The following is a 57,671-nucleotide window of genomic DNA, read 5'->3' as shown; positions in this document are numbered from 1 at the left end:
AGAAGGTTTACAGTTCCTCCCATATGGTGTTGCAGTTGATGAATTTCAGCATTTAGTTTATGAGAACCCAGATTGGACTCCAGATGAACGTAAACAAGCATGGAGAAAACTTGAAGAAATTTACCTGCCCCATCGCGACTATGATGGCAATGCTTATTTGGAAGCAGGGAGTTTCTGGCAGCGTCAAGGTCATATTTACGAAGCTCCATTTTATTATATCGACTACACTTTGGCTCAAATGTGCGCATTTCAATTCTGGAAACGATCACTAGATGAAAACGATAATGCCTGGAGCGACTATCTAAACTTATGTAAATTAGGTGGAACAAAATCGTTCCTGGGTCTTGTCGAAGCCGCTAATCTCCGCTCACCATTTGAAGAAGGAACCGTTGAATCGATCGTTGACTCAATTAAAAATTGGTTGTATTCAGTAGATGATAAATCATTGTAAACAAAAGCGAAATGCCTGCCCAGCACCGTAGTGAGTGTTCCAAAACTAATAAAGAGTAACTGTCAACATAAGCAGTTACTCTTTTTGCTTTCATTATGACTATATTCTTAGAGAACCTGGCATTTACCAATCATTTTGGTGATAGCAAAATTGCACTTATGCAGTATGAAAGGCTTCGGCGAGATCCCGCACTGCGTAGCACGAGGAAGCTTGCCAGCCGCTCTAAGGTGCGCGCTAGTGTATTTCCGAAGCGGTGCAATAGCACACTCAAGTATTTTTTCACTTGCAGTTAATATCAATTGCGAAAATTAAAAACTTACGAAAAGAGTATTCATTTTTAAGCAGCTAAATTCGATTCATTCGGTATTTTCTGTCCCCATACCCTGTTTAAAATGAAGGCCAATATAACTAGCGTGATAACACCTATAATAATAGAGAGAACTGCAGAACCTGATATACCCGCAACCAGGAATGAGACTATACCAGAAATTCCTGCTGTTATCGCATATGGGATCTGGGTATTTACGTGATCAATATGGTCACTTGCAGACCCTGCTGAAGACAAGATAGTAGTATCGGAAATCGGCGAACAATGATCACCAAAGATTCCGCCACTAAGTACTGCAGCAATTGCCAGGTACATTGATATGTCCATTGAATCAGCAATCGGCATTGCTATTGGAACCATGATAGCAAATGTTCCATACGAAGTGCCTGTTGTAAAAGCAACAATTGCACCAATAATGAACAGTAATACCGGGATTATCGCTGGCGAAGCAGTCTGTTCCGCAAAGTCAACAATATATGCTGCTGTTCCCAGTTCAGATGTTACACTTCCAATCGACCATGCCAATGTTAAAATAATATATACGAGCATCATACTCCTAAAACCACTTACATAAATAGACATAGCTTCTTTAAATGAAAACAGCTTTTGCTGCATGCCCATAACAAGAGCAACTATTCCAGCTGAAAAGGCAGCAATTAATATTGATTTCCCACCGTCAGCTTCACCAACTGCCGCAACAAAATCTTTTTCTGGAAACCCACCTGTCCATAAAAATAATGGTGGAATGAGACCAATAAGCACTACAATCGGAACAATCATATTTCGCATTTTAGGTGTATGACCTTCAGCAATTTCAACATCTTTCATTTGATCATCTGATGGGGGCTCGGCACCCTTACGAATGACTTCTCCAGTTGTACGTGCACGATATTCAGCTTTAGCCATTGGACCATAATCCCATTTCATAAAGACAATAATTGCAACAAGAGCCAATGCCAGGATTGAATAAAAGTTAAACGGTATCGTGAAAATATATGTCATATACTCTGATCCTGTCATACCAAGCTCCACAAACTGTGCACCAATAAGCCCCATAACAAAAACAACCCATGTCGATACAGGTGCTAATAGACACATTGGTGCAGAGGTAGAATCAACAATATATGCAAGTTTTTCTCTTGATACACGCATTTTATCCGTTACCGAGCGCATAACACTTCCAACCGTAAGTGCGTTAAAATAGTCTTCAAAGAAAATAATAATACCGAATAAGAAAGTTGAACTTTGTGCACCCCTTGGCGTTTTCACCTTTTTAGAGATTGCATGTGCTATAGCGTTAGCACCTCCTGTTTTTTGCAGGAATGCAATTAACACCCCAAATAGTCCACAATAAATTAAAACTGTTGCACTCCATTCGCTCCCCACGTTTGGTATGATAAAATCACCAAAACTTGCATACAATCCCATTAGTGGATTCCAATCATGCATCATCGTTGCACCCAGCCAGACACCAGCAAATAACGCAGGTATAACGTTCCGGGTTACTAACGCCAGCAAGATCGCAATAACTGGGGGCAATAACGATAGTATTCCAAACTCCATACTCTCATGCTCCTTTCAATTATTTATTTAAAGTACTACCTCCTAAAACATATTAATACTTATACATTAATATTTCTTTATTATACTAAAAAAGTCCTGCAAATTGATTTAAAAAAATTCAGATTACTTTTAAATACTTTTATACCAGGGCTAGTTTCTTTTATTTCACAAAACAAAACGAACCCACTAATGACAGGTTCGTTTCCATTTAACTTGTTCTTTAAATAGAACGATAAATGTAAAAAAAATTATTCTTCACCATGATCTTCCCGTAAAAACTCTCTAATTTCTTCAATTCTTAAACCCGCTGCCTTGGCCTCCTGCACTAACGCAACCCATTCCTCATCAAGCGCAATCATAAACTGATCATTCATTTAATTCCCCCCATGTAATCATGTTTATGTAAATTCAAATCTGGTTATATATTCCTATACCATACTCAAAAAGTGTATATTATAACCATACAAAAAAAAATTGAAATATGTAAGTATACCTAAGTATACTTATTAAATTTTAACGGTAGGTAAAAACTTGGCTTATCGACAAAACACTTGTCTTAGTTGCACTTAGTAAGAAAGGATTTATACTTTCTGGCTAAACAAAGCCACCCTAACTGACTTACAGTTAGGATGACTTCCCGCATCACTAATACAAACGCTACTTATTTGTATCAGACATGCTTGATTCAGCGATTTTGATCATTCGTTTAACCATTTCGCCGCCCACTGATCCGTTTTCGCGTGCAGTTGTGTCAGCACCAGTCTGAACACCAAACTCACTTGCAATTTCCTCTTTCATGCGATTCATTGCATTATCCGCACCAGGCACTAACAAATCATTACGATTATTGTTACCTGCCATAACTGAATCACTCCTCGTGGGTTTTTGAACAGTAATAAGACCTAACCTGTTCAGTGTTATTTTCTGATGACTACGTAATTTTACCCCTGTTAAATATTGCATTAGCCATAATTTATACACTTCTTTTATGAAATACGGTATAGTAAAGCACTCTAACCCTAGTGATGGAAGTTAAACATATTTACACACAATAATTCCAGCCTGTGTTAAAATACGATATATATTAAGAAAATATGGCTTATTGCATTGCCAAGCCTATATTAACTGCAAATAAATACACAAGGAGATCTATATGACATACAAGATATTATTTCTCGATATTGATGGTACTATCTTAAAACCAGATCACACGTATACTGAATCCACAAAAAATGCTATAGCGAAAGTTAAAGAACAGGGTGTTGAAGTGTTTCTCGCTACAGGTCGTCCGTTACATGAAATTGACGATTTAGCAAAAGAACTCGATATCCACTCCTACATCGGGTATAATGGTGCATTTGCAGTCTATCGTGATAAGACAGTTGTAAATGAACCAATGGATAAGAACACCGTAGAACAATTTTTGGATATAGCTAAAAAAAATGATCATGAACTGGTATTATACACAAGGGATACGAGTTACTACACGACACTAACACGGCCACTTGTCACCCATTTTATTGATACATTTCAAATGAAAAAAAGCGAGCTCTACAATGGGGAGCATAAAGATCAAATATTAGGTGCAACATTAATGAATTTATCCCCATCACAGCCTGCCCTATATGAATTGGGAGCTAATATTCATTTATCTCCAGTTCATGTACCTGGTGTCGAGCATTGCTATGATATTATTCGCAAAAACGTTAACAAAGGAATTGCTGTTGATAAGGTGCTTGATCTGCTGGATATTCCACGTGAACAAGCGATAGCTTTTGGCGATGGTATGAATGATAAAGAAATGCTTCAAGCTGTTGGAGAAGGTTTTGCAATGGGAAACGCTCCTAAAGAACTATTCCATTATGCCAAGGATAAAACAACCACTGTCTCAGATGATGGAATAGTTAATGGACTAAAAAAGTTAGGTTTAACCGTTTAAATGAAATGGCAGGATTGGTCTTCAACCCCAATCCTGCCATTATTTATGAGCAAACACGTCCAACCTGTCCATCCTCCAGCCGTACTTTGATTCCGTGTGGATGATAGCTCGAATTAGTCAAGAGATCCTTTACAACACCAGCTGTACGTACACCACTCCGCTGATCTTTTTTTAAAATAACTTCTACCTCTAACCCTGGATAAATATTCTTCCGATGCCTGCCATCAATTGTCATATAATTAGTCCTTTCCTTTTAAACTTCCTCCTAGAGTAGTTTATCAAAATAAGTCAAAAATATATACATACTAATCTTAAAGGTCTTTCCTTGCTTACCGGTCCTATGAGCTTGACTTCCAGAATGAAATACAAATAGAGGCTGACATTAGGCATTTGCGGAACCTTCTCCACCTTTTTCAATCATCGTTTGGTAAATATCATCCATTGACCAGGTTTTACCTTTTTCATCTTTATAAACAACATGTTCACGCTTGAAATGGACTGGTGAATCTAGCCCTGATGCGGCAGCAACCCTGAAAAGGCCCTTTCGCATTGTAATTACATAGTTGGCTGTACGATGTTTTTTTTCATTAATTACTAGGGCTTTTTGCATATCAGGGTCAGTAGTTGCCACCCCAACAGGACACATATTCGATGCACATTGTAGCGTTTGAATACAGCCAACAGTTATCATAAAGCCACGTGCAATATTCACAAGATCCGCCCCCATAGCAAGCGCTATTGCAACTTTGTCCGGTGAGATTAACTTTCCTGCAGCAATAATTTTTACAGTATTACGAACGCCATATTTTTTCAACGCGTTATCAACTAGAGGCAATGCAGATCTTATTGGTAAACCTACACTATCTGTTAGTTCTTGATAAGATGCACCCGTTCCCCCCTCACCACCATCTACTGTTATAAAATCTGGCCCTTTTCCCGTATCTCTAATTTGTTTTGCTAATTCATCTGCTTCAATGTGGCTTCCAATTACAATTTTCATTCCAACAGGGAGCCCTGTATGTTCTCTGATCCGATCAATGAAATTAAATAACGAGGGCATATCACTATATTCAGGAAATCGATTTGGACTGTCAATAGACTTGAATGGCTCAACCATACGAATTCTGGCAATTTCTTCATTAACTTTTTCAGCATCAACATGTCCACCACGTGTCTTAGCGCCTTGTGCCAGTTTTACTTCAAAAGCCTTTAATTCTGGAATCTTACTTTTCTCAAGTAACTCATCCCAATTGAAGTTGCCTTCACGGTCTCTTACACCAAACATACCGGGGCCAATTTGCATGATAAGGTCAACGCCACCTTTTAAATGGTAATCCGAAACCCCTCCTTCCCCGGTATTCATCCACGTACCTTTTGCCATACCCAAACCTTCAGAGAGTGCAGTAATTGCCCTTTCGCCTAATGAACCATAGCTCATTGCTGACATACCTATTTGACCTCTTACTTTAAATGGATATTTACATTGCCCACCTATAACAATCGTATCTTTTTCATCAAGCAGATACACGGAAGATTCATGTTCCTCTAACTTCTCCACTCTTTGTGCAAACATGGGTTCCTTAATCAGTAAGTAACGATTCGTTTTTGCTTTTGTTTTTTGATCCATTTTTAATTCCTTAGTGAGCTTTGGAAACATCGAATTCCGTATATAATACCCTTCTGCTTCAAAATCACGCTGTGATCCGAAGCCAAAAACGTCACGTTTATACTTTGCTTTTCTCACAATGTGCTGGAAATCATTACGTGAAAAGGGCTTTCCTTCATTATCATTATTGAAAAAATACTGCCGTAACTCAGGTCCTATACTCTCAAAAAAATACCGAGCTCTCCCCAATAAAGGATAGTTACGGAGAACCGGGTGCTGCTTTTGGGTCTGATCAACGTTATATAAATAAATACCTGTCACTACTACTATAATTAAAATAAGAATGACAACCACAAAGCCAATAATTGTCATGACATTTGCTATATTCATCCTACAATTCCACCTCTAATTAAGTGATTATAAAGTTAGGATGTATAGTAGTGACAAAAATTATCCAGATTAAACATTGAAAAACTTCGAAAATTTGGCTTTCGCAATACTATAATGGCGATAGCCTTAGTTGTATTTATGCAATAAGAAAGTAATTACTTTTTTAACTGAGTCAATTTCATAAATACTTATATTCATCATTTATCCGATCTATTTTACGAACTATAGTTTGTATTTACTGCTTTATTTTTTAATTAAGAAATTGATTTAATTGCTAATAAAACTTGCCAATAGCCGAATTGACTTGGCAAGTTACTATTTAGTTCTAATGATATTAATCCCGTACAGTTACATTATATTTAATCAACCAATAATTAATCTGACACAAGTGTGCAATAAGCTGCGGACCTTTCATTAATTGTCCGTACCATGGCTCTTTGAATTCTTTCCCTTCACTCATGACAATTGCTTCTACTTTTTTTCGATCTATAAATTCAAATAGCGGCGAACCGGAATCTGCTAGAATTTCATTCATCCAGCTAACCACTTTTCTAGTGTATTCTGGTTGAAATGTTTTTGGATATGGGCTCTTCTTCCGATACAATATATCGTCCGGCAGGATTCCTTCCATAGCCTTTCGTAAAATACCTTTCTCCCTGCCATGTAAATTCTTCATTTCCCATGGTATATTCCAAACATATTCTACTAAATTATGATCGGCAAATGGAACCCTAACTTCCAGACTGGCACCCATACTCATCCGATCCTTACGATCCAGCAATTGCGCCATAAACCAATGTATATTTAAATAAAATAGTTCCCTGCGCCTTGCGTTCTCCGCATTTTCCCCATCAAGTCTTGGTGTCTCATCAATCGTCTCTTTATAACGATTATATACATAGTCTTTAAGATTTAGTTTTGTTTGCCAATCTGAGTGAAGCAAATCTATTCTTTCATCCAGGGATCTCATCCAAGGAAAACCATCGTCTGATGAGGCTGTGGGGTCATGAAACCAAGGATATCCACCAAAAATTTCATCTGCACATTCTCCGGATAAGCTCACTGTTGTATGCTCTTTAATACGCCTGCTAAACCATAACAGAGACGAATCAATATCAGCCATTCCTGGTTGGTCACGTAAATCAACCGATTCCTTTAGCAAACTCGCTAATTCATAACCAGTCATCACTTCATCATGATGATTGGTTGAAAAGTGTTTAACCATCTTTTCAATCCATGGTCGATCACTAGAAGGCTGAAATTTGCTAGACTCAAAGTACTGATCGTTACCTTCATAATCTACCGAAAAAGTAGCCAGCTGACCTCTGTGGTTTGCTTTAAAATAGTCAGATGCAATAGCAGTTATTGCACTTGAATCTAAGCCGCCTGATAGAAACGTTGAGACTGGCACATCAGCAACTAGCTGACGCTGAACAGCATCAACAAATAACTCCCGCACTATTTCAGATGTTTCCTCTATTGAATCATGATGTGGATTGCTTTCTACATTCCAGTATCGCCAAACTTTTAACCCGTTTTTAGAAAAAATCAAAGAATGACCCGCCCGTAATTCATCAATTCCTTTAAATATTCCATGTCCTGGTGTTCTCGATGGACCTAAGCCAAATACCTCAGCCAAACCATCACGATCAACTGCCGTCTTCATATCTGAATGCGCCAATATTGCTTTTAGTTCAGACCCAAAAAGTAAACGTCCTGAACCTTCATAGAAAAACAACGGCTTAACACCAAGTCTATCTCGTGACATAAATAACTGTTCTCTCTCCTCATCCCACACCCCAAAAGCATAAATTCCGTTTAAGAAATCAACACAATTTTCTTTCCATTCAATATAAGCTGTAAGCAGCACTTCTGTATCTGATGTTGTATAGAAATTATAACCTCTGTTTCGTAACTCTTTTCGTAATTCTTCCGTATTATATAACTCACCATTATACACAAGCGTATAAGTACATCCATCTTTCTTCTTATGCATTGGCTGTTTTCCACCTTCAATGTCAATAACAGCAAGTCTTTTGTGACCAAACGCAGCATGTTTATCCACCCAAACTTGTGTATCGTCCGGGCCACGCAAAGTCAATGTATCTGTCATTTTTGCCAATGCAGGTCGCTCGTTCCAGGCGCTATTATTCCAATTCACCAATCCAGTAATCCCGCACAATTCACTTCATCCTCTCACAGAATATCAACAGAATAGTATATGCAGGTGACATAATAAGTATTCCAGATACAACTTATGAGTATATGACAAACAACCTTAAATAATGATAGTGAAAAAAAGAAAGAGCCAGGGACATAACTAAAACTTTCCACCTTATAGATGGATAATAACAGGCTAGAATTTTTAGAAAGGTTATTTTCAATGGTTGGATCTATTGCGTAGTTGATATAAACTGTGAAGTAACATGGAAAAATACTCAACCGGAATCATAACTTCGATATGAGTGACCGTTTCTCACTATTTAAACAGTGTTCGCGTTCTCATAACCCTGATGAAGACACGTTTCACGCTATTTGAATAGCGTCCGGGTTCTCATAACCCTGATGAGAGAGCCCATGGCTAGTAAGACTGCGAAAGTGCTAGCTTGAGCAGATGTTGCATTGGTACCGGAGTGGTGCAAAAGAAAATTTTTACTGTGTCGCAGTTTATATCTAATTAGCAAGAAAAATAAATCCGAACTTATTCTAATTCTATTTCAAGAATTTTGAATCATAGTTCGGATTTTACTTTGACCAGATCACTTTTGTCCCGGCTTCACATAGCCAGTCAATCTCTCGTTTTATTTTTCAGAAGCAAATACAATCCCAGTTTGTATACGTGCTTCTTCAGTTACAGAAAGTACATTGAAACTCAATTCTTTCAGTTCCTTATATGCCTTATCATTTCCAGTTTCTATAATTCTGGCAAAATGGTCAATCTCAAACACCATGTTATTGTCTTGATTTACAGAATTTAAAGTTACTCGTTCTTTTGATGGTGTTTTAAAAAGACGCGGGTTATTTATCTCCCCAGCATCATCGAAAATTAGTGTCCCTTGCTCACCTTGAATCTCACATGAATTAAAGGAATTGGATATCTTTGAACATAGAATCGTACAAGTGAAATCAGAATACGTTAAAACTAATGTGCCATTGCCGTCGACACCACTCTTTAATTTAACCGGAAAGTATGAAATATTTTCAGGCTGTCCAAACAAAGCTATTGCCACAGATAAAGGATAAACACCGAGATCAACAAGTGCTCCACCAGAAAATTCCGCTGTAAAGATATTTGGATTTCCTCCCTGCAAATACTTATCATAACGGGAAGAGTACTGAATAAGATGCAACGACATACTGCGAACATTTCCGATTTTATCAACATTATCCTTCAAACTTTTAAAGTTAGGTGAATGTATATTGCGCATTGCCTCAAATAAATAAACATTATTTTCTTCAGCTATTTGATGGGCCTTTTTCCACTCTTCCGTATTTGAAAAAATTGGCTTCTCACATACAACATGTTTTTTTTGCTTTAAAACTGTAATAGCATGTTCAATATGCATCGAATTTGGGGATGCAATATAAACACAGTCCAACTCCCTGCTTTTTGCCATTTGTTCGATGTCTGTAAAAACGTTTTTTACATTATGTTTGTCAGCAAACATATTCGCCTTTTCAGAAGTCCTGGAATAAACAGCATTATGCCTAAAATTTTCGGAACTTTTAGACGCATCTATAAATGCATCCGTAATCCATCCTGTACCGATTGTACCGAATCTCATCATCTCATCCTTCCTTTTGAATATAAATACTGCCCAACACCAGTGATGTTAGGCAGTATATACTACAAAATTTTATTGTTCAAGCTTTTCGATACGCTTTTCCAGGCTCTCTGTTGATTTCAAATGATTTATCATTCGCTTGATCAATTGTATCTCTGCCTGTGCAGTCATTACATGATCCTGTGCGTGTATCATGAAGAAGTTTGGTACAGTATCATCTTCGCTTTGAATTAGCTGTGTTTGATACTTATGACCTTTAAGAAATTCTTCATCCGCTTCCTCAAGTAACTTCTCGGCATCATCAAACTTATATTCTTCCGCTTCATTCAGGGCTTCATAAGCTGCACCACGGGCGTTTCCACCGTGTAAAATAAGTTGCATCATTATTTCTTCATAATTCATAGCGCAATCTCCTCTCTAGCTGTTAACTGGCTGTTCTTCGTTATTTGATTGCTCTTCTTCGACAAGTTGTTTTTCATATCGTTTAAAGAATGGGTAATAAATTACTGTCGCAATTACTGCGTTCATAATCTGAACAAGACCTGCCAGCCATGAACCACCGGTAGCAATAAATCCACCAAAGAAAATCGGCACCGTAAATGGTGGTTGAACGATAACAGGTGGCAAAATACCTGTTGCAAATAAAATATAGTTGACAGTAACAATAATTACTGGACCTAATATAAAAGGAATTATTAGAACCGGGTTCAGAACGATCGGAAGTCCGAAAATTACTGGTTCATTAATGTTAAAGAATGACGGGATAATAGCCGTCTTCCCTACTTGTTTAATTTGCGCTGACGCTGAGAAGACCATGAAGATAACCAGTCCCAGTGTTGCACCTGACCCACCGATATGTGTAAACATATGGAAGAAGGGCTCTGTAACAATACCTGTTGCTTCACTTCCTGATTCAATTGCATCAGCATTGCTAGCTAGCTGCGTCATCCAAAATGGATAGGCAACAGAAGATACGACGTTCATTCCATGAATACCAATTGACCACAGAACAAGCATTAACAAAATCATACCGAGGGCTGCCCAGTAAGAGTTTGATGCTGCAACAAATGGACTAAACGCGTCCAATACTAATTGCGGGATTGTAACGCCAAAGTTCGCCCAGACAATCCATGCCAGAATCCACACTAAAGGAAGGATTAACATGAATGGAACTAGCGCTCGAAAGGTTCGCATTACATATGGTGGAACACCTGCTGGCATTTCAAAAGCAACACCCTTATTAATAAGAAACCGCATTGCTTCAGTTGTTAGTATACCTAATATAATTGCTACGAATAACCCTTGTCCACCTAGATAGTTTAAAATATCACCAAAAGGTACTTGTGTAATGTCTTTTACTGGAAACGCAGTCATAAAGAAAGCTAGCATCGAAAGAATACCTGCCATAACTGCATCCATATCTTCCCGAATCGCTAAACTATAACCAACACCAAACGCCACCGTTAATGCCATTAGTCCAAAGGTCAGGTTAAATGGAAATAGTAGCTGTGCCTGAATAGGCTCTACTGCGTTTTCCCACGCATTAATTATTCCCCAGTCCAAAGAAGATGGCGGGTTGGCAATAATTAAGAAGAACGCCCCTGTAATAATAACTGGTAATGCAAAAATAACGAATGCATCTCGAATTGCCTGCAAGTATTTATTTTGGGCAATTTTTCCCAATGGTTCCATAAGGTGATCTTCTAGCCATTTTGCTATGTTCATTTCTATCTCCCCCTTATTTCATTAAATTTAATGCTTGATCAAGTACTTTATCGCCATCCATTAATGCGAATGCACGTTGATCAACAAGTTCTACCGGAATATTATGTTCATCTGCCACTTTTGTAACTTCTTTCTTCAGATGACGAACCTGTGGCTCCAATAATGCAACATCATATTCGCTTGCTTTCTGTTTAAATTCACCGGTTCCTCCAGCAAAAGCTTGAAAATCCAAATCTCTTTTTTCTGCTGCTTCCTGAACCTTTTTAGCTAATTGACTTGAAGTTGCTCCCCAGCTGCATAAGATAATTAATTTCATTTTAGTACACTCCTTGAATTAATTTTTTGATAGAATCTTTCTAGCTAATGCATCAACATTTTTATAGTGACCCATTAGCCAATATGAAAACCATGACGCTGCGAAAATAGTTAATGAAAATGCGACACCAATTCCCAGGATAAGGTTTGCGGAAGGCTGATTCGTTATAACTGAATACAGACCGTATCCCACCCAAATCAGTGAAAATGCGAGTGCATAAATAAATAGAAACTTTTTCATTTTATCCCTCCCCTTGTTATAGTCCCAAAATTGTTGTTGCCTATACCTTTTTACAGAATTGAAACTTGATACATCTTTCATGTATCATTAAGCAAAAACTGTGCCAACTTATACTAATCAAACGAATTTACTCTTCAAAACCTTGACATAACAATAATATTATTTTTCACAATAAGTAAAAAAAGCGCAATAAAAAAATGTGTGCAATAATTATTGCACACATTAGTGAGAGAGCTTTACTAGCTCCTTACGTATTTCGCTTACTAGTTCAATCTGGAAAACTTCTTCTATTTTGTTATAAAGAGGCGACCAAAGCTTATCCTCTTTGTCCGTAATTGCTGTTGTGTTGTCTAATGGAATGGAAGATATATATTGTTCATTAGTACCTTTTACATTTACCGAGATAATTCGATCAATTAAAACACTTAAATGCATCCACATACCAAGTTCCCTATTCGTATCCCATCCATAATAATGGCGAATCGGTGGAATAAACTCATTTAAGATTCCAGCAATTGTCTTCGGGTTTATATAGGTAACAATCTCTCCAAGTCCTTGAACAATCAAATCATAAATTTCTTCACTTGAAACATTTTTTTCCACGTTGGGGATTGTTGATTGGCGGGTGATTTCCAGCAGTTTCAACATTCTGGAAATACCCTCTTGCTGCAATAGTTCCCACGCTGGAATATATGGAATACCATCGATAGAAACCGGAACAGTCCCGATTATAGCAATCACTTCATAATAACTTTTCAAGTCCTTAAGGATGGAAGTGTCTTTCGTATTCGGATCAATTCTGACAGACCGAATCAATACATCCTGATCAAGTGTTGATAATTGATTCTCAATCCATGACTCTAGTAACTGTGCAGCACCCTCTCCAGTGAAACAAACCGTGGCAATAAGGCGCTTTTTCTTAATATTAGCTGACTCTTGTTCTTTTTCCATAAAAGTAAACATTGCCTTTTTAGATTCGTAATAGATATCATCCAAAGTCTGATCAGAAACAAGCGATTTTCTGCCAGCTTCCAGCACCATTGGAAGATTAACGCTTGATAGAGTTTTAATCGGCACATCCAATTCGTGCTGAATCGTATCGCCCATCGTAATCAGCGATCCGATATCAACTAGTAATAACGCACCTTTTATATGGTTTAGCCCAATAACTTTTTCCTTAACTCGTTCATATGTGTCTGCTGCAGCAATATCCAATGGCATATCAATCGCATGTATTACATTATTACCTAGCAGATAATTCGTAACTTCCGCCATCGAGGAAGCAGTTGATTTGCCATGGGTGACAAGAATAACCGCAATGGTTTGTTCAGATGCCTGTTTGTAATTCTGCTCAGGTGTCAGAAAATGTGCAATGAGCTCTATTTCTGATTTTGGCAAGTCTAATTCAATTGTTTTTTGCAAATGTGCCGCAAGCTGGCTCGCTGCCTGACGATAGGCCATATTTGGATGAATCATCTCTGGAATTGGAGCTTTATCAACATTATTCTTAAGGTGATTACGATAATTTTGTAAATGCAAGCCAATTACGTATAACTGATTCTCATGAATATTAATTGGCATAATATCCTTCAATTGTTTCGCCGCATTCTGTAATGCCCGATACAAATCTTCCTCTATCAACTGCTTCCACCCTTGTTGCAGTGAGCCCGAATGCTGATACTTTTGTGTTAAATCCTGTATATAATTTAAAACAACTGATTGAAGTCTATCGCTCCCATTCTGTTGCGAACCCTTATCGAGCCGTTGATAGATATTTGGAAAAGACTTTTGGTCAGACTCTTTTGCTTCAATTAGTTGAACCGCTTTTTGTTCATCCGTTTCCTGATGCACGAGTGCCGTGCTGTTACCAGGAAAATCCTCCATTTTTATTAGCACATTTTCTTCTTCTTTATTTAAATAACGTAAATAGGCACGCGCACAAACAATTTGAATATCACTTTTCAGCTGTCCGATATTACCAGGACAATCATAAGTCAAGAATTCATTCCGACATGCATCCTCAATCGATAAATTAGTATTCATTTTTGCAGCTTCTTCAGCGAGGAAATGCTCAATCAGTGCCTCACGTTCTGATATTGTTCTTTCTCTTAAAGGTGGAACATTCAATTTAACCGAAAAACGCCTTAATAACGTCGGCAGTAAATAGCTTTCAGAATCCTCCGTTGTGGCACCAATCAGCGCGATGTTGGCGGTCCTTTCTTGTGTTGCTTCACCCAGGCGGCGATAAACCCCTTTATCTATTAGGTAAAACAACATCTCCTGCCCAGAAGGCGGAAGACGGTGAATTTCATCCAGGAAAAGAATACCACCATCTGCCTGTTCAACTAAACCTTTTTTATCCTCTGTTGCACCTGTAAAGGCACCTTCTTTAATACCGAAGATTTGGCCAACAAGTAATTCAGCATTTTGCGCATAATCTGCACAATTAAAGGCAATGAAAGGTACTTCCTTGCGCTCAGTTGACTTTTCTATCGCCATGTTGGATAATTTTTCTGCTAGATAGGATTTCCCTGTTCCCGTTTCACCTGTCAATAGAATGGGGAGTGGTCTGGAAGGATACAAAAACGCTGCAGTTCCTGTTTCCAGAATCGGCTGGAGACTGTCACCCGCGCCAATCACGTCCGTTTCAGATGCTTTATTGCTGCTGGAAGTTTTTATTTTGTATTTCACAGGCTTCCCAGGAAGCTTAATGACCTTTTCCGCTTTTACCAAGTCATTTAAATAGCGACTAGCTGTGGACCGGTCTATATTGAGTTGCTCACCAATATCACCCGCGCTTAAGCTATTTTTATCTGTATTGTTAAGTTTTTTATAAATATCCATTATGCGACTCATAGCATGCTATACCTCATCTATCTTAAATAATAGTAATGCACATTTAATTTTAGCAGGAATAGCACAAAAATGCATATTTATTGACTAGCAAATAAGAGATGAGGCGACCTTATGTTTTACTGATGGCTTAGAAAAAGCTTAGAGAAAAAATCTTCTCTAAGCTCGTTTCCTTTTATAAGCGGACTCACGGGACGCTATTCTTGCAAAACAGTGACCTTTTAGCAGTTATCCGGACATAGAAGCACTTATTTTACATATATCGTACTTAATAGAAAAAATTTTGCCAAATAAGGTATCTGGTGTCCGAATACGCCACCATATTAGTTGTTTTTTACAAAACAAAGTACCTGCTGTCCGCCAAACTTCATAATTATATTTTTACCCGAATTTGCTTTACATATTTTAAGGCGTCAACGTTAATTCGATTCCTTTTTCTGCATTCATCTTAGTCACATGATATCCGCCGCCGACCCAGTCGTTCATTTGGTTATGGTACCAGTCACTCTTAAAGTGTCCAGCCTGGCCCGGGCCTACGATATGATAACCTGTTTTCATATCATTAGTATCGATCACAAACCGCCATGATGCACCATGATCAACAATTCCGGTTTCGGCATCATAACTCGCAGCCATTGGAGTAACACTGCTCCCACCAACAGAAATTGGATCCTCGTTATTGAAAAAGAATTCCAGTACCGGACTTACATCTGACAATGGATGATAAAACTGAACCTTATGGTAGTCGCCCCATTTCCAATCTGCTGGTTCGTTTCCATACTCTTTTAACAATTTGTCCATTGTATTTTCAAGTGACACGCTTAGCACTTCCTTAATTCCGCCATTCTCCTCAACCCATATCGAATCATTACCTTTACGGAGAAGTTCATCAGTTGTTTGCCCACGGCTGCCGAATAAATCCATGACATCTTCAGGAATTTCACCATCATATAAAATAGCTTCAATTTCATCCAGCCATTGGTGAAATATTAGTGGCTGAGCTGCATCAACATGATCCTTGTAATCCCATTCCAAAAGCAGTTCCAATGCCCTTTGAGCGTCATCCGTTAATTCCACACTATTTAACGTTTCTGCAAACATTGGTACAAACTCCCGTGCCTGTAAATTCATTTGGTCCATCTGCAACGCCTGCATATCTTTAGCCGTTAAATCATTACCTGCTTCAAGTACTTCAGCAATCCGCTCATAACGATACGGTTGTGCCCACATGTTGCTAATATGATAAGGATATTCGTCACCGATTATTTTATTGTTTGCAGTCGCAATAAATCCCTTATCAGGATTAACTACTGTCGGCAATTCATCAAATGGAATATACCCTTTCCAGTTATTCTCTTTTTCCCAACCTTCTAGAGGTAACTGTGCATCCTCACCATTTTCATAAATAGGAATATTTCCATTTGCTTTATAAGCAATTGTCCCATCCTTTGATGCAAACACAAAGTTTTGCGCTGGAGACAGGAACTTTTCCAAACCTTTCTCAAATTCTGGCCAATTTGATGCACGGTTTATTTCCAAAATAGCTTCAAGCTCTGTCGTTGCTTCCAAAGCCGTCCACCTTAAGGACATAACTGTATCCTTTGCGCTTTCATTGGCATGTTCTGAAATGATCGGCCCATGACGTGTCTCAACAACCTCGTAATCTATTGTTTCACCATCTTTAACCTTGATTGGCTCATCGATTACTTCAGCTTCTTCCCAATTATCCTCATACAAAAATTCATTAGGGTTATCAGGATTTCTCTTTTCCAGATAAAGCTGCTGGACATCTGGCCCAGTATTCGTAACGCCCCAGGCAATTTCCTCATTATGGCCTAATATAATCCCAGGAACACCAGCGAAAATAACGCCGCTCACACTCACGTCAGGTGACTCCAATTGCATCTGATACCAAATCGATGGCGTCGCAAGACCTAAGTGCGGATCATTCGCTAATAACGGCTGGCCCGACTCTGACTTTTCGCCACTTACAACCCAGTTATTGCTTCCATTAAAAGCATGTGGAATAATCGCATTTTCAAAACTTGCTGCCACATCAACTTCATCCGCGCCTATGATTGTCGGCTTATTTTCAGGGTAAGTCGGAAATAACTCATACGCCTTTTCTTCAGCAAAGTTGTTCAGTGCATAATAGTTAAACGCTTGACGCTCCCAATGCCCACCAAGGTCAAACGCCATATATTTACCTATTGTCAATGAATCAACCGGTGTCCATTCGGCTGGTTCAGACCCCATAAGTGTAAACTCGACAGGTAAACTATTTTCTTCTTTTGCCTGTCTAATATACGCGTTCACACCGTCGGCAAACCACTGTAAAACTTTCTTGCTTTCATCAGAATAGGTATCATATGACCCCTCCGCTGCCCGTCTTAATCCTAGTGAACGAAAATACTTATCATGACCGACAGCTGCTTCGCCAACAATCTCACTTAACGTCCCAGATGCCTGCCTGCGCGACATTTCCATCTGGAACATTCTGCTTTGGGCCTGTATGTATCCTTGAGCCATGAACAGATCATGATTGTTTGCCGCCTTGATATGCGGCACACCATCCCCATCCGTTATCACTGTCACCTCATTTTCCAATGATGGCAACTCAATTGTCCCTTCAGTCTGTGCAAGTGACTTATTTATGTATCCGTTTACAAAAACAAACAGACTAATCCCTATCGTCAACAATACCCCAAGACTGATAAGAATTATTTTTTTCTTATTTCTCTTTTTCTTTTGTGGCTCCAGATTAACTTCCTGTGTTTGCAATGACATAGTCCCCCCTTGTTTCTTAGCAAGATAGTATTGAATAAGCGCAACTGATTGCATGCACTCCATGCTTAACCCAAGTTTTCTAAGCAGTTAAGAAAGTATAAATCCTTTCTTACTGCATAAGTGCAACTAAAGCTTATCTATATTAGGGCTTGGCGATAAGCCAAGTTTTCTAATATCTATTATTATATTCTTTCGATATATACCGACAAAAGTCCTGCAAATCTACTAAATATTTAACGATAAGAGATTGGAGAACAGACTTGCTTAGAAAAGAACAAGTTCAAGCCTAGTCATTCACAACCTTCCATGTCCTGATTAGCCCCTCAACAATAGCACGAACCACTTCCGGATCCGTATCATATTTCGTATGCGAAAGCGGGTTCCAGCTTGTCAGCAATCCTCCAGTATTTACCCCAACGTCTTTTTTCACTGCCCGATTATATTCACCGTTCAGCCCCTTAAGTGGATATGCCAGAATATCATCTTTATCATAAAAATTAAGCCATTCTCCTTTTAAACCTGGGTAAAATTTCTCCAAATCAAGTGACGGAACAGCGATTGGCGAGCCAAAATCAATATATCGCATCGACCATAATGCCATTGGACTTCCCATCGTATAAAAGAGAGTTAGCGTCTCACATTGTTCAATCGGTGTCTGGTGGGTACACGTTTTCGTTTCAACACCCATATTTTCACGTCTGAACTGTAAATCATAAAAATAATTACTCGCAACTACAGTTCCAAGGCTATGACTGATGACACAAAGTGGTGCGTTTTGTCCAGCCCGTTCTTTCAATTTTCGAATCGCTTTAGCAACCAGCGTATGAACCTTATCATAGTTTTGCCCACCCGAACTCGTAGGCTGGTACGCAACAGCATCGGATAAAAAATCAATTATAAAGCGGCGCATCCGTGTATAATCCAAATCCTGATCCTGTTGCAGATTATTCCAAAGCTCCTCCTGCTCACCTGCAAAAATAGCCGACCAGAACACAGGCTCAAACTCCAGCTCTGAGCTCTTTACCCCTAACTTTTTCTCAAAACGATTCGAAATACGTCTAATCATTTTCTCAGCAAAATGTTTATCAGGTGTACCTGCTCCATGTAAAATCAATATGGCAATTCTTTGGGTCATACGTCGCCTCCTCTAAATACCTATTAACCTACTGAACAAGACAGACTTCAATTACAAACAATATATCCCATCTTCACTAGAAAAACAATCTCTTATTCGTAATAAAAATGCAACGTAATTGTAAGATTATTACAGCGCTAAAAAGGTTATATACTTGTTAACAGAGTCATTTCTGTAAGCGAAATATTATTTAACATAAACCGACAAAAAACGGGAAGTGACAGGCACCACCACCACTACCAAAGGAGTGATTTTAATGAAGGGGATTATTCTTGCTGGGGGTAGCGGTTCGAGGCTTTCTCCGAGTACCGACAGTATTAGTAAACATTTACTTGCTGTCTATGATAAGCCTATGATTTATTATCCATTATCAGTATTAATGCTGGGTGGGATTACCGACATCATGATTATTACCACACCTGAAGATAAACCCCGCTTTAAGGACCTTTTGGGCGACGGCTCATCACTTGGCATCAACCTTAACTACTTGGAACAATCAGATCCAAATGGGATCCCGGAGGCATTTATTCTAGCTGAGGATTTCATCGGAAAAGATGATGTGACACTTATCCTAGGTGATAATATTTTTTACGGTCAAGGTTTCACGACCCTATTTAGAAAAGCACTTGAAAATCATCGGAACGCAACAATATTCGGATATCGTGTAAAAGATGCACATCGGTTTGGGGTAGCAGAATTTGATCATAATCAGAAAGTAATTTCCCTTGAGGAAAAACCGGAACAGCCAAAATCAGATTTTGCCGTAACTGGGCTATATATTTACGACTACCGCGCTGTCCAGATTGCTAAACAACTACCATACTCAGCACGAGGCGAACTGGAAATCACCGACTTAAATAAAGAATACCTAAAAGGCAGCCAGCTTGACGTGCAATTATTGGGTAGAGGGTTTGCTTGGATGGATGCTGGAACACATGAATCACTTTTCGAGGCATCTGAATTTGTAAAGATTACGCAGCAGCGTCAAGGATTTAAAATTGCATGTCTGGAAGAAATCGCCTATTACATGGGCTATATGAGCCAGAAAGCACTAAAGGAAAAAGGAAGAGCAATGGAGAAGACCGATTACGGAAAATATTTACTCGAAATTGCTGACCGTAAACACACAGAACAATACTGGGAATCTATTGATCGAAATCCAATGTTAGGACTGGTAGAAAATGAATAAAACATTGCTCATAACAGGCGGAAATGGATTTATTGGTTCAAATTTCATCTATTATTTCCTGAATAAATATCCCGATTACCAGCTAATAAATGTTGATAAATTAACCTATGCAGGCTCAACAGCCAATCTTCGTGAAGTGGAGAATTTTGAAAATTATCACTTCATTCAAGGAGATATTGCTGATGAAGTTCTCATAAAAAGTGTATTTTCAATTTACGATATTTATGGTGTTATCCATTTTGCAGCTGAATCGCATGTTGATCGGTCCATTGAAGATGCAGCATCGTTTATTGAATCAAATGTACTCGGAACAACCGTATTGCTTCAGGCTGCTCGCGAATCATGGGAATTGAAAGGTGAACTTGCAACAAGACGCTTCCATCATATTTCAACCGATGAAGTGTATGGATCACTTGGCACAGCTGGAAAATTTCATGAAGATACACCCTATGACCCCCGTAACCCGTACAGTGCTTCCAAAGCAAGTGCCAATATGCTTGTGAAAAGCTTCGGCAATACGTATGGGATGAATGTTGTTATTTCGAGCAGCTCCAACAATTATGGGCCCAAGCAGCACGAGGAAAAACTGATACCAACAATTATTTCAAAATCCTTAAAAGGTGAGTCTATCCCTGTCTATGGTGATGGAAAAAACATACGTGACTGGCTTTATGTTCAAGATCATTGCCGGGCATTGGATCTTATTTATCACAATGCAAAACCATTAGAAACATACAACATTGGTGGTGGAAATGAAATTACGAATATCGAACTAGCGATGAAAATATGTGATATTCTGGACCATCTAAAACCTGAAAATCATAGCTGTAAAGAATTGATTGCATTTACAGAAGATCGCCCGGGACATGACAGACGTTATGCAGTCGACGATACAAAACTAAGGGAAACCTTAGGGTGGGAGCCAGCGATGGATTTGGATACGGGATTAAAAAATACGGTTGAATGGTATGTGGAACAATGGGAACAAATCACCCAACAATCTCTGTAGTCATTCCAGTATTCGGATGCGAACCTTGTTTGAACCAACTTTATGACCGTATTAGAACAACCATCGAAAAAATCCCTGCCCAGTTCGAAATTATTTTAGTAAACGATGCCAGTCCTGATAATGCCTGGGAAACCATTAAACAGCTAAGCGTAACAGATGATCGCATAAAAGGAATTGACCTTGCCAGAAATTTCGGTCAGCACCATGCAATTACTGCTGGTCTTGACTACGCTATCGGTAACTGGGTTGTTGTGATGGATTGTGATTTACAGGACCGTCCAGAAGAAATCCGAACTTTGTACGATAAAGCTCAAGAAGGATATGAAGTCGTATTTGGGAATCGTGTACAGCGTCAGGATAATTGGTTTAAGCGAAAATCATCACAGTTTTTTTACTCAGTTTATGATTATTTTACAGGTGGGACATCAGACCATACCTCTGCCAACTTTAGTATCAGTTCCAAAAAAGTGGTTGATGGATTCAAGCAAATGCGCGAACAAAACCGATTCTTCCCACTTTTCATTCAATGGATGGGGTATAAATCGAGTACTGTCCAAGTCGAGCATAACTCAAGAAAGGCAGGAAAAACTTCCTATAACATAAGAAAACTTGTCACTCTAGCAACCGATGCTATCATATCCCAATCGAATAAACCACTTCGCTTATCAATTCAATTTGGCTTCTTAATTTCGTTGGGATCATTTCTTTATGGGATGTATCTATTTGCAAGATACTTCTTTTTAGCAGAACCCGTACAAGGCTGGACCAGTGTCATGGTCTCCATTTACTTTATTGGTGGATTGATTTTTTTCAACTTTGGCATTCTTGGGCTTTATCTAGGCAAGGTATTTAATGAGACAAAGGCAAGACCACTTTATTTAATTCGTGAGACGACAGAAGATAACGACAAACGGAGCTGATAATATGAAACATTTACGGGAAACCCCTTGGGACAAGAGAAATTTTAATATGGACACATTTGAAGTGACTGGAACACGTGAAGAAGCGCTTCAGGAAACAAATAAGTATAATGGGCACTACACCCTTAAGATTGGCCCCTTGGAAAGTCCGGAGCTCCTTCTAAAATATGGTTTTTATTATATGGACACATTAATCGAGCCCGTATGTAAAAAAGAAAATTTACATCTTTTCGATAAAGATGCCACATCAATTACGAAAGATTATAATCCATCGGAGATTATTCTAATAGCAGAAGAATCGTTCAAGCACGGGCGGTTTCATCGTGATTTCAATATCCCAAATTCGATGGCTGACACTCGCTACATGAATTGGGTGAAGGATCTTCAGGAGAAGGATCAGATTTACGCCCTCATGTATGAAGATGATACAGCAGGTTTTTTTGCTTATGAGGATGACAAAGTTCTTCTGCTTGGAATTAAGGAGGAATACCGAAGCAGAGGTCTGGCAAAAGCATTTACGAGTCAAGGCTGTGCCGAGCAATTCAAGCACGGGCATAACGAGTTACGGACGTCCATTTCAGCTGCTAATGTGGCTTCATTAAATCTGTTTTATTCACTTGGCTTCAGGCTTATGAATACAGTCGACGTTTACCATAAAGTAACCGGCCCAGGTGTGTGATCATGGGATACCTTTATATTTTTGGCACAATATTTTTCACCGTTTATGGCCAAATTGTTTTAAAATGGAAAATTGATAAAGCAGGCTTACTACCAGAAGCATTGACTGATAAAGTTTATTTCCTCTTGCATTTATTACTCAACCCTTGGATTCTATCTGGGTTCATTTCAGCATTTGTCGCATCCCTTTTTTGGATGGCAGCAATGACAAAATTCAATATCAGCTATGCATACCCTTTTATGAGTCTGTCATTTGTTTTAGTGTTTCTGCTTTCCGTAATTATTTTCGGGGATCCCATAACTGTACAAAAAGTAGTTGGATTAACGTTAATAGTTGCGGGCATTATCGTTACAAGTCAATCGTTGTGAGGTGATAGATTTGATTCCGTTTAATAAACCATGTGTTATTGGAGAAGAAGCAGCAGCAATGCAGGAAGCAATTGAACAAACAAAGCTGTCCGGCAATGGACCGTTTGGAAAAAAATGTACCGACTGGCTTGAAGCACGACTGCAGTGCGAGAAAGTTATCCTGACACCATCATGTACAGCTGCACTTGAAATGACCACATTGTTAATGGAAGTTGGCGAAAAGGATGAAGTAATCATGCCATCGTACACATTTGTTTCAACGGCTAATGCATTTGCTCTACGAGGAACAGCGATTCGCTTTGTTGACATCGAACCAAATACGATGAATATCTCACCTGATGCAATCGAAGCAGCTATAACCAGTCGTACAAAGGCTATAGTTGTTGTTCACTATGCGGGTATATCCTGTGATATGGATTCGATAATGGATATTGCAAATCGCTACGGACTATGGGTTATAGAAGATGCGGCCCAGGCACTGTTCAGCTCGTACAATGGAAAGCCTCTAGGTACCATTGGACACTTTGGTGCGATTAGCTTTCATGAAACAAAGAATTTTACTTGCGGTGAAGGTGGTGCCTTAATCGTAAATCACTCTGAGGCAGTCGAACGCGCAGAAATTTTACAGGAAAAAGGCACAAACCGGGAGCAATTCTTTAAAGGAATTGTAGATAAATATACATGGCGCGATGTTGGTTCATCCTATTTATTGAGCGACCTAAATGCAGCATACCTGTCTGTTCAATTACAGCATGCCGACTTGATTAATAAGAGCCGATTACGTGCATGGAAGCAATATTACGATGGGTTAACTGATTTGCCCGAAGTTGAAGTTCCGCACGTCCCATCAGAATGCCAACACAATGCCCATATGTTTTATATAAAAACCAATCAGCAACAGGAGCTGATTGAATACCTTAAAAAACATGACATAATGGCCGTAACACATTACGTGCCGCTACATTCGTCACATGCAGGGAAAAAGTTTGGAAAGTTTATTGGTGAAGATCAGTTCACCACAACTGAAAGTGAAAAAATTGTTCGCTTACCATTATACTTTGGAATAGGAGAAGAGGCTGTAGATGATGTGGTCACCCATACACAAGCTTTTTTCAACACCTAAATTAATAACGTTCGCATGTCTGGTGATTATCGCCTATCTGCTGCCATATTATATTCTTGGTGAAGACACACATATTCGCGTGCACGACAATTTAGACTCAAACATTGTCTGGTACAAACTGCTCGTTGAAAGTGGACAGTTATTTTCACCAGGAACAATTCCAAATGTGATTAATGGACTGCCACGAAGTACACTTGCCTCCCCATTTGATGCAATGGTGTGGCTTTATGTACTCTTCGAACCGATGACAGCTTATACGATTGGGCAAACAATCATGCGGTTTGTTGCTTTCTATGGCATGTATATTTTATTTCGAAATCGTATTGAAACACCATTAATTTCAGTTGGTGCAGCACTATGTTTTGCACTGCTGCCATTTTGGCCATCAGGTCTCTTAACAATTGCAGGTCTGCCACTTGCTTTACATGTATTTTTAACAATCCGCGACCATGGGTGGAACATCAATAAATATTATTGGCTAGTATTATTGTTACTGCCGTTTTTCTCAAGTTTTATCCTTACATTTGTATTTTTCTTAGGTCTGATGGGCGTAATTTGGTTAATTGATTGGATACGATTAAAAAAGTCCAACTGGGCATTTTTTACCGCGATTACGTCTATGACAGTTCTCTTTTTGATGAAAAATTATTTATTACTTTATTCCATGTTTTTAAGCGATGGATTTATATCGCACCGGACAGAAAATAACCTTGGACATAATGATTTGGCAGAGACATTGAAGTTATTTTCCCATAATTTCGTTAACGGACATACGCACGACATGGCAGTCCACACCAAAATCATCGTCCCTGTTATCGGTGTTGCGTTCCTTGTTGCAGCATATCGTAACCTGAAACCGAAAATATTACCTAGCTTATTTATATTCAACTCCTTGATTTCACTCTGGTACGCATTCTGGTATTGGGAAGGATGGCGTGTATTAAAGGATCAAATTATGATTCTGAACACGTTTAACTTCAGCAGGATACATTTTCTCGATCCAGTGATTTGGTATATCTGCTTTGCATTGGCATTGTGGATTCTATGGAAGCATCTCCGATTTGGAAAAGTTTTAGTAGTAGCGTTAATTGTTGCGCAATGTGGCATCGTGTTTTATTTAAATGAAGAAAATAAATACAGTAAACTGGGCACTCCCACATTTGCTGAATTTTATTCAGAGAATTTATTTGATTCGATTGAAAGTTATATTGGAAAGGACCAATCCAAATACAGCGTTGTCAGCATCGCTATGCACCCAACCATTGCTCAATATAACGGATTCTATACACTTGATACGTATAACAACAGTTTTCCATTAGAATACAAGCACAAATTCCGAAAAATAATCGCACCCGAACTTGAAAAAAACTCTAATCTTAAGAATTATTTCGATACCTGGGGCGGCAGACTGTATATGTATGTTAGTGAGCTCGGCGAAAATTATCGATTCACAAAACATAGTAACAAAGAATTGGAAAATCTCAATATAAATACTGAGGCACTGTCTATGTTAGGTGGAGACTATGTGTTGTCTGCCCTGCCTATTTTGAATAACGAAGAGAATGGGCTTATATTTGAGCGGAGTTTCGAAAATAGTGAATCCCCATGGAAAATCTATTTATATAAAATTGCCGCTCGAATTTGAGGCGTCGTCGCTCGAATTTGGGGCATTGTCGCTCGACTTTGGTCCGTTGTCGCTCGACTTTGAGGCGTTGTCGCTCGACTTTGGTCCGTTGTTCGCTCGACTTTGGGGCGTCGTCGCTCGAATTTGAGGCATTGTCGCTCGACTTTGGTCATCGTCGCTCGACTTTGGTCCGTTGTCGCTCGACTTTGGGGCGTTGTCGCTCGACTTTGGGGCATCGTCGCTCGACCCCTCACCATGTCAAAGTGTTCAATTTTCTTAGTACATACTAATAGAAGAATACAGGTTCACTTATTGTAGTCCCAGAGTACTTTCCACTCCCCTTCAACCATCGTCGCATAAACATCCTGGACAATATGAAACCGGCCATATTTACCTTTATACTCTTGTATGACAGTCAATTTATAAACAAGATCAATCGGTTCTGCTCCTTCTTCAATTTTCCAGTTCTTTACTTCCACTGCTTCATCCAAGGAGTAAGTAAACGTAGTAACCCCAAAGTGATTCATGAACACGTGCGCGCGATCCTGCAGATAGTGCCCTTTATCAAACTTTTCTTGCATTAATGGATGGAACATTGCCCAGGAATCGGAAAAGGCCCCATCCTGTTCATATGCATAAAACATGTCAATTGCCTCAACCGCATAATCCTCAGGAGACTTATCAATGAAAAGATATATGGTAAAACCAATACCAAAGGTGACCACCAACAGCAGCACTATCCTCATCTTACCCCTCCTAATTGACTGGGCAATTACATTCCTAATTTAACCCATAACTTATCTCCGTTAACTTTGAACCCTTTTACATTGCCAACCGGTATATCTCTAATCCTGTCAATACAATTCAAATCAATCCTTATCGTATTTTTTTTATAGTGTAAAAAAGGTGGTCTGTTAAATATTTTACTTTTCAGCCACCCTAAATTAAGCGGTGTTATCCTATCAATTTGAAAATACAGCACTCGCTTGTCCGCATGTATTGGCTTTAAATCTATTTCAAAATTCATGTTAAAAATCAGCTTTTTAGCTACGCCGCTGAACCGTATTAAATCATCTTGCATGCATATAGATAGGTCCTGTACAGAATTTTGCCGGGCCAGTCTTTTTTCAAAGATGCGTAAGAGTATATTTGATGAAATTGGCAGGTTTACTCCTAGGTTGTTCATTAGATTCTTCCTTTGCAAATGCCGTTAATACCATTTTATTCGAAAATAGGCGAAATATTATATAATTTACCTAGTCTAAAATCTTTGTTTCAAGTGATAAGTAACCATCGATACCCCGAAAACTCCTCAGCACGAATATCATCCGCATTCGCACCTTCTTCAACAAACATGTCATACATGGCCATCACCATACCAGCCGGCCTGGTAAGATAATAGATTGGTTTGCTGACATCTGACACGTAACGCTTCAACAATTTTGCATCAATGTAACCGTTCTCTCCGCCCCATTCATCTGAATCGGCTTTCATCATGACAGGAACAAAACTGAATTTGGGATTCTGTTCCGCAAACTTTTCGAAATCAGTCATGAATGAACTTCCGGTGTATGCAAAGTGAAATTACCATGAGCATCGTCAAATTTCACCTTTTTTCGCTCGAGCAAGTCCTTAAGTATCCGTTAATATGCAGAATTACTCCCCAAAAAGATTTTGTAAAACCATTAAAAAAAGCCACCAGTCTTATAAACCAGCAGCTTCAATCTCCTTTATAGACAGGCTCCAACTTATTAATCGAATCCTCCTTACCCAACATCCCCGGGCTCACTTCAATAATATCCGGATACTTAATACCAGCTCCTGTGTTCAGAGCAACTACAGTTTCATCCTGTCCAACCCACCCGCTTTCTCTTAAGCTGCGAATCGCTGCAAATGTAGCAGCACCTTCTGGACAAATAAAACATCCTTCCATGTAAGCCACTTTCTCCTGTTCCTTAAGCATCGATTCGTCATCGATCGCAATCGCGCAGCCATCGGTATTATAAATAGCATCTAACACTAGAAAATCTCCTAATGCTTTCGGGACATTGATACCGAATGCAACGGTTTCGGAATTCTTCCAAAACACAGATTCGTGTTTTCCTTCTTCCCATGCCTCGACAATAGGCGCACATCCTGTTGATTGAACAGCTACTAATCGGGGAAGCTTTCCTTTGACCCAGCCTAATTCCTTTAATTCGTTCAGAGCTTTATAAATTCCAATCAGACCAACGCCGCCACCAGTTGGATATAAAATGACATCAGGCATATTCCAATTAAGCTGTTCAGCGATTTCCAGCCCCATTGTTTTCTTTCCTTCAATCCGATAGGGCTCTTTCAATGTAGAGGCATCGTAAAGGTTATAGTCCTTGACCGCTTTTCCTACTATTTTTCCGGCATCACTGATGAGTCCATTCACTAAATAAAGATTGGCTCCTGATAGAGCGATTTCATTTCGGGTGATTTTGGGAGCATTTGTCGGCATCACAATGGTAGCTATTATACCAGCCCTGGCAGCATATAAACCCCATGCTGCACCAGCGTTTCCATTTGTCGGCATTACTAGTTCCTTAACGCCAACTTCTTTTGCCTTCGATACACCAACGGCTGCCCCTCTTGCCTTAAACGTACCTGTCGGGATCAATGCCTCATCCTTCATGTACAGATTTCCAATGGACATATCATTTCCAAGTTTCCGCAACGGGATTAATGGAGTCATACCTTCTCCCAGTGAAACGACATTAATTTCTTCCTCAACCGGCAGTAATTCGTGATACCGCCATAATGTAAGTTCCCTTGTACCCCATTCACCGGGTGCTACATTCTTCTTCATTTTTTCCAAGTCATATGTTACTAATAAAGGTGAACCACAAGTGCATACTTGATGCTGCTCGCTGGTCCCAAATGTATTTCCACATTTCGGACAATAAAGATGCGAAATATAACTGAATTTCAACATATCCCCTCCTATCTAAAGACATGGTTGTATATCATTCCAATAGTTTCGAATAAATATCTTGTTCCAACATATTACTTACATTGATTACCTCACCGTTTTTTATGGAACGGTCAGCAGCTTCCCCGACAACAATGGACCAAAAACCTTCTTCCACTGTGGCTGTTGCTTTATAATTACCCTCTATGTTATCGATAAAATACTTGTGCTCATAATATGTGGCGCCACTATGACCACTTCCCTGAATGACTGTTGGGTAGCAGGGGACTGCTGTTTTTGCTGTTCCGTTTTCTCCACTTAATACTTCCAGATACGTTCTGTCACCGTTTATAGGTAAAAAATCCTCTTTTTCGTACGCTTTCAGTCTGCCTCCGTCACCGCATATTGTTAATTCTTCATAAAACATAGGTGCAAACATACAGAGCTGAAATTGGGCTTTGATGCCATTCTCGTAATTTACCGTGACCATCGCATTGTCGATAATATTCGACTTGGTACCTTTATAATAAAAATCCGTAAAATTGACATCCATGCTGCCTGTTGCGTAAACTTTTTCCGGCCTCGATTGTGCGAATAAGTTTAATAGATCAAAGTAGTGACAGCATTTTTCAACCAGTGTTCCCCCAGAGTATTCCGAAAATTTATTCCACTGATTGACCTTATCCAAAAATGGCACACGATGCTCTACAATACTTATATTTTTGATATTTCCTGCTGAATTTCTTTCCAGCATTTCGTGAATGGCTTCCGTATAAATAGGTTTATGTCTGTATTGAAGACCAATTTGAAAAATAGAATCGTAGTCTTTTGCTATCTCTTTTATCTCCCAGGTGTCCTTTAATGTTGTCGCCATCGGCTTTTCTAATAAAATATGTTTTCCTGACTTAACTGCCTCTTTAACAATGTCAACATGTGTATAATTAGGGGTGCAAATAATTAGCCCGTCAACTTCCGAATCCTGACAAGCACTTTCTAACGTATCATAAACTTTCAATTCATTACCCGGATACTCCTGCCGAAAAAAATGACAGGTATTCTCTATACTGTTTTCATTAAGATCAAAGATACCATTGATTTTTGCCCGTCCCTCCAACATTGTAACCTTTATGTGCTCCTGGCCAATCATACCTGCACCAATTACATTAAATTTATACTTAGGGGGAGTTTTTGAGAATAAATACTTATCTTTCTCTGTTAAATAGTCTGACTTAAAAAAACCAGTATAAAAATTATTATTTGTTTCACTCACCACCTGATACACCTCCTTACAGTCGACACGCCGGAATGGAATAATTTTGAAGGACATCCGCAGCCTTATTCTGGCTCCCAAATAGATTTATTTTTTCTTTTACTTTCTCTTTCATATAGGTTTTACCTGTCCCAAGTGAATTAGCGAGTACAAATTCCTGCTGGTTCTCCTCGAACACTTTTTGAATACCGTAAGTGAAAGACTGCCTCAATTCGGTATCCACGTTAATTTTAGCAACACCTAATGAAATAGCCTTTTCTATTTGCTCATCAGGTACACCAGAACCACCATGCAAAACAATTGGCCGTCGTACAGCTTCTGTTATATCTTGTAATCTTTCAAAACGTATTTTTGGTTCTGCCTTGTAAAGACCATGTGCAGTGCCAATAGATACTGCTAAATAATCCACATCCGTTTCTTGTACAAATGAAACAGCTTCTTCTGTTGTAGTTATTAGGGCATCTTTTTCATGAACAGTTATATCATCTTCTGTTCCTCCAATTTTTCCAATTTCACCTTCTGAACCAATGTTAAGCGCCCTGGCTATAGCCACAACTTTTTTAGTTAACGCTGTATTTTCAACAAATGATAAGGACGAGCCATCAAACATAACGGATTGAAACCCTAATTGGATCGCTTTCATCGTTTGTTGAAAATCACTGCTATGGTCAAGATGATTAGTAATTGGAACGGTGGTATCCCTCCCATACCAATCAATTAATAATTTCATTGGATCCATGCCTAAGGTTTGAATAACTTTCTGTCCTACCTGAATCATAACAGGTGACTGTTCCTCTTCTGCCGCTTCAATTATAGCTTGAACAGTTTCGGCATTGTGTGCACTAAAAGCACCTATTCCATAACCATTTCTATAAGCATGATCTAATAATAGCTTGCCATTCAGAAAAGGCATTTTTAACTTACCTCCTTTATCTGTTTAACTCAATATCATAATGATACTGATCACTGCGATATTTTGTTTTCGTATATTCAATCGGGTGGTTGTTCATACCAAAACTTAAACGATTCATCTCAAGCATCGCCTCACCGGGCCTTATACCCAGTAAATCTGCCTCGTCCTGCGTTGCATTAATCGCATAAATTTTTTCGCTTGCCTTATGAAGATAGATATTGTGGTTCTCTAAAATTTCATAATACCTTGCTGCATTCAGGTCGTATTGCATTAAAATACTCCCAATATTATATGGCCAGCACGTTCGCTCCAAAGCAATTGGCATATCATCAGCAAACCGGATTCTTTCTATTAAAAGAATAGGTTGATCTTCCTTAACAGCTAACATTGATTTTTCAGTAAATAGCATATCACTAAATTCCGTTCGTATCAGTTTTGATTGAGGAATTTGACCTTTTTCAACTACCTCCTCAGCAAATCCTTTAAGGCGGCCTAAACTCCCTACTAATCTCTGAGGTTTAACAAACGTACCTCTGCCTTGTGTTTTTTCCAGTAATCCGATTTGTACAAGAACAGAAATCGCTTGCCTAATAGTCGTTCGGCTTACATCAAATTCTTTCATTAATTCCCGTTCGGTTGGGATCAGTGTTTGTTCTCCCCACACACCATCCTGAATGCGTTTAACCAATACATCCTTAATTTGAAGATATAAAGCCTTATTTGAGTTATGATCTAATTTATTTGCAGACATCAACTTATCTCCTTTGCAATGGCGGCGGATAAGAGGATAAGTCATAACCAATCAGTGGGCTCAGCCATTCATTATACGCTGCCTGGTCATTCAAAAATTTTGCTGGAAGTTTTCTTTCCCCGCTTTGAACAATCGTTTTAAGGGAAACTGGTGTAAACACTGATTCATATGCAGTATTTTCGGAACGCTGGAGAGATACCATGACATCTGTCGCTCCTTCTCTAAGCCAGCGGGCTCCCACACTGCCGACTTGAATGGCTTCGGTATAATCAGTTGCTGAAACGGAAGCAGAGCAGCTTCTTTGATTCATTCCTAACAATTCAGCACGTACCATGACATTCATGTGTTCATTAACCTTATTTTCAATCTCCTTTGAAATCCCTCCCAAAACGGAATGACCATTTACACGCTCTCTCTCTATTTGGCTTCCTTTATCCCAGCATACCCCTTCGCTTACAACAATCAGCGCAACACCATAATCCCGAGTTGCCTTTTTAATATGATGAAATAAAATCTCAGGTCTTAACGGCTTTTCAGGCAATGCGATAAAATGGGGACCATCGTTTTCGTATTCCTTGAGAAAACCAGAAGCTCTCGCCAACCAGCCAGCGTTTCTGCCCATTGTTTCAATAATCCGTACTTGTTCAAAATTATTCATAGCCAAGAGATCACGTCCCATATCCCTTGTCACTTGTGCCACATATCTGGCAGCACTCCCAAAACCCGGAGAATGGTCTGTTCCTGCCAAGTCATTATCCACCGTTTTGGGGAGACCTAATAGTTGCAACTGAAAATGCTGACGAATAGCTTCATCTTTTATTTTGTCCATTGCCTCCATGGTTCCGTTTCCACCAATGAAGACAAGCGTATCAATCTGGAGATCTTGGAGTACCTGTACAGATTGGCTTATTTGTTCCTCACTTAATGTATAGCGGCCGGCACCCAGAGATGCACCAGGCACTTTTTCATGTGCCAATATATTGTCAATCACGTTGTCACTAGCTTGCAGAAACTTTTCTTTTGCTAACCCTTCAAAACCGTTCCTAATGAATGTAAGGGAGTGATCCTTATATAACGCACGGACAAAAGCTGCCAACGTGGCGTTAATAACTGCTGTCGGTCCTCCAGCTTGCCCAATGGCAATATGCTTCATTGATTCCTTAGCTCCCTTCAATCCAACGTGTATACAGATACTGGTAATTGCAGCTGTTTACCTAATTCCATTAAATCACTAACAACATCTTCATAAACCAATCCGTAATGAGGTTCGAACCCTTCTTCCATTAGACCGTAAAGTGTCTCCGTCACATTCGTTTCCAGTTCAACCTCGACCGAAGTTCCATTAAAACGTTGTGGGGTATCAAGTGCCTTCCCCCTCATAACAAGCAGTCTGTATCCTCCAGTGGTATAGCCGACACGAAAGATAGTCACTATTCCTGGTTTAAGTCCGAATTCCATCGTAAATCCAAGCCCGCGATTTGGATGCACACCAGGCTGAGCGCCCTGCTCAGGATGCGCCAATGAGTACGCTCCTGCTCCACAGTGCCATAATACAACGGAATTACTAGCTTCATTTACATGCACCATATCACCTAGGTATGGCGCTTCCCCCCCTGACAATTCTTGCAAAATATACATTGTGAGGGCTCCATGGATATCCGATTCACAAGAGGAGACAACCCCATCCTCCGTGAATTGGGACAATGTCGAACATGCAGCAGCTCCAAGTTCATTAAAAAATTCCGGCCAGCAGCGAATAGAAAGTGCAGAAATATTTCTCCGATGTATTTCTTCCCGTACAAAAGCTGAGAACTGTGCAAATCGTTTAACCGTTTCATCAGTTGCGTTCAAACCAATAACTTGCTCCTTGGCACGGCTAATCTCCTTTTCCCATTTTTCCTCAGGCATCTGTTTACTTTTAGCGAACGCTTCCTGTAAATCCATCCGGATCACATCGATTCCAAATTGATCTTTCAGTTGTTTCTCATCTGTTCCTGAAAAATAAAACCCTGGCTGGTGATCACCCAGGACGCCAATGTTAAAATTCTTGATCCGGTCAATCAACGTTCGTATGTTAAGTTGTTGTTTTATATTTCGTTGAACCTGTGCTTCCTCTGAATTACCAAACACAAATGTATAAGGATGACGATCACTTTTCAAGACATGACAAGTGCTATTTCCGCCTGTCAGTGAATTAAGCCGTAACCGCTCACCAACGCTTGGTTCTCGTATGGACCATACAATTACAGGCGCAGAGGAATGATCCAACAACATCCTGATAAATTGACCATCAGCAAATGTGACGCTTTGATAAATCGTAACGGCAACCTCATCAATGTTTATATCTAGAAGAAATTTTTGCAATGCACTAGGAGCTGTAATGATTCTTTCCGGTTCAATCAGCTCATCGGTCAAGTCATGCAAAAGGGCAGAACTATTTTGCCGCTCCTTCTCGCCGGTTTCCAGATCGAACGTTTTTCTTCCGATTGGCAGGTATAATATTTTTCCCATTGCAATCACTTCCTCCCTGGTATTTCGTGATAAAAAATGGTTCTTTTCCTATAGTTTGTTACTATCTGTACCCGCAGCCCGTATACACTTCACTTTCCGGGAGACGACTGTAGAGTCCTTCTTTTGCTCGTCGTGTAACAAGTTAGTGCTGTGATATTGCGCATAAAAGATTGCTATCGCACTGCGAGGTCTCACCGATGCCTTTGTTCGAGGCCACTGAAAGACTACCGTATTATTAACCAAGTGAAAATCACTTCCCATATTTCATTCAATAATCATCTTATAGTAGGAAGTAACATAACATTTCACTCATTCTTTACTATGTGAAGTGGAAAATAAATTTCAATTGCTCCCCCAGGAGTCTTCGTGTATACGGTTGTGAATAATATATGCTTAAATATTTCTTCAAAAACAACAAATCTTTTAGAAATAGCCTAAAAAATTAGCCTTTGACCGTACCGGATGTCATGCCTGCAACAAAATAACGTTGTAAAAAGATATACATGATGACCATTGGAATGGATGCAATCAGTACTCCTGTAAACAACATTGGGTAATTCGTGGAATACTGCCCTTGAAAGTCCAGTAGTGCAAGCGGCAGTGTTTTATATGCATTATCTGTAATAAACAGCAATGGAAACAGCAAATCATTCCAGTGCATCACAAACAAAAAGATGGCAGTGGCTGAAAGTGAAGGCAATGATAATGGAATAACGACTTTTGAAAAAATCCGCCAGTTGCCGGCACCATCAATGGTGGACGCTTCAAATAGTTCTTTTGGCAGTGTCTTCATAAAACCAGTCAGAATAAAAACACCAACAGGTAATGTGGAAGCTATATTAACTAAAATCAGCCCTAACAAACTGTTTGTTAATCCTAAATCTAAAACAAGTGAATATAACGGAACCATATTCACCTGGGGCGGAACCATCATGCCGACCGTAAACAATGCGAAAAGTACATTCCCCTTCCAGTTATTAAGCCGTGTTATGCCAAAAGCAATCATGGCAGCGAAAAACAAGGTGAGCGATACCGAGGAAAGGGTCACGACCGAGCTATTCACAAAATAGCCTGCCATCGTCTGTTCCTGAAAGATGTTGATAAAGTTATCGATGATGAGACCATCTACCGGTATTCCCAACGGATTATCAAACGTCTGCTCCAATGTTTTCATCGATGTCAAAACGACCATTAAAAGCGGTACAAGTATCAGAACGGCATATATAAGTACCGCAGACTTTCTAATAAACAAGCGCATTGCCCCCTTCCCTAGTAAGATACCCGGTTGGATCGCAGCACCTTAAACTGAATATACGTAATCAACGCAATAATACACATAAAGATGACTGAAATACCCGACGCATATCCAAAATCATAATTTCTGAAAGCAACGGTATAAATGTAAGTGGATATAATTTCTGTCGAATAATTTGGCCCACCGCCAGTTAAAGCGAAGATTAAATCAAAAGCCTGAAACGACTGTATTGTTGTATAGGCTATTACAATCGTCGCTGACGGTGCCAGCAATGGCCAGGTGATTTTTCGGAATAGCTGCCATTTAGAAGCTCCTTCCATTTTGGCCGCTTCATATAAATCATTCGGAATGGCATGCAGTCCAGCTACAAAAATGATTAGCATCTGACCTGCATGGAACCAAACTTGTGTAAAAGCCAACGAATAAATCGCAATATCACCGTTACCAAGCCAATTTTGTGTCAAAAATCCAATCCCTAAAAGATTCAATAATTGATTTAAAATCCCCAAATTCGGGTCATAAACAAACGCCCATATAAAAGCAACCGAAACAGATGATAAAATAGTCGGGAAGAAAAACAAGGCTCGCAGGTAGTAATTCACTTTTGTATTTTTAACCAGAATAATAGCGAATATCAAAGCTGCCAAGGTTTGAAAAATGGCGACGAAAATCATAAACTCCAAGTTATTGCCTACAGACTTCATGAAGATACTATCGCCCGTAACCGCACGTTCATAATTCGCAAATCCGACATAATTAAAATCAGCACTTATTCCATCCCAATCAGTAAACGAATAATATAATGCGCTAACTGTCGGAAACAAAAAGAATATCGAATACAGTATCAAACCCGGAATAAAAAACAGATAAATCGCCTTTGAAATTTTCATGAAATCAATCCTTCTCGAAATTACTTATAAGCGAGCCTTACTTGTCATTTACTCTATATTTTCCTCAACAATCTGCTGTGCTTCTGCAGCAGCATCTTCCGGCGAGGCATCACCTAAAACATTTTCAATTGATCCAAGTACAGCATCCTCCACAGCAGCCTCTGTGATTAAATACCTTGGCTGGAAGCGTGTCTTTTTATCAGTAATCCAATGCGCCGTATTCTGAAGTTCCTCTGATTCATATTCCACATCTTTTACAGTTAAGTGCTGTCCCGTTCCATTAGCATACTGAGAAGCAATTTCAGGTTGGCTCAAAAAGTTGATAAACTGCTTCGCTTCTTCTTTCTTTTCGGAATTTTTGTTAATTGCGAGCATAAACGTAGCCGTATGGATACCTTCGTACTCTACTTCATTTTCCGGTACCGTAATTGGCGGTAAAAGGCCCAATTTAAGATCCGGATTCAACTCCTTTAACGCAGCCATATGATAGGAACCGGTAGCCAGCATTGCTGCTTCCTCATTTGCAACCATTTGCATGGCAGAGTCCTGATTTGTCCCTAATGCGTTTTCCTGGAAGTAGCCATTCTCATTGAAATATTGAAAGTCTTCTAATGTGTTAGTCCACCAATCATTTGTCAGTGACTCTTCACCACTTTCAAGTTTCTGAAAAACTTCTTCATCTTTCGCATTGTTCATCATCATGCTATTCATCGTTTGGTTCGGCCCGATATCAGCACCTGGAAATGCAACAGGAACGATATCATTTTCGATCAATGTATCCACCATTTCCTGGTACTGTGACCAGCTTTTTGGAACATCAAGTCCTAATTCCTCAAACATACCCTTGTTATAAACAGGCATATTAAATACAAGCTGATACGGGATGGCTAGTTGTTTTCCATCAGCCTGACCAACGCTAATAGGTCCTTCCGAAAAGTTACCAACAAAGTCTTCATTCGTTAAATCGGTAAACAAACCCGCTTCCTTCATTGCCTCAAATTGCGATCCCGGAAATGATGTGAACACATCACCGGTAGATCCATCACGAAGCAATTGCTGTGCGTTTGACTGATACTGTTCGGACGGATAAATATTCATCTTAATATCGATGTCAGGATTTTCTTCTTCAAACTGTGCAATAATATCTTCAAATACCTCCTTATCTTCACCCCTCCAATGAATAAAACTAAGCTCAGTTGCTTCAGACGCCGATGACGAATCATCACTATCCTGTTCTTCCTGACTTGAGCTATCTGCACAAGCTGCTGCAAAAAGCATCCCTAAAAACATAAAACCGGCCAGCCACTTTTTCATGAACTAATAACCTCCTCTTATATTTGTAATAATAAATTCCTAAAGGTAGGTACCTTTTGAACCAAGATGCATGTCTTCAATTAAAACGCCTGTTTATAAAAGCGCTTTCAATAAATCTGAAAATATCTCTTATTATTAAAAAACCTATTCCTCATTTTAAATAAATAGAACTGCTTGAATAAAAAACTTGTCAAGCAGTTCTAGAATTATCACTAATGATGCAGGTTAGGGTAGATCAGCACGTAGGCTATCCAAACAAAACCCATTGGAGCGCCATTATCGTAACGTAAGAGCAGGTATCCATAACCCACCAATGGATGATATGACAATCATGCAGCTAGGGAATAAAGCAATTGAACAAAACAGCTAAAATAGTAAAAGGATCGTTCGCAATAATAGCGAGCGATCCTTTTTCAATTAATCCTTATAGTTTAAATTTCCTTACTAATCCATTCAATTCTTCTGCCAGCTTGGCAAGGTCCTCTGAGCTTGCTGCAACTTCCTCCATTGAACTGCTAGTTTGCTGCGCCGATGCAGAAGTTTGCTCAACGCCCGCAGCAGATTCTTCAGAAATAGATGCAATTTCTTCAATAGATCCATTCATTTCCTGACTCCCTGCGGAAATTTCGGATAAATTTTCAGACACAGTGTTTATACTATTAACCATTTCTTTAACGGCTGTGTTTATTCCATTAAATGTCTCACTTGTTGTTTTGATTTGTAATGTTCCTTGTTCAACCTGACGATATCCGCCTTGTAACGATTCAGATACTGCGGTTGATTCATTTTGAATACTTGCCACAATCTCTGTAATATCCGTAACAGAAACGGAAACCTGTTCAGCAAGCTTCCGAACCTCATCAGCTACTACAGCAAAGCCTTTTCCATGCTCACCTGCCCGGGCAGCTTCAATTGCTGCGTTCAACGCAAGAAGGTTTGTTTGTTCGGCAATATCTTTAATTACCGAAACCAATTTGGATATTTCCTTGGATTTGGAATCCAGACCTTCTACTTTTTCAACAGCATCTTTTACAATTTGGTCTATCCTGATCATTTGTTCTGTAGAAGATTCCATCAGCTGACTACCTTTATCTGTCATACCAAGTACGTCATTTGATGCTCTTTGGATACGTTCTCCGTTGTCATTTGCTTCCATAACCTTGGTTGAAAATGACCCCATAACCGTTGATAGTTCACTTGCACTGTTAGCCTGTGTTTCTGAACCAGAGGATAACTCCTGCATAGTTGTGGCAATTTGTTCAGATCCTGACTTTACCTCATTGGCCGACTGGGTAAGTTCCTCACTTTGGCTGTTTACCGTTTCCGAAACATTTGCTACCTGCTGAATTACATTTCGCAGGTTTGCACTCATTGTGTTCACAGCCGCAGCAAGCTTTCCAATTTCATCTTTTCCCTTATAATCAATTTTTTGCACAGTCAGGTCACCATCGGCAATTTTATTACTTACTTCAACTACACTATTCAGGTTTCGGGAAACTTTACGACTGACTATGTAAGCAAGTATTCCGCCAATGAATATAGCTGTAACTACAGATGCCACCTGGATAATAAGTGTCAAATTCTGACTTTCCTTTGTTTGTGTTATTGCCGCATCACGTTCCTCGTTAACAATGGCCCGTAAACTTTCCAATAAACCCACTGTTTTAGACCTAAGTTTGTTCGCCTGCGTTACATAGTGCTCAGCAGTTCGCTCATCACCATTTTCAATGGCATCAACAATACGTTGTTCAAACAATTTATTTATCAATTGGTCATTCTCAACAATTTCATCAAATAATTCCTGCTGTTCCTTCGTATCCATTTTATCACTCAACTGAGCTTCCAAAACATCGAACTGATTGCTACTCGCCGCATATTCATCAGCAATTTCCTGATCCTGATTTTCAAGGTATTCGACAATACGAATACCTTTAGACCTTGTCAGTGAACCCATTTCAGTAAGATTGATAGACCTGTCTCCTCTTCTTTCCAATGCATCAACATTATCCCCGATATTTGAAATTAACATTGTTGCCGTCCCAGTTGAAGCTCCAAATAAAATAAAAACTAAAATTAATATAAGACCGTACTTCTTCCCAATCGATACATCCTTGAAGTTGAATTTAAATTTGTTTTTAAACATTCCCGACTTCCCCTCTATCTCTATTAACTTAATATTAAGTTATGTCTCTCCTATTAATATCGACATAAAGTACCTGTTTGTTAATATTAAAAAACTAGACTTATCGCCAAGCTTTAATGACTAAAGCCTTAGTCGCACTTATGCAGTAAGAAAGGATTTATTCTTTCTTAACTGCTAAAAAAAGCTATTCTACTAATATAATAGAATAGCCAAGTTTTAGAGTAATAATAATATTAAGCCGTTTGGCAGTCAAAGCAATCATAGCAACTTCAATATTTCAATCAGTTTGCGTTTATAAGTCAACTACAGGACTTTACTAATGGTACTAAAATCATATTAATGATTACTAAACAAAAATTTAGAAAACTAGACTTATCGCCAAGCCTTAATAGCGAAAGCCTTAGTTGCACTTATCCAGTAAGAAAGGATTTATACTTTCTTAACTGCCAACAAGTTTCTATATATTTTGGAAAGAACAGCCAATCAAGCTTTTATCAAACATCAAAACTGTCAGGATTTCCACCACTGCGATCATTAATATTTAAACCGCTGATCCGTTCGATATCTTCCTCCGTTAATGAAAAATCAAATATATTCGCATTCTCGATAATCCGGTGTTCTTTTACCGACTTAGGAATCGTAATAACATTCGTTTGTATATCCCATCTTAAAATCACTTGTGCTGCAGACTTATTATATTTTTCGGCAATTTCAACTATAGTCGGTTCATCCAAGAGACCGCCTCTTTTAAGCGGAGACCATGCTTCTAGTTGGATGCTTCTGTCTTCACAAAATGATTTAAGCTCTGGTTGTGTAAGATGAGGATGATGTTCCACCTGATTTATCGCTGGTCTAACATCACAATCAGCCAACAGACTTTCTAAGTGCTGTACATGGAAATTACTCACACCAATTGACTTGACCTTTCCATCTTCATACAATTTCTCCATTGCTCTCCACGTGTCTTTAAACTTTCCACTGACCGGCCAATGAATTAAGTAGAGATCAAGATAATCCAACCCTAGTTTCTTAAGACTTGATTCAAATGCCTTTAATGTATTATCATAACCTTGCTCATCATTCCATACCTTTGACGTAACAAAGATTTCCTCTCTCGGTATTCCAGATTGCCTAATTCCTTCTCCTACTCCTGTTTCATTTTCATAGAAAGACGCAGTATCAATACTTCTGTAACCATAGTTTAGGGCCGCCTTAACCGCCTCAGTCGCAACTTCTCCATCTTCAACTTTGTAGACGCCGAGACCAAATCCAGGCATCTTTACACCATTATTTAATGTGACTGTATCCTGCAGACTATTTATCATAATTATTACCTCCACATACAATTATTTATTTTAAATCCTATCCTACTTTAAAGCTATAAATCAAATCATAATAACATTTATCCGTAAAAATATGGACGAATTACATACTTGAAGAAAATACAAAATTGGAGTATTATTTTTATTGTAATTAAGTGGCTGGTGTAGCACAGTTGGCAGTGATGTTCACTCGTAATGAAGAGATTCGAATCCTCTCACCAGCATCCTCGTAATCTCTGCTAGTAAAATATGGAGAAATACCCAAGTCTGGCTGAAGGGGATGCACTCGAAATGCATTAGGGCGGGTAACCGTCGCGTGGGTTCGAATCCCACTTTCTCCTTTTCTATCATAATAGAAAAAAATCGGATAGTGAAAGACACTATCCGGCTTTTACTGACTTTCCTTTTTAAATCTATCAAATGAATCCCATAATCCCCATAAATACATAATTCCGAGTGCTCGATCATAAAGTCCGTAACCTGGTCTACTATTTTCTCCCCATATATGTCTACCGTGATCAGGCCTAACGTATCCGGAGAAACCTGTATCATGATAAGCCTTTACAATATTATTGATGTCAACACTTCCATCTTTTGTACGATGAGATGTTTCTATAAAATCCCCGTTATCGTACGTTTTCACATTTCTAATATGAGCAAAGTGAATTCGGGCTGAAAATTCACGAACCATATTAGTAATATCATTATTAGGGTTTGCACCGAGCGAACCACTACATAAAGTTAAACCATTATACGGGTCATCTACCAGTCTTAAAAACCTTTGGATATTTTCCCTATTGGTTATAATTCGCGGCAAACCAAATACTGACCAAGGTGGATCGTCGGGATGAATCGCCATTTTTATATTGTTTTCTTTAGCAACTGGTATAACTCTTTCAAGAAAGTATTGAAGGTTGGACCATAAATCTTCTTCTGTTACCTGTTTATACTGTTCAAATAGCTTAGATAAATGTTCAAGTCTTTCTGGCTCCCAGCCTGGCATAGTAAACGAAGAATTATTAGAAATCATTTCCACTAGTTCCACTGGATCAGATTCCTTTATTTTTTCATTTTCAAAAAATAAGGCTGTTGATCCATCCTCCATTCCCTTAAACAATTCAGTCCGTGTCCAATCAAAAACCGGCATGAAATTATAACAAATAACTTTCACACCCGCTTTTGCCAAATTCTCAATAGTCTTGATATAATTATTGATATATTTTTCACGTGAAGGTAATCCCAGTTTTATATCCTCATGTATGTTAACACTTTCTACAACATCTATATTTAAGCCGTAATTCTCTACTTCTTTTTTCACCTCTAAAATTTTTTCCTCAGGCCATTCTTCTCCCGCTGGCACGTCATGAAGAGCCCATGCCACACCTTCTACACCAGGTATTTGTTTGATATGATCTAACTCAATTGTATCGTTTCCTTTTCCAAACCACCTTACTATCATTCTCATATATTGTTACACCCCCATCAACTTATTTCAAACTTGAAACTTTAAAAACAAATTCCCTGGATGCGTTCTCGGTATCCTTTAAACTTCCTTTAATCAATGAGCTCCCTACTCCTACAACTTCAGCACCGTTCTTAAACCAATCGTCAATATTAGATAAATCCACTCCACCTGTTGGCATAATAGACAGTTGCGGTAATGGTGCTTTGAATTGCTTTATTGCCTTAGGTCCGAAAACACCACCGGGAAATAGTTTAATCATTGAACAGCCTGATGAAAGAGCAGTCATCATCTCAGACACTGTCATGCACCCTGGCAAATATGGAATTTGATATAGATTGCACAGTGATGCAGTTTCTTTATCAAAACCTGGACTTACAATGTATTCCGCACCAGATTGCATTGCCATCCTAGCTGTAGTTGCATCCAACACAGTTCCTGCACCAACCAGAACATCAGGAAAGCGTTCGGACAACGTTTTAATTGCTTCTTCCACTTGAGGAATTGTATATGTTAACTCAACGCTAGTAATCCCACCCCGAATACACGCTTCCGAGGATTCAATAGCTTTTTGACTTGACTCCGCACGAATTACAGCTACTATTTTTGATTCTTTTAATTTTTGTAATGTATCGATCATTTGCATAGCATTCACTCCCTGCTAAATTTTGGTTGCACCAAATCCTCCGTCTACAGTTATCATTGAACCAGTAACAAAACCAGCTGCTTTTTCAGATGCTAACCAAATTACAGCCCCTTGTAATTCTTCAGGATTCCCAAATCGTTTCATAGGTGTGTGGTCCATGATTGATTTCACACGATCCTCCGTAAGAATTTTGCGATTTTGTTCTGCTGGGAAGAAGCCTGGAATGATAGCATTTACTCTTATATTATCCGGAGCCAGCTCCTGTGCCATAAATTCTGTAATACTATTAATAGCAGCTTTGGAAGCAGAATATGTTACTACTTTTGTCAGCGGCGTAATGGAGGAAACAGAAGAAACATTAATTATGCTTCCACCTCGTTCTCTTTCTTTGTTCCTACGCGCAAATTCCTGGCATGTAAACATTACAGACTTCAAATTAACATCCATTATACTATCCCACTCGTCTTCTTTTATATCAAAAAAAGGTGTTGAGCTATTAACCCCTGTGGCATTAATTAAAATGTCCCAGCCACCATACTTTTTATCAATCGCTTCAGCCGCTTCTTTAATAGAGTCCATCTGCAACACATCTAATTTTATGAAATCTGCTTTTACATCATACTGTTTAATCTCCTTTAAAATGGAATTTGCTTTATCCTCATTTCGGCCAGTTAAAACTATATCTGCTCCACTTTGCGCCAAGCCTAGCGCCATAGATGAACCAAGTGTGCTTGTACCACCCATAACAACTGCAATTTTATTATGCAAATTAAACATTTCATTCATTAAAAAAACCTCCAAATATTTTGCCATCCTACAGTTTAATTATTACTTTACGTACTCCAGAAGGCATTTCTTCCATTAATTTAAAAGCTTCTTGAACATCATCTAAAGCAAACTCATGACTTATTAAGTCTTTCACATCAAAGTCTTTCGAATTAAACAATTCAACAACCTTAGGAAAACGATGCGTCTGTAGTCTTGAACCACATATAGTTAACTCTTTCTTTGTGATATTTACTTGTGCTATACGAGAAACATCTACATGGAACCCTAATAAAACCACTCTTGCTGCAACAGATGTTACATCGATTGCTTGCTCAGCTGTTTTTGGAGTTCCTACGGCGTCAATTACTACGTTTGCACCCATTTCACTTGTCCAGTTAAAAAGTGCTTCGCTAACATCCTGGTCTCGAGGATTTATTATAAGATCTGCTCCCCACTTACGAGCGAAATCTAACCTTTCCTGATTAAAATCAGAAATAGCTACTTTTGCTCCTGCATTCAAGGCCATTTTCAAACAGCATAATCCAATTGGTCCGGCACCTATTATATAGACCATATCTTCATTCTGAATTTGACCACGATATGTTGCTTGTGCACCAATTGAAAAAGGTTCAATTAAAGCAATCTCGGACCAGTCAAGCGAAGAATCCACACGATGAACAAGGTTCTCAGGCATTACAGTTACTTCACGCCCACCGCCTTCTCTATGAACACCATATACTTCTACATGCTCACATACATTTGGACGCCCCTGCTTACAAGCATAGCATTCACCGCAGGATGTCATTGGTTCAATTACGACTTTGTCACCAACGTTTAAGCCTGACACAGCATCGCCTATACCCTCTATTTCACCTGCTACTTCGTGGCCGATAATTCGAGGATAAGAAGCAAAAGGATTCTGCCCATGTAGAATGTGCATATCAGACCCACAAATTCCCATTGCCTTCATACGAACCTTTACTTCATTCGATTTCATTAGTTTAGGTTCTTCTACTTCAGCCACGCGTAAATCATGTGGCTCCTTTACTTGTATTGCTCTCATCTATATACCTCCGATCTAATTATCAAAAAGACTTGGTAAAAACAGAGTGATTTCCGGGATGAACGCCACTAATAATAATACAATTAAGCTTACAGCAAGAAATGGCAATAATGCTACCGAAGCTCGCCCAATTGATACTTTCCCAATACTTGAAGCCACGAATAAACATACCCCTACTGGTGGTGTTGACAGGCCAATCATTAGGTTCAATACCATCATGACACCAAAATGAACCGGATCCATACCAAGCTGTGTTGCAATTGGTAATAGTACAGGGAAAAGAATAACGATAGCCGCTATAGTTTCCATAAATGTACCAACAAACAATAATAATAAATTTATCAATAAAATAATTATAATTGGATTATCAGAAATAGATAAGATAAAATCAGCGACTAACTGTGGTATTCGCTCACTTACCAATATCCATCCAAATAAATTTGCAAATCCAACGAGAACCATAATACCAGCAGCACCAACCATTGAATCTAGTATAATCTTTGGCATTTCACGAATCTTCAAGTCCCTGTAAATAAATAGTCCTACTAAAGTCGCGTATACCACTGCTACAATAGATGCTTCAGTTGGTGTGAAATAACCACTGAGTATGCCAAATAATATAACTACCGTCATCATTAAGGCCCAAAACGCACCCCAAAAAGACTTGAATATAACTGGGAAACTTTGCCGTTCTCCCCTAGGATACTTACGTTTAGCAGAGATAACATACGTAACAATCATTAGTCCTGTAGCAAGTAATATTCCAGGAATTACCCCGGCAATAAATAAGTCACCTATGGATACTGTTGCCAATGTACCCAGAATAATCATTGGCAATGATGGCGGGATAATTGGACCAATCGTTGAGGATGATGATGTAACAGCAACTGAAAAAGATGCATCATACCCCTCCTTTTTCATAGAAGGAATCATAACCGAACCGATACTTGCTGTATCCGCAAGCGCTGTTCCGGATATTCCAGCAAAACCCATTGAAGCACCAACATTTGCTAAACCTAGACCTCCACGAATATGACCTACAATATTATTCGTAAATGCGATAATTCTTTTTGTTATCCCACCTGCATTCATCAAGTTTCCAGCTAAGATAAAACCAGGTATACAGAGCAAAGTGAATGAATTAATCCCTTCAAACATTTTTTGCGGGATAATCGATAAAGATATATCAGTTAAGAGAAGGTAAATTAGCGAGGATAAACCCAAACTAAAAGCGATTGGAACACCAACAAAAATCATTACGATAAATGACAAAAATAAAATCAGTGCCATCATTATTCAACACCCTCTTCCCTCTTAACGGTATTTTCCTTTAGAACATGAATTATATTTAAGAAGCTATACAAAGCTAGAAACAGAAGTGTTATTGACATACTTAAGTAGACATAAAACATATCAAGTCCCAGAGTTGCAGATGTTTGCCCCTCTCCGAGCATTGCAAATTCATATGCATACGTAACAAGCACTCCTGAAAATACACCTAATACCAGATAAATAAATGCATTATAGAACTTCTTTATTCTATTTGGTAGGAATCCAACAAGCAAATCCACTGTAATATACTCCCTTTTCTCCATTGCTACTGGTGCTCCAAATGCAATAGAATAAACAAATAAGTATCTTGACAACTCTTCCGTCCATACAAAAGTTAATGGTGAATATCTACCAGTGATTTGGATAAGAACAACTACAATCAAAGCAGAAAACGTTAGAACTGTTAAGAATTTAAGTATCCTGCTGAAAACATTTACCGCTTTCATGGTTTCACCTCATTTAAAAAGATTAAGGGGGGAACATCTACTAAGAGATGCTCCCGATATTCATTATTCTGCTGCGCTTAGAATTTTTTCATAAAGTGCTAATTGTTCCTCTGAAAGGCTATTTTGTACCGCTGGTTTCATTGCTTCAGCAAAAGCATCTTGATCAACTTCAACGAATTCCATGCCCTTATCTTCTAACTTTTGAACATATCCTTCTGTTTCAGTTTTATATAAATCCATGCCGAATGCCTGTGCTTCTTCTGCAGCCTCTTTTACTGCTGCTTGCATATCTTCATTCAACGAGTTTAACTGTTCGTTTCCTACAACAACATAAATCCAGCTGCGAACGTGTTCTGTTTTGTTAACGTAGTCTTGTACTTCAAAGAAACTTGCACTATGAATTAAATCAACTGGGTTTTCCTGGCCATCAATAACACCTTGTTGTAGTCCTGTAAATACTTCACTAAAATCCATTACCTGTGGACGAGCTCCAGCTTCTTTCCATGAATCCATGAATAATGGAACGTTAGGAACTCTCATTTTAAATCCTTCTAAATCAGAAGGTGATTTAATTGGTTCGTTTGATGTTAGATTACGTGGAGCACGCAAATGATAGTACAATGGTGTCACGCCAACTTTTTCTTTGACGGCGCTTTCAATTTCCTCACCAATATCTCCTTCTACAACACTCTTAACATGTTCTTCATCTTTAAATGCGTATGGCACTGCCATTAGAGCAGCTTCGGGTGCCCAGTTTTGCATCGTTTCACCAGAAATAGTCATATCAACAGTTCCGGCTTCAATACCATTTAGTACTTCTGTTTCACTTCCTAATTGCTCGTTTGGATAAATTTCGATTTCTAATTTACCATCTGTTTTTTCACTAACTAATTCTGAAAATTTTACTGCAGTTTTATGCCATTGGTGATCTTCATTAGATAAATGACCAAGCTTCCAAGTAGTTGTTTCTCCTTCACTACCGCTGCTTTCCCCATTTGATGATTCATCTCCACCACAAGCTGCCAAAATAAAAATTAGTGATAGCCCCATTAATAAGCCAATAACTCTCTTCATAATATTAATCCTCCCTGGAAATATAATTTGTTGTTCTCTTAGTCACCGTTTTCATTTAAGAATATTTAGTATATTTAATAAATTAATCCCCCCTTTAACGTAATAAAGATTAGATTATGAAGTTAAATATTCATAAATACTTTCAGGAATAGGTATACCACTATTCATTCGTTCTTTCTCTTTCAATTGCTCAGGTTCTCCTGGCACCATAACTGATTTAAACCCTTCTGCAGGTTCAAGCTGGTGTAATTCGTCAATCATATTGTCAATGTTTTCAAGGAATTGATCTTTTTCAATGAATAATCCTGGATCAACCGTTAAAATCACATGTCCCAAACGACGGTTATTATTATAATCACCATACATAGTAGCGATATTTGTTCCGAATGCAGAACCTGTTAAAATTCCGGAAAGTACATCTACGGTTAGAGCTAGTCCGTATCCTTTTGGACCACCGATAGGCAATAGGTTTTTTACTAAGTTAGGATCTGTAACAGGATTCCCGTTGGCATCTACACCCCAATTATCCGGTATGGATTTACCAGTTTCTCTAGCATGTAGTACTTTTCCTAATGCTACGTTACTTGTAGCCATATCAAGTATAATTGGCTTGTTATTTTTTGCTGGAAATCCATATGCTATAGGGTTTGTACCAAAATACGGCTCAGATCCGCCAAATGGAACCACTGCACTGTCTGTTTGAGTCATTACCATACTTACAACTTCTTCTTTTGCAGCTTGTTCTGCAAAATAGGATAGAGCACCACAATGACTGCTGTTAACAATTCCAACCATGCCAATTCCGTTTTTCTTCGCTAAATCAATTGCTTTATCCATCGCTTCTTTAGTAATAACATGACCCATTCCATTATCACCATCGAATAATGCTGCTGTTTTACCTCTATCCTCAACATTAAAATCCGGATTTGGATTCATTCCGCCTTCATTCATTCGTTTCACATAATGTTCTGTTCGCAACACTCCGTGAGAGCTTACTCCTCTAGAGTCAGCATGTACCAAAACATCTGCAACTACTAATGCATGTTCTTTACTTACATTTGCTTCAGTTAATTTGTTTACAACAAGTGATTTTAATTCTTTCTCTTGAACTATTACGTCTGTCATCTATATCTTCCTTTCTAGTCAAGGTTCTCATGCTGCCTCTTCATATAATAATTAATGTCATCACGGCTTTGAGTTAAGGAAATTACGATTGCATCTAGTAAAATATGGACACTTTGATCAAACTGATTACCCATCGGTTGAATTGTTGCAGGTTCTTCCGGACGTCTTAGCTTAGTTGCAGCAGGGACCTGGATAGTTTCATCAGCTAGATGACTAAGTTCGGAGTCAGCTGCAGTTGTAACTAATAATAAGGTTGCTCCTGATTTCTTTACCTGTTCAGCAGCCGATAAAAGTGAGGTTGAATTCCCCGATCCACTAATCTCCACCAAAACATCATTTTTTTGAATACTCGGCGTTATTGTTTCACCTTTGACAAAAACGTCGTAACCTGCATGCATTAACCGCATGGCGAACGCTTTTCCCATTAAACCTGAGCGGCCTTCACCGGCAACAAATATTCGGTCTGCCTTATTAAGTTCATTTGAAAATGACTCAATTTGGTTTTCATCAAGCTGTTCGGCAACTTGCTTTAGTTCCTCAAGAATTTTTAAATGAGTTTTCTTCATTACTTTCCAATCACCTCCTGCATATTTTTAGCTGCTTGTTCAGGATTCAGAGAGCCCGTAATATAGCTTCCGATAATATACACGTTAGGATTTAGTTTCGAAAAGTACTGAACGCACTCTGGGTCAATACCTCCAGCTACAAAAATGGTAAAGCCTTCAAGTACATCTTGATAATTTTCCAGAATTTCCAAGGATGTTTCACCTTGCATGTCCTTTCCAATATGCATTGATACTGCCTTTACACCAATTTCCTTCAACTCTAAAATACGATCCTTTGTTGTTATACCAAGTAAGTCTACAACAATATGTTTTCTGTGTTCTTCAGCAACTTGTAATGAGTCTATTATTGTTTTATCTGCCGAAAAACCCATTACAGTTGTATAATCTGCACCAGCTTCGAAGGCTTGATGCGTCTCATGCTTTCCTGCATCACATGTTTTCATATCAGCCAAAATCTCTTTTTCAGGGTACATTTCTTTCATCTCCTGAACGATTGACATTCCGTATTGCTTTATAACACCAGTTCCAATTTCAATGTAATCAATATATCTATTAATTTGGGCAACTATCTTGAAGCATTCTTCCTTACCCATTCGGTCGAGAGCTATTTGAATCATCAAGACCCCTACCTTTCAATAGTCTTTATCTCCTCTAATCTGTTCAGGGCATCTTCTAGGTATGGCAACCCTTCATTATCACCAACCACTTCAACAACCATTGAACCCAGAATATTAGCAAACTTTAATATCTTTTCTGCACCCCAGTGATTTAGTAGTCCATAAAGAACACCTGCATCGAAACCATCCCCAGCACCAACGGTATCTATAGCGTTTACATTTTCTTCTGAAGGTTGTTCATATAAATTATTATCAGTCCACAGCATTGCGCCATGTTCACCTTGTTTAATAAATAAATGTGATACTGAGTATTCTTTTACTTTCCCAATCCATTTGTCTATATCCTCTGTACCGAACAACAATTCTAATTCATCAGTTCCTGCCAATAAATAATCAATATCTTCCATCCATCGCAATAGTGTTTGTCGAGCCAATTTTTCATCCCATAGCTTTAATCGAATGTTTGGATCCATTGATATTTTTAAGTTATACTTTTTTGCTAATTTAATAGCCTCATATACAGTATTAATGTTTTGATTATTTACTGCTGGGAAAACCCCTGTAATATGCAGCAACCTTGCTTCTTTAAAGTATTCTTCATTTAAAGAATTTGAATCTAGCGTTAGTGTTGGTGATTTCTCCCGATAGTAAAATGTATTTGATGACCCATCTCCATTTATTTCCTTAAAATTAATTGACGTCGGATAGCCATTCATGAGCTCCACTTCACTAACATCAATACCTTCTCCGCGAGCGAAATTATAAATATATCTGCCAAATTCATCCTGACCTAACCGGCTTATCCATCCTGTTTTTAAACCAAGCCGAGCACATCCAATCGCAACATTAAATTCTGCCCCGCCAACTTTTCGTTTGAATGAGTTAACGAAGCGCATTGGCCCAGTTGTATCAGGATCAAAAGTAATCATGGCATCGCCAATTGTTATAACATCATTCACTAGATACACCTTCTTTCTTAGTTGAATTACGAATGATTATTGATGGTTCATGTCGATGTATTACTGGATCTTTTATTTTTTTATCCTTAATTTTTTTCAATAAAATTGTTGCCACCTCTTTACCCATTTCAAATGTTGGTTGCGCTATGGTCGTTAGAGGTGGTGAATGAATAGGACCAAATGATACTTCATCAATCGTTATTAACCCTATATCCTTACCAATTTCTATATCGTTTTCAAAGGTATATTTTAATATTTCCATTAGAGTCAAGTCGTTACCAGAAATAATAGCATCAGGCTTTTTATCCAATGAAAACAGAGCATCTAGACCTTGGTTGAACGAGTTCAGTTCCATCCCTCTAATGAATTCAGGCCTAACTGTTATACCGTTTGCTTTAAGAGTACTTTTGTATCCATTTATTCTTTCAACCCTAGGCGTAACGTTATCAACTAGTGATGTAGTTACTATGGCTATATCTTTATAACCATTCTTCAATAGATGACTAACAGCAAGTTCGGAAGCCCTTTCATTATCTAAAAGAACTGTATCCGTATTAAGCCCATCAACTAGCCGATCCAAAAAGACAATTGGGTAGTTCTGCTTCAGTAATTTGTCATAAGTTCCTAAGTTACCACTTATTGGTACTACTATTAATCCATCCACTTGTTTAGCTAAGAGAGTTTCAATATATTTCTTTTCTTTTTCTGGATTATCGTCAGCATTGCATATTATCGTAGAAAAGCCATTATCGTTACATACATTTTCTATTGCTCTAATAACTTGGGTGGAATATGCATGTAGAATATTAGCCACGATAACACCAATTGTCGATGTACTCTTCTTTTTCAAGCTTCTGGCAACAACGTTTGGTTGATACTCCAATTCGGAAATTGCATTTTGAACTCTTGTTCGAGTTTCCTCACCCATATATTCAAATCGCTCATTCAAAAATTGAGACACTGTACTTTTTGATACCTCAGCTTTTTCAGCCACATCTGCAATCGTCATTTTCCTACTCATGATAATCTCCCTTATTCCTTACTAAAACGGTTTACTAAATCGATTTAGTGAAATTATATAATAGATGTAAGCGTTTTACAATGGTAAAATTATTTTTTTGAAAAATTCCTTAAAGAAATTGGGTAATAATACACACAAATCACAGACACAGCAATGTCTGACTAAATATAACATCATAAAAAACGTCATCCCATCTGGAATGACGTTTTATTATTTATGCAACTTTTCCGACATATGAACAATTTCAAGCAGACTTAAATATCGGCCAATTATACTTTTCAGCTAGCTTTTTCATTGCTTCATCTGGATTTACAACAATTGGATGGTTGGCAAATTGAAATAATGGGAAATCGCTTAAACTATCCGCATATGCCCATACTTCCACTGATCCAGTGATGTTATTTTCATCATTGATCCATTTCCGTACTTTATTTACTTTTTCATCTCCATTAATCACAATCCCGATTTCACCAGTGCAAATGCCGTTCTGATCATACTGTAACTCCGTACTAATAATATGTACTTGCAAATTCACTTCCCTTGTAAATGCCTTTAAAAAGGGATGGAGTGCACCAGATAGGACAATTATTTCATCACCTTGCTCCTGGTGTTCCTGAATTTTTTTAACGAGCCCTTGATGAATATCTTCCCTGCCAATGTCCACTAGCTTACGGAAAAATTCATCCATTTCTGTTTCAGACTTTCCTTTAAAGGATTTAGCAAAAGCTTTAAAAAAGCTGATCCGGAATGCGTTCTTTCCTTTTAAAATTCCATTAACAGCCGCTTTGATAACTCCCGCACCAACGACTGCCCACTGTTTAATGTTAAAATCCTTTTGCGCTGCCTGAAACATAACTTTAAATGAATTCCCTTGGAATAGAGTGCCATCGAAATCTACCGTTACAACTGCCATTACTATATCACCTCTAGTACAATTGTATCCAAGCAATGGAGGAATGTAAATATTTTCATGGATGTATATGCTTCAGTACATATCACAAAATTGATATTAAAGTACAATCCATTTAATATACTAACAAGGAGTGTTGTTACATGCGTATTAAACATGGTGGAAAGCTAAGCAAAGCTTATTTCAAGTCATATATGAAATTGATAATGAATACCAGAGATTGTTCACTTGAAGAATCAAGTTCAATAACACTGGAGGGAATATTCGGTGAAGAAAAAGACGGGACTGATGTCGAGGTCTACCAAAATTATTTAAAAGCATTTGAGGAATTAAGAGATATTAATACAGATTAAAGGAATTGCTAATGACAGAGCAATTCCTTTTTAGCAAGTAAGAAAGGTCATAAGATTCCCTTTGACGATAATCCAAGTCTTATAATCAGCCTAAATCTTACTTATTCGCTTTATAAATCCCACACATTTTTCAGCAATCAATTCTTTATCGTTATCCAGTGTAGCAACATGATAACTATTTTCAAGTTTCACCAGTTCACGGTCATTTGATGAGATAGAATCGTATATCTCCTGTGAATTATCAGGTGGAACGACATGATCAACCGTTGACGAAAATATCATTGCTGGTGTTTCTATCATTGATAGATTCCCTCTGACAATCATCGACAGGGCGATAAGTTCCTTCATCGACTTTACCGGCGTTTTAGCATATGCGAGTTCTTCCACGCCTTCTTGTTTTATATCCGACCCAATACCATCAACAAATCGCGTCTTTGTATCCCGAAGTGAATCATGAGTTTTAATTAAATCAGGCATATGCACTGCAGCGTTAATGGGCATAATTCCTTTGATTAAGGAAGAATTCTCTGCCACATAAAGTGTTAATGTTCCGCCCATGGATAACCCTGTCACGAAAATCTCATCACATGTCTTATTTAATATTTCTAAGGCATCTCCTATTGATCGAATCCAATCGCGATACGCTGTAGTTTCCATATCCTTTGGGTCAGTTCCATGCCCTTTAAGACTTGGTCCATAAACCGTAAAGCCTTCATCTGCTAATTTTTCACCCAAGAACCGCATACTCTGTGTTGTGCCAGTGAAGCCATGGATAACTAGCACCCCTATTTTGTTTCCCGGAAAATAAAATTCTTCGGCATTTTCCATCACTTGATAAGATTCACCCATATTACCCCTCCGTTTCACACTATTACTGTATTTATTCGATGGATACTTCTAATATTCCTTCAGTCAACTGGGATTAATCACATTATAGGATAAAACGATCTTCTCTACTACTACATTCGAATCTCGAAGGATAAAAGTGTCATTAAAACTAAAAATATTTTTCTTTAGTTAATGACACTTTTCATCGCTTGGAATCGATTGTAGTAGTAAGAAGTCCTAGTCAAGCTTACTGAACAGTACTAATGCCTTTCACTGTGCAGCCTTTCCTCTAAATTTGACTTTGTCTTTGTATGATTATGCAGGTCACAATAATACACAACTGTTTTTAGTTTAAGTGAAATTTCACAAGTTCCTGTCTGCCTGATAAAATTTTTCCAGTAATAATAATTGTGCGTCTCTGTTTGAATAACTTCATGATTGGTGCTTAATTCTTCCCAATTGTGCTGTTGTTCAACCTCTATGTTCTCTGCGTTTACTAATCTCATGGGCATCAGAATCAGAAAAACCAATCCAGTCATAATAATATACCTTCGCAATAACATCACCACTTTTATTGTTAGTCTGTTCTCATTTAAGTAACATTCACTAAAAATTGGAAACTATACACACAACGTGTTGAAATACATTACACAATCGATAATTTTCTGTTAATATATTTATCAACTATATAAAAAAGGGGCCTGAAGCAATGACCAATACTACTAATCTGGTAAATACGCTATATAATGCATACAGTCTTGGACAAGCTATTTCCAAGGAAGAGATTCCAGAAACTATTAGTAAAGAAGATGCATACAGTGTCCAGCATCAACTCACTGAGCTGAAATCAGCCAATAGCAATGATAAATTGATAGGCTATAAAATAAGTTTAACAAGTGAAGAAACACAGCAATTATTCAATTCCACAACACCTTTATATGGTGCATTAACAAAATCGAGTCTTTCTGACGGATCGATTGATTTTAAAAAAATGCTATCCCCTCTTATCGAAATTGAGCTAATGTTTATTGCACATGAAGATCTATCGGCAACAGATGACATACATTCTATATTACAGAAAATGAGTATTGCACCAGGACTGGAAATTCCAGATTCACGTTTCAATGATTGGTTTCCAAAACTCAGTTTAGGTCAAGTTATTGCAGATAGTGCAGTTGCTGGTAATGTGATTGTTGGAGAACCAGTCGAGGGAATATCTTATGACCAATTAACAAATATAAATGCAAATCTTACATTAAATGGCGAAATAATTGCACAAGGCCCGTCGACCGAAGTGCTTGGTAATCCTGTTCATGCAATCCAATGGCTTATCGAAGAACTGGCTAAAAAAGGACGAACAATTCAAAAAGGAATGATCATCTCATCTGGTACATTCATTCTGCCTAAACCTCTTGAAAAAGGAAAATATCAGGTTTCTTTTGATAGAGTTGGTTCAGTTAATCTTGACGTATTATAATTGTAAAAATTGCACGATAAATGGTGTAACAGGCACACACCTAAAAAGTTTAATAATTATCACAATTTAGTATTGCATTAACATAAAATATGCCGTAACATTGATATCAAATTTTTACACCACAGGGGGCTGGCGACATGGATAATCATTCAATTAAAGTTAATTATTGTTCAACAGGAAAAGTAAAGCCAAAGTCGGATGAATTGGAATTTGGAAGAATCTTCACCGACCATATGTTTATCATGGATTATTCAGATTCTTTGGGGTGGCATGATGCACGTATTATACCGTATCAACCACTTTCGATTGATCCCTCTGCAATGGTATTCCATTACGGTCAATCCGTTTTTGAAGGGTTGAAAGCATATCATACACCTGAAGGGGATGCACAATTATTTCGACCTAAAAAAAACCTTGAGCGGATAAACCGATCAAACGACCGGCTATGTATCCCGGAGCTTGACGAAGAATTTGCTCTACACGCAATCAAACAGCTAGTCGGTATCGATAAGGATTGGATTCCAAAAGCTGATGGAACATCACTCTACATCCGCCCTTTTATTATATCTACTGAGGCTTATCTTGGTGTTGCACCATCACGACATTATCAATTTATTGTTATCCTTTCACCGGTTGGTGCTTATTATAAAGAAGGAATTAATCCTGTTAAAATTGCTGTGGAAAATAAATATGTACGCACAGTAGCAGGAGGAACCGGTGAAGCCAAAACTGGCGGAAACTATGCAGCCAGTTTAAAAGCACAGGAACTAGTTGCAAACAGTGGATATGCACAGGTATTATGGCTTGATGGAGTTGAGAGGGAATACATTGAAGAAGTCGGCAGTATGAATGTGTTCTTTAAAATAAATGGAGAAATCGTGACCCCAGCATTAAATGGAAGTATTTTAAAAGGTGTGACGAGGGACTCTGTGATCGAATTATTGAAACACTGGGATATTCCCGTTGTTGAACGAAAAATTTCCATGCAGGAATTATATGACGCACATGAGAATGGATCACTGGAGGAAGCATTCGGAGCTGGTACTGCTGCAGTTATTTCACCAATTGGTCAGTTAACATGGAATGGCGATCATATTATAATTAACAACGCGGAAACAGGCTCAGTTTCCAAAAAACTTTATGACACATTAACAGGTATTCAATATGGAAAACAGGAAGACCCATTTGGCTGGATCGAGAAAGTGAAAGCAGTTAGTAAAGTTAAATAATTAGAAAACTTGGCTTATCGCCAATCCTTGATGGCGGAAGCCTTGCACTTATGCAGTAAGACAGCATTCATGCTTTTTTAACTGCTGAAAAATGTAACCCCCTAGCTGCATTAACTAGGGGGTTGCATTATTAATATTACTTATTTTCCTGCTCACGTTGAAATACTACTTCACCGTCAATCATTGTTGACTCAATGACAACATCCTTAATTTCCACCGGATCTAATTCAAGCAGATTTCGATCCAATATTGCAAAATCAGCACGCTTTCCTTCTTTTATAGAACCATTAACATCTTCTGTACCATTGAGTTTCGCACCATAAATGGTCATAGACTTCAAGCCTTCCAGTACGGATATCTTTTCATCCTCACCAAGCACATATCCATCCTTTGTAAGACGATTTACGGCAGCCCATATGGAAAACAGTGGAGAAATCGGCGTGATCGGACAATCAGAATGC

Annotated in this window: 55 protein-coding genes, 2 tRNA genes and 1 pseudogene (2 of these 58 cut by a window edge); 15 read left to right on the top strand and 43 right to left on the bottom strand. The window is 38.5% G+C overall.

What is annotated here, in order from left to right; genetic code table 11:
• Positions 1-451 carry the final stretch of a M3 family oligoendopeptidase gene (locus tag BMY13_RS04565; protein ID WP_092502870.1) on the top strand. 1,247 nt of this gene lie to the left of the window's left edge, so the window shows 451 of its 1,698 coding nt (coding positions 1,248-1,698); its start codon lies beyond the left edge, outside the window; it ends in the stop codon at positions 449-451.
• 337 nt (positions 452-788) lie between these two features.
• Here BMY13_RS04565 and BMY13_RS04560 read toward each other — a convergent pair whose 3' ends face one another.
• The 3 genes from BMY13_RS04560 to BMY13_RS04550 all read right to left on the bottom strand — a co-directional run bounded on the left by BMY13_RS04560 (position 789) and on the right by BMY13_RS04550 (position 3,203).
• Positions 789-2,342: a Na+/H+ antiporter NhaC family protein gene (locus BMY13_RS04560; protein ID WP_092502868.1), complete on the bottom strand. Its 1,554-nt coding sequence runs from the start codon at positions 2,340-2,342 to the stop codon at positions 789-791.
• A gap of 248 nt (positions 2,343-2,590) precedes the next feature.
• Complete coding sequence (locus tag BMY13_RS04555) at positions 2,591-2,716, bottom strand: anti-repressor SinI family protein (protein ID WP_092502866.1); 126 nt, start codon at positions 2,714-2,716, stop codon at positions 2,591-2,593.
• A gap of 283 nt (positions 2,717-2,999) precedes the next feature.
• On the bottom strand, positions 3,000-3,203 hold the full coding sequence (locus tag BMY13_RS04550) for an alpha/beta-type small acid-soluble spore protein (RefSeq protein WP_092491833.1): 204 nt from the start codon (positions 3,201-3,203) through the stop codon (positions 3,000-3,002).
• A gap of 292 nt (positions 3,204-3,495) precedes the next feature.
• On the opposite strand from BMY13_RS04550, the gene BMY13_RS04545 reads away from it, so the two are divergent.
• Entirely contained in the window at positions 3,496-4,281 is a 786-nt protein-coding gene (locus BMY13_RS04545) for an HAD family hydrolase (protein WP_092491832.1), read from the top strand.
• Between the two features lie 43 nt (positions 4,282-4,324).
• Here BMY13_RS04545 and BMY13_RS04540 read toward each other — a convergent pair whose 3' ends face one another.
• The 11 genes from BMY13_RS04540 to BMY13_RS04490 form a co-directional block, all read right to left on the bottom strand.
• Positions 4,325-4,516 (bottom strand): YwbE family protein, encoded by a 192-nt coding sequence (locus BMY13_RS04540; RefSeq protein WP_092491831.1) that lies wholly within the window; start codon positions 4,514-4,516, stop codon positions 4,325-4,327.
• 147 nt (positions 4,517-4,663) lie between these two features.
• Positions 4,664-6,277, bottom strand: a complete 1,614-nt coding sequence (locus BMY13_RS04535; protein ID WP_092502864.1) for an FMN-binding glutamate synthase family protein — start codon at positions 6,275-6,277, stop codon at positions 4,664-4,666.
• A gap of 334 nt (positions 6,278-6,611) precedes the next feature.
• Positions 6,612-8,459: an asparagine synthase (glutamine-hydrolyzing) gene (gene asnB / locus BMY13_RS04530; protein WP_092502862.1), complete on the bottom strand. Its 1,848-nt coding sequence runs from the start codon at positions 8,457-8,459 to the stop codon at positions 6,612-6,614.
• Positions 8,460-9,078: 619 nt separating this feature from the next.
• The gene (locus tag BMY13_RS04525; protein WP_342728378.1) at positions 9,079-10,065 is read right to left on the bottom strand and encodes a Gfo/Idh/MocA family protein; all 987 of its coding nucleotides are present in this window, start codon (positions 10,063-10,065) and stop codon (positions 9,079-9,081) included.
• Positions 10,066-10,134: 69 nt separating this feature from the next.
• Positions 10,135-10,464, bottom strand: coding sequence for a PTS lactose/cellobiose transporter subunit IIA (locus BMY13_RS04520; protein WP_092491827.1), 330 nt, complete (start codon positions 10,462-10,464; stop codon positions 10,135-10,137).
• Positions 10,465-10,479: 15 nt separating this feature from the next.
• The gene (locus BMY13_RS04515; protein WP_092502858.1) at positions 10,480-11,787 is read right to left on the bottom strand and encodes a PTS sugar transporter subunit IIC; all 1,308 of its coding nucleotides are present in this window, start codon (positions 11,785-11,787) and stop codon (positions 10,480-10,482) included.
• Between the two features lie 13 nt (positions 11,788-11,800).
• The gene (locus BMY13_RS04510) at positions 11,801-12,103 is read right to left on the bottom strand and encodes a PTS sugar transporter subunit IIB (RefSeq protein WP_092491825.1); all 303 of its coding nucleotides are present in this window, start codon (positions 12,101-12,103) and stop codon (positions 11,801-11,803) included.
• 18 nt (positions 12,104-12,121) lie between these two features.
• Complete coding sequence (locus BMY13_RS04505) at positions 12,122-12,343, bottom strand: hypothetical protein (RefSeq protein WP_092491824.1); 222 nt, start codon at positions 12,341-12,343, stop codon at positions 12,122-12,124.
• A 222-nt stretch (positions 12,344-12,565) separates the two neighbouring features.
• Complete coding sequence (locus BMY13_RS04500; protein WP_092502856.1) at positions 12,566-15,199, bottom strand: sigma 54-interacting transcriptional regulator; 2,634 nt, start codon at positions 15,197-15,199, stop codon at positions 12,566-12,568.
• 402 nt (positions 15,200-15,601) lie between these two features.
• Complete coding sequence (locus BMY13_RS04495; RefSeq protein WP_092502854.1) at positions 15,602-17,983, bottom strand: penicillin acylase family protein; 2,382 nt, start codon at positions 17,981-17,983, stop codon at positions 15,602-15,604.
• A gap of 286 nt (positions 17,984-18,269) precedes the next feature.
• Entirely contained in the window at positions 18,270-19,118 is an 849-nt protein-coding gene (locus tag BMY13_RS04490; protein ID WP_092502852.1) for a chemotaxis protein, read from the bottom strand.
• Positions 19,119-19,374: 256 nt separating this feature from the next.
• On the opposite strand from BMY13_RS04490, the gene rfbA reads away from it, so the two are divergent.
• Genes rfbA through BMY13_RS04455 form a run of 7 tightly spaced genes read left to right on the top strand, consistent with a single transcriptional unit; the run spans position 19,375 to position 26,051 of the window.
• Complete coding sequence (rfbA, locus tag BMY13_RS04485) at positions 19,375-20,307, top strand: glucose-1-phosphate thymidylyltransferase RfbA (protein WP_092491820.1); 933 nt, start codon at positions 19,375-19,377, stop codon at positions 20,305-20,307.
• Complete coding sequence (rfbB, locus tag BMY13_RS04480) at positions 20,300-21,316, top strand: dTDP-glucose 4,6-dehydratase (protein ID WP_092502850.1); 1,017 nt, start codon at positions 20,300-20,302, stop codon at positions 21,314-21,316. Before rfbA ends, rfbB begins: the two co-directional genes overlap by 8 nt.
• Positions 21,286-22,236 carry a glycosyltransferase family 2 protein gene (locus tag BMY13_RS04475; protein ID WP_092502848.1) on the top strand — a complete coding sequence of 317 codons (951 nt, stop codon included), beginning with the start codon at positions 21,286-21,288 and terminating at the stop codon, positions 22,234-22,236. Before rfbB ends, BMY13_RS04475 begins: the two co-directional genes overlap by 31 nt.
• A gap of 4 nt (positions 22,237-22,240) precedes the next feature.
• The gene (locus BMY13_RS04470) at positions 22,241-22,915 is read left to right on the top strand and encodes an N-acetyltransferase (protein ID WP_092491817.1); all 675 of its coding nucleotides are present in this window, start codon (positions 22,241-22,243) and stop codon (positions 22,913-22,915) included.
• A gap of 2 nt (positions 22,916-22,917) precedes the next feature.
• Positions 22,918-23,283 (top strand): EamA family transporter, encoded by a 366-nt coding sequence (locus tag BMY13_RS04465; protein ID WP_092491816.1) that lies wholly within the window; start codon positions 22,918-22,920, stop codon positions 23,281-23,283.
• 1 nt (position 23,284) lies between these two features.
• Positions 23,285-24,406, top strand: coding sequence for a dTDP-4-amino-4,6-dideoxygalactose transaminase (gene rffA, locus BMY13_RS04460; protein WP_425445143.1), 1,122 nt, complete (start codon positions 23,285-23,287; stop codon positions 24,404-24,406).
• Positions 24,369-26,051 carry a DUF6044 family protein gene (locus tag BMY13_RS04455; protein WP_092502844.1) on the top strand — a complete coding sequence of 561 codons (1,683 nt, stop codon included), beginning with the start codon at positions 24,369-24,371 and terminating at the stop codon, positions 26,049-26,051. The genes rffA and BMY13_RS04455 overlap by 38 nt, the downstream gene beginning before the upstream one ends.
• 284 nt (positions 26,052-26,335) lie before the next feature.
• On the opposite strand, the gene BMY13_RS04445 is transcribed toward BMY13_RS04455, so the two are convergent.
• From BMY13_RS04445 to BMY13_RS04390, 12 genes are all read right to left on the bottom strand, one after another.
• Positions 26,336-26,776 carry a hypothetical protein gene (locus BMY13_RS04445; RefSeq protein WP_092502840.1) on the bottom strand — a complete coding sequence of 147 codons (441 nt, stop codon included), beginning with the start codon at positions 26,774-26,776 and terminating at the stop codon, positions 26,336-26,338.
• Between the two features lie 26 nt (positions 26,777-26,802).
• Complete coding sequence (locus BMY13_RS04440) at positions 26,803-27,216, bottom strand: hypothetical protein (protein ID WP_092491811.1); 414 nt, start codon at positions 27,214-27,216, stop codon at positions 26,803-26,805.
• A gap of 89 nt (positions 27,217-27,305) precedes the next feature.
• Complete coding sequence (locus tag BMY13_RS04435; RefSeq protein ID WP_092502838.1) at positions 27,306-27,584, bottom strand: ferredoxin reductase domain-containing protein; 279 nt, start codon at positions 27,582-27,584, stop codon at positions 27,306-27,308.
• 166 nt (positions 27,585-27,750) lie between these two features.
• Positions 27,751-28,986 carry a threonine synthase gene (locus BMY13_RS04430; protein ID WP_092502836.1) on the bottom strand — a complete coding sequence of 412 codons (1,236 nt, stop codon included), beginning with the start codon at positions 28,984-28,986 and terminating at the stop codon, positions 27,751-27,753.
• Between the two features lie 34 nt (positions 28,987-29,020).
• Positions 29,021-30,235: a Gfo/Idh/MocA family protein gene (locus BMY13_RS04425; protein WP_245736013.1), complete on the bottom strand. Its 1,215-nt coding sequence runs from the start codon at positions 30,233-30,235 to the stop codon at positions 29,021-29,023.
• 16 nt (positions 30,236-30,251) lie between these two features.
• Entirely contained in the window at positions 30,252-31,148 is an 897-nt protein-coding gene (locus tag BMY13_RS04420; RefSeq protein WP_092502832.1) for a class II fructose-bisphosphate aldolase, read from the bottom strand.
• Between the two features lie 16 nt (positions 31,149-31,164).
• Positions 31,165-31,899 carry a GntR family transcriptional regulator gene (locus tag BMY13_RS19885; RefSeq protein ID WP_092491806.1) on the bottom strand — a complete coding sequence of 245 codons (735 nt, stop codon included), beginning with the start codon at positions 31,897-31,899 and terminating at the stop codon, positions 31,165-31,167.
• Between the two features lie 4 nt (positions 31,900-31,903).
• Positions 31,904-33,052 (bottom strand): diphosphate--fructose-6-phosphate 1-phosphotransferase, encoded by a 1,149-nt coding sequence (locus tag BMY13_RS04410; protein ID WP_092502830.1) that lies wholly within the window; start codon positions 33,050-33,052, stop codon positions 31,904-31,906.
• 17 nt (positions 33,053-33,069) lie between these two features.
• The gene (gene sftI, locus BMY13_RS04405; protein ID WP_092502828.1) at positions 33,070-34,410 is read right to left on the bottom strand and encodes a sulfoquinovose isomerase; all 1,341 of its coding nucleotides are present in this window, start codon (positions 34,408-34,410) and stop codon (positions 33,070-33,072) included.
• Positions 34,411-34,852: 442 nt separating this feature from the next.
• The gene (locus tag BMY13_RS04400; protein ID WP_425445142.1) at positions 34,853-35,602 is read right to left on the bottom strand and encodes a carbohydrate ABC transporter permease; all 750 of its coding nucleotides are present in this window, start codon (positions 35,600-35,602) and stop codon (positions 34,853-34,855) included.
• Positions 35,603-35,679: 77 nt separating this feature from the next.
• A complete protein-coding gene (locus BMY13_RS04395) occupies positions 35,680-36,555 on the bottom strand; it encodes a carbohydrate ABC transporter permease (protein WP_092502826.1) in 876 nt (291 codons plus the stop codon).
• Between the two features lie 48 nt (positions 36,556-36,603).
• On the bottom strand, positions 36,604-37,869 hold the full coding sequence (locus tag BMY13_RS04390; protein ID WP_092502824.1) for an ABC transporter substrate-binding protein: 1,266 nt from the start codon (positions 37,867-37,869) through the stop codon (positions 36,604-36,606).
• Between the two features lie 238 nt (positions 37,870-38,107).
• Here BMY13_RS04390 and BMY13_RS20035 point away from each other — a divergent pair.
• Positions 38,108-38,239, top strand: a pseudogene (locus tag BMY13_RS20035) (acyl-CoA dehydrogenase); the annotation flags it as partial.
• A gap of 54 nt (positions 38,240-38,293) precedes the next feature.
• Here the strand turns inward: BMY13_RS20035 and BMY13_RS04385 are convergent.
• Both BMY13_RS04385 and BMY13_RS04380 read right to left on the bottom strand, forming a co-directional pair.
• On the bottom strand, positions 38,294-40,012 hold the full coding sequence (locus tag BMY13_RS04385) for a methyl-accepting chemotaxis protein (protein WP_092502822.1): 1,719 nt from the start codon (positions 40,010-40,012) through the stop codon (positions 38,294-38,296).
• A 494-nt stretch (positions 40,013-40,506) separates the two neighbouring features.
• Positions 40,507-41,337, bottom strand: a complete 831-nt coding sequence (locus BMY13_RS04380) for an aldo/keto reductase (protein WP_092491799.1) — start codon at positions 41,335-41,337, stop codon at positions 40,507-40,509.
• 155 nt (positions 41,338-41,492) lie between these two features.
• On the opposite strand from BMY13_RS04380, the gene BMY13_RS04375 reads away from it, so the two are divergent.
• Positions 41,493-41,558, top strand: a tRNA-Thr gene (locus BMY13_RS04375).
• 27 nt (positions 41,559-41,585) lie between these two features.
• Positions 41,586-41,675, top strand: a tRNA-Ser gene (locus BMY13_RS04370).
• A gap of 50 nt (positions 41,676-41,725) precedes the next feature.
• On the opposite strand, the gene uxuA is transcribed toward BMY13_RS04370, so the two are convergent.
• From uxuA to BMY13_RS04305, 13 genes are all read right to left on the bottom strand, one after another.
• A complete protein-coding gene (gene uxuA / locus BMY13_RS04365; RefSeq protein ID WP_092502820.1) occupies positions 41,726-42,799 on the bottom strand; it encodes a mannonate dehydratase in 1,074 nt (357 codons plus the stop codon).
• 22 nt (positions 42,800-42,821) lie between these two features.
• Positions 42,822-43,442, bottom strand: coding sequence for a bifunctional 2-keto-4-hydroxyglutarate aldolase/2-keto-3-deoxy-6-phosphogluconate aldolase (locus BMY13_RS04360; protein WP_092491797.1), 621 nt, complete (start codon positions 43,440-43,442; stop codon positions 42,822-42,824).
• A gap of 15 nt (positions 43,443-43,457) precedes the next feature.
• On the bottom strand, positions 43,458-44,228 hold the full coding sequence (locus tag BMY13_RS04355) for a glucose 1-dehydrogenase (RefSeq protein ID WP_092491796.1): 771 nt from the start codon (positions 44,226-44,228) through the stop codon (positions 43,458-43,460).
• Between the two features lie 28 nt (positions 44,229-44,256).
• Positions 44,257-45,273, bottom strand: a complete 1,017-nt coding sequence (locus BMY13_RS04350; protein ID WP_092502818.1) for a zinc-binding alcohol dehydrogenase family protein — start codon at positions 45,271-45,273, stop codon at positions 44,257-44,259.
• A 15-nt stretch (positions 45,274-45,288) separates the two neighbouring features.
• Positions 45,289-46,566, bottom strand: coding sequence for a TRAP transporter large permease (locus BMY13_RS04345; RefSeq protein ID WP_092491794.1), 1,278 nt, complete (start codon positions 46,564-46,566; stop codon positions 45,289-45,291).
• A complete protein-coding gene (locus tag BMY13_RS04340; RefSeq protein WP_092491793.1) occupies positions 46,566-47,051 on the bottom strand; it encodes a TRAP transporter small permease in 486 nt (161 codons plus the stop codon). The genes BMY13_RS04345 and BMY13_RS04340 overlap by 1 nt, the downstream gene beginning before the upstream one ends.
• Before the next feature lie 63 nt (positions 47,052-47,114).
• A complete protein-coding gene (locus BMY13_RS04335) occupies positions 47,115-48,125 on the bottom strand; it encodes a TRAP transporter substrate-binding protein (protein WP_092491792.1) in 1,011 nt (336 codons plus the stop codon).
• A 114-nt stretch (positions 48,126-48,239) separates the two neighbouring features.
• The gene (allD, locus tag BMY13_RS04330) at positions 48,240-49,250 is read right to left on the bottom strand and encodes an ureidoglycolate dehydrogenase (protein WP_092502817.1); all 1,011 of its coding nucleotides are present in this window, start codon (positions 49,248-49,250) and stop codon (positions 48,240-48,242) included.
• A gap of 14 nt (positions 49,251-49,264) precedes the next feature.
• On the bottom strand, positions 49,265-49,816 hold the full coding sequence (hxlB, locus tag BMY13_RS04325; RefSeq protein ID WP_092491790.1) for a 6-phospho-3-hexuloisomerase: 552 nt from the start codon (positions 49,814-49,816) through the stop codon (positions 49,265-49,267).
• Positions 49,816-50,433 (bottom strand): 3-hexulose-6-phosphate synthase, encoded by a 618-nt coding sequence (hxlA, locus tag BMY13_RS04320; RefSeq protein ID WP_245736010.1) that lies wholly within the window; start codon positions 50,431-50,433, stop codon positions 49,816-49,818. Before hxlA ends, hxlB begins: the two co-directional genes overlap by 1 nt.
• Before the next feature lie 8 nt (positions 50,434-50,441).
• Positions 50,442-51,392, bottom strand: a complete 951-nt coding sequence (locus BMY13_RS04315) for a sugar kinase (protein WP_092502813.1) — start codon at positions 51,390-51,392, stop codon at positions 50,442-50,444.
• Positions 51,385-52,413, bottom strand: coding sequence for a LacI family DNA-binding transcriptional regulator (locus tag BMY13_RS04310; RefSeq protein ID WP_092491787.1), 1,029 nt, complete (start codon positions 52,411-52,413; stop codon positions 51,385-51,387). Before BMY13_RS04310 ends, BMY13_RS04315 begins: the two co-directional genes overlap by 8 nt.
• Positions 52,414-52,657: 244 nt before the next feature.
• Positions 52,658-53,326: an HAD family hydrolase gene (locus BMY13_RS04305; RefSeq protein WP_092502811.1), complete on the bottom strand. Its 669-nt coding sequence runs from the start codon at positions 53,324-53,326 to the stop codon at positions 52,658-52,660.
• A gap of 140 nt (positions 53,327-53,466) precedes the next feature.
• Between BMY13_RS04305 and BMY13_RS04300 the strand changes: the two genes are divergently transcribed.
• On the top strand, positions 53,467-53,676 hold the full coding sequence (locus BMY13_RS04300; protein WP_092502809.1) for a hypothetical protein: 210 nt from the start codon (positions 53,467-53,469) through the stop codon (positions 53,674-53,676).
• Between the two features lie 90 nt (positions 53,677-53,766).
• Here BMY13_RS04300 and BMY13_RS04295 read toward each other — a convergent pair whose 3' ends face one another.
• Positions 53,767-54,525 carry an alpha/beta hydrolase gene (locus BMY13_RS04295; RefSeq protein ID WP_092502807.1) on the bottom strand — a complete coding sequence of 253 codons (759 nt, stop codon included), beginning with the start codon at positions 54,523-54,525 and terminating at the stop codon, positions 53,767-53,769.
• Positions 54,526-55,213: 688 nt separating this feature from the next.
• Between BMY13_RS04295 and BMY13_RS04285 the strand changes: the two genes are divergently transcribed.
• Entirely contained in the window at positions 55,214-55,981 is a 768-nt protein-coding gene (locus BMY13_RS04285) for a 2-keto-4-pentenoate hydratase (RefSeq protein WP_092502805.1), read from the top strand.
• 137 nt (positions 55,982-56,118) lie between these two features.
• Entirely contained in the window at positions 56,119-57,210 is a 1,092-nt protein-coding gene (locus tag BMY13_RS04280) for a branched-chain amino acid aminotransferase (protein WP_092502803.1), read from the top strand.
• 136 nt (positions 57,211-57,346) lie between these two features.
• On the opposite strand, the gene BMY13_RS04275 is transcribed toward BMY13_RS04280, so the two are convergent.
• Positions 57,347-57,671, bottom strand: the final stretch of a protein-coding gene (locus BMY13_RS04275; protein ID WP_092502801.1) for an amidohydrolase. The gene runs 1,313 nt beyond the window's last position; the window shows 325 of its 1,638 coding nt (coding positions 1,314-1,638); its start codon lies off the right edge, out of view — the gene reads right to left on this strand; its stop codon occupies positions 57,347-57,349.

Source organism: Virgibacillus subterraneus, from assembly GCF_900110695.1.
Taxonomy (GTDB): domain Bacteria; phylum Bacillota; class Bacilli; order Bacillales; family Amphibacillaceae; genus Lentibacillus; species Lentibacillus subterraneus.
This window is presented reverse-complemented; position numbering and strand designations above follow the sequence as displayed.

What these genes read in the sequence shown, in the direction of transcription:
- BMY13_RS04470 (WP_092491817.1), top strand. Translation starts at nt 22,241, where the DNA reads ATGAAACATTTACGGGAAACCCCTTGGGACAAGAGAAATTTTAATATG.
- hxlA (WP_245736010.1), bottom strand. Translation starts at nt 50,433, where the DNA reads ATGATTCAAATAGCTCTCGACCGAATGGGTAAGGAAGAATGCTTCAAG.
- allD (WP_092502817.1), bottom strand. Translation starts at nt 49,250, where the DNA reads ATGACAGACGTAATAGTTCAAGAGAAAGAATTAAAATCACTTGTTGTA.
- BMY13_RS04560 (WP_092502868.1), bottom strand. Translation starts at nt 2,342, where the DNA reads ATGGAGTTTGGAATACTATCGTTATTGCCCCCAGTTATTGCGATCTTG.
- BMY13_RS04465 (WP_092491816.1), top strand. Translation starts at nt 22,918, where the DNA reads ATGGGATACCTTTATATTTTTGGCACAATATTTTTCACCGTTTATGGC.
- BMY13_RS04545 (WP_092491832.1), top strand. Translation starts at nt 3,496, where the DNA reads ATGACATACAAGATATTATTTCTCGATATTGATGGTACTATCTTAAAA.
- BMY13_RS04335 (WP_092491792.1), bottom strand. Translation starts at nt 48,125, where the DNA reads ATGAAGAGAGTTATTGGCTTATTAATGGGGCTATCACTAATTTTTATT.
- BMY13_RS04490 (WP_092502852.1), bottom strand. Translation starts at nt 19,118, where the DNA reads ATGACCCAAAGAATTGCCATATTGATTTTACATGGAGCAGGTACACCT.
- rfbA (WP_092491820.1), top strand. Translation starts at nt 19,375, where the DNA reads ATGAAGGGGATTATTCTTGCTGGGGGTAGCGGTTCGAGGCTTTCTCCG.
- BMY13_RS04410 (WP_092502830.1), bottom strand. Translation starts at nt 33,052, where the DNA reads ATGAAGCATATTGCCATTGGGCAAGCTGGAGGACCGACAGCAGTTATT.
- BMY13_RS04280 (WP_092502803.1), top strand. Translation starts at nt 56,119, where the DNA reads ATGGATAATCATTCAATTAAAGTTAATTATTGTTCAACAGGAAAAGTA.
- BMY13_RS04305 (WP_092502811.1), bottom strand. Translation starts at nt 53,326, where the DNA reads ATGGCAGTTGTAACGGTAGATTTCGATGGCACTCTATTCCAAGGGAAT.
- BMY13_RS04555 (WP_092502866.1), bottom strand. Translation starts at nt 2,716, where the DNA reads ATGAATGATCAGTTTATGATTGCGCTTGATGAGGAATGGGTTGCGTTA.
- BMY13_RS04500 (WP_092502856.1), bottom strand. Translation starts at nt 15,199, where the DNA reads ATGAGTCGCATAATGGATATTTATAAAAAACTTAACAATACAGATAAA.
- BMY13_RS04395 (WP_092502826.1), bottom strand. Translation starts at nt 36,555, where the DNA reads ATGAAAATTTCAAAGGCGATTTATCTGTTTTTTATTCCGGGTTTGATA.
- BMY13_RS04510 (WP_092491825.1), bottom strand. Translation starts at nt 12,103, where the DNA reads ATGAAATTAATTATCTTATGCAGCTGGGGAGCAACTTCAAGTCAATTA.
- BMY13_RS04440 (WP_092491811.1), bottom strand. Translation starts at nt 27,216, where the DNA reads ATGAACAACCTAGGAGTAAACCTGCCAATTTCATCAAATATACTCTTA.
- BMY13_RS04525 (WP_342728378.1), bottom strand. Translation starts at nt 10,065, where the DNA reads ATGATGAGATTCGGTACAATCGGTACAGGATGGATTACGGATGCATTT.
- BMY13_RS04285 (WP_092502805.1), top strand. Translation starts at nt 55,214, where the DNA reads ATGACCAATACTACTAATCTGGTAAATACGCTATATAATGCATACAGT.
- BMY13_RS04515 (WP_092502858.1), bottom strand. Translation starts at nt 11,787, where the DNA reads ATGAACATAGCAAAATGGCTAGAAGATCACCTTATGGAACCATTGGGA.
- BMY13_RS04455 (WP_092502844.1), top strand. Translation starts at nt 24,369, where the DNA reads ATGTGGTCACCCATACACAAGCTTTTTTCAACACCTAAATTAATAACG.
- rfbB (WP_092502850.1), top strand. Translation starts at nt 20,300, where the DNA reads ATGAATAAAACATTGCTCATAACAGGCGGAAATGGATTTATTGGTTCA.
- BMY13_RS04355 (WP_092491796.1), bottom strand. Translation starts at nt 44,228, where the DNA reads ATGAATGAAATGTTTAATTTGCATAATAAAATTGCAGTTGTTATGGGT.
- BMY13_RS04550 (WP_092491833.1), bottom strand. Translation starts at nt 3,203, where the DNA reads ATGGCAGGTAACAATAATCGTAATGATTTGTTAGTGCCTGGTGCGGAT.
- sftI (WP_092502828.1), bottom strand. Translation starts at nt 34,410, where the DNA reads ATGGGAAAAATATTATACCTGCCAATCGGAAGAAAAACGTTCGATCTG.
- BMY13_RS04310 (WP_092491787.1), bottom strand. Translation starts at nt 52,413, where the DNA reads ATGAGTAGGAAAATGACGATTGCAGATGTGGCTGAAAAAGCTGAGGTA.
- BMY13_RS04520 (WP_092491827.1), bottom strand. Translation starts at nt 10,464, where the DNA reads ATGAATTATGAAGAAATAATGATGCAACTTATTTTACACGGTGGAAAC.
- BMY13_RS04400 (WP_425445142.1), bottom strand. Translation starts at nt 35,602, where the DNA reads ATGGTCGTTTTGACATCGATGAAAACATTGGAGCAGACGTTTGATAAT.
- BMY13_RS04350 (WP_092502818.1), bottom strand. Translation starts at nt 45,273, where the DNA reads ATGAGAGCAATACAAGTAAAGGAGCCACATGATTTACGCGTGGCTGAA.
- BMY13_RS04295 (WP_092502807.1), bottom strand. Translation starts at nt 54,525, where the DNA reads ATGGGTGAATCTTATCAAGTGATGGAAAATGCCGAAGAATTTTATTTT.
- BMY13_RS04345 (WP_092491794.1), bottom strand. Translation starts at nt 46,566, where the DNA reads ATGATGGCACTGATTTTATTTTTGTCATTTATCGTAATGATTTTTGTT.
- BMY13_RS04390 (WP_092502824.1), bottom strand. Translation starts at nt 37,869, where the DNA reads ATGAAAAAGTGGCTGGCCGGTTTTATGTTTTTAGGGATGCTTTTTGCA.
- BMY13_RS04540 (WP_092491831.1), bottom strand. Translation starts at nt 4,516, where the DNA reads ATGACAATTGATGGCAGGCATCGGAAGAATATTTATCCAGGGTTAGAG.
- BMY13_RS04445 (WP_092502840.1), bottom strand. Translation starts at nt 26,776, where the DNA reads ATGAGGATAGTGCTGCTGTTGGTGGTCACCTTTGGTATTGGTTTTACC.
- uxuA (WP_092502820.1), bottom strand. Translation starts at nt 42,799, where the DNA reads ATGAGAATGATAGTAAGGTGGTTTGGAAAAGGAAACGATACAATTGAG.
- BMY13_RS04360 (WP_092491797.1), bottom strand. Translation starts at nt 43,442, where the DNA reads ATGCAAATGATCGATACATTACAAAAATTAAAAGAATCAAAAATAGTA.
- BMY13_RS04535 (WP_092502864.1), bottom strand. Translation starts at nt 6,277, where the DNA reads ATGAATATAGCAAATGTCATGACAATTATTGGCTTTGTGGTTGTCATT.
- BMY13_RS04385 (WP_092502822.1), bottom strand. Translation starts at nt 40,012, where the DNA reads ATGTTTAAAAACAAATTTAAATTCAACTTCAAGGATGTATCGATTGGG.
- hxlB (WP_092491790.1), bottom strand. Translation starts at nt 49,816, where the DNA reads ATGAAGAAAACTCATTTAAAAATTCTTGAGGAACTAAAGCAAGTTGCC.
- BMY13_RS04380 (WP_092491799.1), bottom strand. Translation starts at nt 41,337, where the DNA reads ATGATAAATAGTCTGCAGGATACAGTCACATTAAATAATGGTGTAAAG.
- BMY13_RS04435 (WP_092502838.1), bottom strand. Translation starts at nt 27,584, where the DNA reads ATGACTGATTTCGAAAAGTTTGCGGAACAGAATCCCAAATTCAGTTTT.
- BMY13_RS04495 (WP_092502854.1), bottom strand. Translation starts at nt 17,983, where the DNA reads ATGTCATTGCAAACACAGGAAGTTAATCTGGAGCCACAAAAGAAAAAG.
- BMY13_RS04505 (WP_092491824.1), bottom strand. Translation starts at nt 12,343, where the DNA reads ATGAAAAAGTTTCTATTTATTTATGCACTCGCATTTTCACTGATTTGG.
- BMY13_RS19885 (WP_092491806.1), bottom strand. Translation starts at nt 31,899, where the DNA reads ATGTCTGCAAATAAATTAGATCATAACTCAAATAAGGCTTTATATCTT.
- BMY13_RS04300 (WP_092502809.1), top strand. Translation starts at nt 53,467, where the DNA reads ATGCGTATTAAACATGGTGGAAAGCTAAGCAAAGCTTATTTCAAGTCA.
- BMY13_RS04340 (WP_092491793.1), bottom strand. Translation starts at nt 47,051, where the DNA reads ATGAAAGCGGTAAATGTTTTCAGCAGGATACTTAAATTCTTAACAGTT.
- BMY13_RS04420 (WP_092502832.1), bottom strand. Translation starts at nt 31,148, where the DNA reads ATGCCTTTTCTGAATGGCAAGCTATTATTAGATCATGCTTATAGAAAT.
- BMY13_RS04475 (WP_092502848.1), top strand. Translation starts at nt 21,286, where the DNA reads ATGGGAACAAATCACCCAACAATCTCTGTAGTCATTCCAGTATTCGGA.